Genomic DNA, 57671 nt, shown 5'->3' on the forward strand with positions numbered 1-57671 from the left:
CGCCACCGCCCTGATCGGCGTGGTGCAGACGTGGATGACCACCAAAATGGGCCAACGGATCATGCACACCCTGCGCACCAGGCTCTTCACGCACCAGGTTCCCGGGAAATCGTGCCAGCGATTTACTGGGCCGGCGAGTGGGGACTAGGCGAACCAGATGCCGATCTCACGCTCGGCGGACTCTACGGAGTCTGAGCCGTGGACCAGGTTTTGCTGCACCTTCAGGCCCCAGTCGCGACCGAAGTCGCCACGGATGGTGCCCGGAGCGGCGGTGGTGGGATCGGTGGTGCCAGCCAGTGCGCGGAAGCCTTCGATGACGCGGTGGCCCTCGAAGATCGCGGCAACAACCGGGCCGGAGAGCATGAACTCAACCAGAGGCTCGTAGAAGGGCTTGCCCACGTGCTCCTCGTAATGTGCCTGCAGCTGCTCGCGGGTGGGGGTGACCTTCTTCAGCTCAGCCAGGGTGTAGCCCTTGGCTTCGATGCGGGCCAACACGGCACCGGAGAGGTTGCGTGCCACGCCGTCGGGCTTCACAAGGACAAGAGTGCGCTCAATGCTCACAGATAACTCCAATAACTAGATAAAAAGGACGATCAATAACAGCTTACTTGGACGGCTCGTCCGGGGCAGGTTCTTCCGGTGCAGACTCTGCGGGATGGGCTGCATCCCACTCGGCCTGAGCCTTGGCCCGGACAGCGTTCTCACGATCAATCTTGGCACCGCCGAACAGGGCATACCACCAGGCGACCGCGAAGAGCACGCCCACTACGAACATGGAGGGCTCCCAGAAACCGCCGGCGATCAGCAGCAGTTGCAGGATCCAACCAAAGGCTACGCCCCAGGTCTTGCGGACCACACCGCAGGCGAGGATCAGCAGCACAGCCAATACGGCGGCAGCGATGAGATAAGCCGGGTTCTTGTCCTTGAGGCCGAACAGTGCCAGGCCCAAGAACAATGCCACGAAGGCCTCGAGCATCAGCACCACCGAGGCGAACATGGTCTTCGTGGAGCGCAACTTCTTGGGCGTATTAGGCCGCCATTCGCGCTGGGCCTTAGTCAGTTTTGCCATGTCAGGCGCCTTCCTTTTCGCCGGGGCGGCCCAAGAGGATCCGGGCCTCGCCCACCAGGGTGATGGAGCCGGTGATCAAGACGCCGCCGGCGAGGTCATTGTTGGCTTCGGCGCGTTCAACGGCCCACTCGATGGCGTCGTCGAGCTTCTCGGCAATGTGAACGTCTTCCTCATCCCAGCCTAGGTCGACGGCGAGTTCGGCCAGTTCCGCGGCCGGGATGGCACGCGGGGAGTTGGACTGGGTCAGGCACAATTCCTGCGCTTCATCCCCGTACGCTTCCTTGAGGGAGTTCAGGATTTCCTCGGCGTCCTTTTCGACTAGGACACCCAGAACCACCACGAGCTTGCTGAAGGCAAAGGACTCCTGCAGTGCGGCGGCGCTGGCGGCAATGCCTGCCGGGTTGTGCGCAGCATCGACCACGATGGTGGGCGAGGTGCGCATGACCTCAAGACGGCCGGGTGAGGTGGCGGCGGCGAAGCCTTCCTGGACCAGCTCGTGGTTGAGTTCCTTCTCTCCCCCGCCCAAGAATGCTTCCAATGCCGCAAGTGCGACGGCGGCATTCTGGGCTTGGTGTTCACCGTGCAGCGGGAGCAAGATCCCCGGGTAGCGGCCGGCCAGACCCTGCAGGTCCAGCTGTTGCCCACCCACGGCAACTGTGCGTGATTCCACACCGAACTCCACCCCTTCAAAGCGGAAGTCGGCATGCTTTTCGCGGGCTTTTTCGAGGATGACCTGGGCAGCATCCTGTGGCTGGGCGGCGCTGATGACGAACGCGCCTTCCTTGATGATGCCAGCTTTCTCCTCCGCGATGAGGCCGGTGGTGTCACCCAACAGCTCGGTGTGGTCGAGGGAGATGGGGGTGATGACAGCAACTTGGCCATCTCCCACATTGGTGGCATCGGTGATGCCGCCCAAGCCGACTTCCATGACGGCTACATCTACCGGCTGATCGGCAAAGATCGCGAAGGCGAGGATGGTCAGGCACTCGAAGTACGTCAGGCGGTTTTCGCCCGCTGCTTCGAGTTCGGCGTCGACAATCTCGAGGTAGGGGCGGATTTCGTCCCAGATCCGCACAAACGTCTCGTCGCTGACGGGAGCCCCGTCAACGCTAATGCGTTCGGTGACCTTCGTCAGGTGCGGGCTGGTGTAACGGCCCGTGCGCAGATCGTGAGCCAGCAGGCCACATTCGATCATGCGTGCCGTGGAGGTTTTTCCGTTGGTTCCGGTGATGTGGATGATGGGGAACGCCTTGTTGGGGTCACCCAAAATATCCATGGCACGGACCAAGGGAGCCAGACGCGGTTCCATCTTGTTCTCCGGGGCGCGGCCCAAGAGTTCGGCGTATACGCTCTCCACCGAGAATTCGTCGTGGTTAGCAGTCATCTAAGACACTGTCCGTTCAACTGTGATGGTGGTTTCAACGTCACCGGGGATGAGTTCAAGCTTCAGTGTCAGGGTTTCACTCTTGACCAATTCAGCGTTGGCATGCAGGGCGTCGATGATGTCCTGCGGGGCGCTGATGATGGTGCGAATCCGGTCGCTGACCTGCAGGCCGGTGTCTTTACGTGCCTGCTGGATGGCACGGACCATATCGCGAGCCGTACCCTCAGCCTCGAGCTCGGGGGTCAACTCGGTGTTGAGCACCACGAAGCCGCCACCGGGCAACATCGCAACGGCACTCTTGCCGCCGTCGGCCGCGTCGGCAACAACTGTCTCCAGCGTGTACTCGGACTCTTCCAAGGTCAGTCCGCCGGCCGTGACGACACCATCGGTGACGGACCAATCGCCGGACTTGGAGCCCTTGATGGCGAGCTGGACGTTCTTGCCCAGGCGGGGTCCAGCGGCACGGGCGTTGACCACGAGCTTCTGGGAGATGCCGAACTCTTCCGGGGAAGCGACAGTGGCATCAACGAAGCGAACATTGCGGATATTGAGTTCGTCCTTAACGATGTCAGCGGCAACACTCAGGTTGAAGTTGGATGTGACGACGGTCAATTCCTGCAGAGGCTGACGCACCCGCAGGTTGGCAGCCTTGCGCAAACTCGAACCGATGGAACAAATCTGGCGTACTCGGTCCATGCCTTCAGCCAAGTCCGCATTAGGCAGGAACAGGTCGGCGTTGGGCCAGTCGGTCAGGTGCACGGAGCGCCCACCGGTGAGACCGCGCCAGACTTCCTCGGTGACCAGCGGCAGCAGGGATGCGCCGACGCGGCACACTGTTTCCAGTGCCGTGTAGAGCGCGTCGAAGGCGTCCACGTTCTCGTCAAAGAAGCGGTTGCGGCTGCGGCGGACGTACCAGTTGGTGAGCATGTCGAAGTAGCTGCGCAGGGAGTCGCAGGCGGCGGAGACGTCATACTCGTTGAGCTTGGCTTCCACCTCGCGCACCAGGTCGCCGGTGTTGGCCATCAGGTACTGGTCCATGGGGTCGGAGTAGTCGTCGTAGCGCAGCTTGGCATCGTAGCCCTTGCCCTCGTTGGCGGTATTCGCGTAGAGGGTGAAGAAGCTGTAAACGTTCCACAGCGGCAGGATGACCTGGCGGACACCCTCGCGGATGCCCTGTTCGGTGACCACCAGGTTGCCACCGCGCAGGATGGGGCTGGCCATCAGGAACCAGCGCATGGCGTCGGCGCCGTCGCGGTCCAGCACCTCGGAAACATCCGGGTAGTTGCGCAGGGACTTGGACATCTTCTGCCCGTCGGAGCCCAGGACGATGCCGTGGCTGATGACGTTCTTGAACGCCGGGCGGTCAAAGAGTGCCGTGGAGAGCACATGCAGCATGTAGAACCAGCCGCGGGTCTGGCCGATGTACTCGACGATGAAGTCGGCCGGGTTATGGGTGTTGAACCAGTCCTCGTTCTCGAACGGGTAGTGGACCTGGCCGTACGGCATGGAGCCGGAATCGAACCAGACATCGAGCACATCTTCCACGCGGCGCATGGTGGACTTGCCGGTGGGGTCATCCGGGTTGGGGCGGGTCAGCTCGTCGATGAACGGGCGGTGCAGGTCCACTGCGCCTTCCTTGTTCAGGGGCAGGCGGCCAAAGTCGGCCTGCATCTCGGCCAGGGAACCGTAGACGTCGGTGCGCGGGTATTCGGGGTCGTCGGACTGCCACACCGGGATGGGGGAACCCCAGTAGCGGTTGCGGGAGATGGACCAGTCGCGGGCGTTGGCAATCCACTTGCCGAACTGGCCGTCCTTGACGTTGCCGGGGATCCAGTTGATGTCCTGGTTCAGCTCCACCATGCGGTCCTTGAACGCGGTGACTTCCACATACCAGGAGGAAACGGCACGGTAGATCAGGGGTGTGCGGCAGCGCCAGCAATGCGGGTAGCTGTGCACGTAGCTGGCCTGGCGGACCAGGCGGCCGGCGTCCTTCACGACGCGCGTGATGGTCTTGTTGGCGTCAAAGACCTGCACGCCAGCGATCTCACTCAACGGGCCGTTCGCAAACAGGGGCAGGAACTTGGCGCCCTCATCGATCGAGAGGACAACGGGGATGCCGTACGCCTCGCAGACCTTCTGGTCCTCTTCACCGTAGGCCGGAGCCTGGTGGACGATTCCGGTACCGTCGGTGGTGGTGACGTAATCGGCCAGCAGGAACTGCCAGGACTTAGCGGTGCCGTACTTCTCGTCGTCGGCAAAGTAGTCCCACAGGGGCTCATACTTGAGGCCTTCAAGCTGGGCACCCGTGTAGCTGGCGGTGACAGCGGCAGTCGCGGCAGCACCGTCGTCGTACCCCAAGTCCTTGGCGTGCGCGGCAACGAGGTCCGCGGCGAGCAGGAACTTCCCGGCCGTGGCGCCCAGAGTGACCCCATTGGGGCCAACAGGCACAACGGCGTAGCTCACCGCAGGTCCCACGGCAAGGGCCTGGTTGGTGGGCAGGGTCCAGGGCGTGGTGGTCCAGGCGATGGCAGCGACGCCGGCCAACTCCTGCGAGATGGCCGATTCGCCAGTCAGGATGGGGAAGGTGACGGTGACTGTCTGGTCCTGACGGTCCTTGTAGACGTCGTCATCCATGCGCAGCTCGTGGTTGGAAAGGGGCGTCTCATCCTTCCAGCAGTACGGCAGCACACGGTAGCCGTTGTACGTGAGCCCCTTGGAGTGGAGCTGCTTGAAGGCCCAGAGGACGGACTCCATGTACTCGACGTTGAGCGTCTTGTAGTCGTTGTCGAAGTCCACCCAGCGGGCCTGGCGGGTGACGTATTCCTGCCATTCGCCGGCGTACTTCATGACGGAGGAGCGGCAGGCGTCGTTGAACTTGTCGATGCCCATGGCCTCGATCTGGGCCTTGTCCGTCATGCCCAGCTGCTTCATGGCTTCCAGCTCAGCGGGCAGGCCGTGGGTGTCCCAGCCGAAGCGGCGCTCCACGCGGTGGCCGCGCTGGGTCTGGTAACGGGCTACCAGGTCCTTGACGTAGCCCGTGAGCAGGTGGCCGTAGTGCGGCAGGCCGTTGGCGAAGGGAGGGCCGTCGTAGAAGACGAACTCGTTTGACCCATCTTCACCGGCATCCCGGGCATCAATGCTGGCCTGGAAAGTGCCGTCTTCGTCCCAGTACTTCAGGACGAGTTCTTCCACCTTCGGGAAATTCACGGAGGAGGGAACGTGCTTGGATTCGGCGTGGAGGCCGGCGGCGGCAGAGGCCTTCGGGAAGTGGGTCATCACATCATCCTGGTTGTGGGTGTTCAGGTTCAGGATGCAAGGACGGCTTGCGCCGCGGTACCACCTCGCTTACCGTCCCTTCGCCTTTCGACTTGCGTCGAGGGCGCTGGTGCGGCCGCTCATTAGCTGCTGTGACGGGCTTACCCGTCCGGTTCTACTTGCTTTGCGGGGCGCGCGGCGTTCTTCCGGAAGCTCACCGGTGATAGCCGGGTCGAAGCTTTGTTCCTCATTCTACCGGATACTTGCGCGGGGCTAGGACTGGAGCGGCCTTCACCGCCCGCCCTTCACCGACCCGCCCTTCATCGACCCGGGGGAAAAGGCTGCTTTGAGCGTTCTAAGCGACCAAAGCTCACTGTCAATGCGGGGCAGAGTCGGCTAGCGGCGAATTACCTTGTGTGCTGCCGCCTGGGCCACCGGACGCATGACGATCTGGTCCAGGTTGATGTGATGGGGAAGCCCGACGGCGTATGCCACCACCTCTGCCACGTCCTCCGCAGTCAGTGGTTTCTCAACACCTTGGTAGACCTTCTCTGCGGCTTCTTGGTTGCCGCCGAGCCGGTTAACGGTGAACTCATTGGTGTGCACCATTCCGGGGGCCACCTCGATGACGCGGATGTTGTGCTCGGCTTCCTCCAAACGCAGGGCTCCGGTCAGTGCGTGCTGGCCGAACTTGGCCGCGTTGTAGCCGGCGCCGCCCTCATACGCTGTGTGCCCAGCGGTGGAGGTCAGGTTTAGCACCGTGCCGAAGCCGTGGTCGCGTAAGTCTGGAAGGAAGGCCTTGAGGACATTCAAGGTGCCGAGCACGTTGACTTGGAACATCCACTGCCAATCCTCCTCCTTGGCGTGGGCCACACTGTCCACACCGCGAGCGCCACCGGCAATGTTGATCACGGTGTCCACACCGCCTGCTGATTTGAATGTTTCGCTAGCGAAGGCATGCAGCCGCTCGATGTCCTCACTCACGGTGACGTCGGCGGTGAACGGTAGGGCGCCAGTTTCTTGGGCCAGCTGAACCAGACGGTCCTCGCGTCGGGCTACGGCAATCACGTTCCAGCCGTTGCTACGGAGTTGACGGACTGTGGCGGCACCGATTCCGGAGCTAGCGCCGGTGACAATTGCATTCTTGGAAGTGTTTTCAGCCATGGAACAAATGTAGCCGCTATGGGGCCGCATTCAGGAAGTCGAGCAGCACGGCGGCCTGGTTTTCATGGTGGTCCTTGGCCCCGTAGAGCAGCACCACTTTTTCGCGGTCTTTGATGACTTCCCGCAGCTCTGCGACGGCCGGATTGTGCTCCAGCTCCGCTGTGTAGTCGTGTTGAAAGGTCGTGAAGTGTTCCGGCACATGGCCGAAGGCGTTGCGTACCTCTGTGCTGGGAGCGACTTCTTTGAGCCAGAGGTCCACTTTGTCCTTCTTGACGCCCCGGGGCCAGAGCCTGTCGACGAGGACGCGGTACTCCCCCGGGTCCGGCTCCTCATAAACACGCAAAATCCTGATTGTGCCCATATTTGCATCATAGCCCCGGTGCGTGGGGGCGTCAGGGGCCCGGGCTGCCGGTTCCCTGAACACATACGCACCACTCAACGCCAGTGGTGCGTGTACGTGAAGTTCCCTGAACACATACGCACCACTCGTTGTTACTGGTGCGTATGAGCATCTAGACGCACCAGTAGCAACCAGTTCTGCGTATGTGTGAAGTCATTCAGGCGGGCACGCCCAATCAGGCCGCGTACAGCTCCAACACCCGGGCCGCGGGCGCATCCATCGGCAGAAAGTACTCGCACTGCCATTTCTGAGTCCGCTGAGCCTGCGCGCTGGTGGTCACTACCTCTGGCGGATAAACCCGCATGGCGCGTTTGCCTCCCTTGCCATCAATTGACACCACCCCGTGGCGAGCCAAAACGGCAAGGGGGAACACGAACTGGCCCAGCCCCGTGCCCAGGCCGGCGTGGATGATGAACAGTTCAACGCCGTCGTCCGTGTCAAAGGGGCGGATAGGCCCTTCCAAGGAACGCTGCCACAGCGTGACGAACTGGCCCAGCTTGGTGGGCGTGGTCTTGGCTTGGCGAAACACGGCGAGCCGACCGCCCAGAAGCAGGGTGTGCGCGGCGTACTCGGCGCTCTCTGGTTCAGGCTGAATCTGGGCATATTCCAGCGCGGCCGCCTGCCACAGGGTGCTTGCTTGAAGAGGAATCATCACCTGCCCATTAAGGGACGAATCTGGGTTCCATGGCAACTCATGAAAGAATTGCTCCATGGCTGAAAACATTCCGGGCACAGACACGCCCGCACCCACCACAAGCAACGTTCCCGACAAGCCCGTTTTGGAGGGACTGGAAGAGTCTCTGACCAAGCGCTGGCTGGCAGAGGGCACCTACAAGTTTGACCGTGAGACCACACGGGAGCAGGTGTACTCGATTGACACTCCCCCGCCGACGGCGTCGGGCTCCCTGCATGTGGGTCACATGTTCTCCTACACGCAGACCGATGTGCTGGCCCGCTTCCAGCGTATGAACGGCAAGAACGTCTTCTACCCCATGGGTTGGGATGACAACGGTCTGCCCACCGAGCGCCGTGTGCAGAACTTCTACGGTGTGCGTTGCGATCCGAAGTTCTCCTATGTTGAGGGCTACCGTCCCCCGGCCACGCCGGCTAAGAACCAGCGCGACTGGGATGTCATTTCCCGCAAGAACTTCATTGAACTGTGTGAAGAGCTGGCTGTTGAGGACGAGAAGGTTTTCGAGCACCTTTTCCAGACTTTGGGCCTCTCTGTTGACTGGGCGCTGACGTACCGCACCATCGATGATCATTCACGGGCAGTTTCGCAGCGCGGCTTCTTGGAGAACCTGAACGCCGGCGACGCCTACATGGCCGAGGCTCCCACCCTGTGGGATGTCACCTTCCGCACGGCTGTTGCGCAGGCAGAGCTGGAAGACCGCGAAATGCCGGGCGCGTACTACCGCTACCCGTTCTTCGCCGAAGACGGCACCAAGATTTACATTGAGACCACGCGTCCGGAACTGCTGGCAGCGTGCTCGGCGCTGGTGGCTAACCCGGATGATGAGCGCTACAAGCCGCTGTTCGGCAAGAAGGTCACCTCACCTTTGTTCGGTGTTGAGGTGGAGGTCCGTCCGCACGCCCTCGCCAAGGCTGACAAGGGCTCCGGCATTGCCATGGTCTGCACCTTCGGTGACTTGACAGACGTTATCTGGTGGCGTGAACTGCAGCTGCCCACCCGCGCCATTGTGGGCCGTGACGGTCGTATCCTGGGTGAAACTCCTGAGTGGATCACCACCGAGGAAGGCCGCGCCAACTACGCAGCCATCGCCGGCAAGACCGTTTTCAGCGCCAAGGAAAGCGTCATTGCGATGCTGGGCGAGGCCGAGCTGATGGATGGCGAAGCCAAGAAGATCATGCACCCCGTGAACTTCTTTGAAAAGGGTGACAAGCCCTTGGAGATTGTCTCCTCTCGCCAGTGGTACATCCGCAACGGTGGCCGCGACGAGGAACGCCGCGAACGCCTGATCAACCGCGGCAAGGAAATTGAATTTCACCCCGCGTTCATGCGTTCGCGCTTTGACAACTGGATCTCCGGCTTGAACGGTGACTGGCTGGTTTCACGCCAGCGCTTCTTCGGCGTGCCGGTTCCCGTCTGGTACCCGTTGGATGCCGACGCTAACCCGGATTATGATCACCCGATCCTGCCCAGCACCGAGATGCTGCCGGTTGACCCCGCAGCAGATGTTGCTCCGGGCTACACCGAGGATCAGCGCAATGTTGCCGGCGGTTTCGTGGGCGACGCCGATGTACTGGACACCTGGGCCACCTCCTCGCTGACGCCGCAGATTGTGGGCGGCTGGGGCGTTGATGAGGACCTGTTTTCCAAGGTCTACCCGTTCGATTTGCGTCCCCAGGGCCACGACATTATCCGCACCTGGCTGTTCTCCTCCGCAGTGCGCGCCGACGCTCTGCAGGGCAGCGCACCGTGGAAGCACGCAGCGATCTCCGGTTGGATCCTTGACCCGGACCGCAAGAAGATGTCCAAGTCCAAGGGCAACGTGGTGGTCCCCACCGATGTGCTCAACGACTTTGGCGCCGACGCCGTCCGCTACTGGGCCGCCTCCGCCAAGCTTGGTGCCGACACGGCGTACGAGATTGCGCAGATGAAGATTGGCCGTCGTCTGGCCATCAAGCTCCTGAACGCCTCCAAGTTCGTGCTGAACTTGGGCGCCACGGAAGCCAATGTGCTCGCAGCCGACACCGCTGTGCTCACCAATCCGCTGGACCGTGGCCTGCTGGCCCAGCTCTCCGAGGTTGTTGTTGCATCTACGGCTGCGTTTGAAAAGTACGATTACGCCCGTGCTTTGCAGATCACCGAGAGTTTCTTCTGGCACTTCACCGACGACTACGTTGAGCTGATCAAGGATCGCGCCTACGGTGCCTCCGGCGAAGAGGGCCAGGCTTCGGTGCTGGCCGCCCTGGCCACCACCCTTGATTCGCTGCTGCGCTTGTTCGCACCCTTCCTGCCCTTCGCAACGGAGGAAGTGTGGGGCTGGTGGCGTACGGGTTCGGTGCACCGCGCACCGTGGCCCGCCGCTGTTGGCGTGGACGACGGCGACACCTCCTTGCTCGCGACGGTCGGGGATGCTTTGAGCGGGATCCGTAAGGCCAAGTCCGAGGCCAAGGTCAAGCAGCGCACTCAGGTGCTCGCCGCGACTGTGACAGCTAGCGAAGTTGAGGCAGCTCAGTTGAGGGCCGGTTTGGGCGACCTCAGGGCCGCCGCCAATGCGCTGGAACTCACGGTTGCCGTGGGCGAGGGCGAACTGACCGTGTCCGACGTCGTACTGGCGCCCGCTGAGGAGCCCGTCCAGGCTTAAGCAATAGCGCCGGACCAGGCTCAGCCGGAATCAGGCTCAGCCGCGATCAGGAACGCTGCATCACTTTTTGGTGGTGCAGCGTTCCTTTTTGCATCAGTGGTTGACCTTCTGGGCCAACTTCTTGAGGCCTTTCTTGGGCGGGACGCGGACGGGCTGAGGCCACCGCGGCGCAAGCGAATCGCCCAAGGTGGTGCCCCGAATTTTTCGACCGATCAGGGGTACCACCCACTCTCTGACCCACAGATAATGCCCGTGACCGCGCTGTTTCCATGTGGGCGTGGGTGGGAGCTTTTTCTCCTTGAGCATGATCGAATGTGAGACTTCCAAGATCTCCAGCACATGGGCGGCCAGGTACTTGTGCCCACGTTTAGACATGTGGAGCCGGTCCGAGCACCACATGCGCGGGTTTGCGTAGGCGTCCAACGCGGCATAATCCACCACGGTGGCCCCATACTTTGCCGCGATCTCCTTGATGCCCGCGTTGTAGGCGTGGTTCTTTCGACGGAGCGGGGTCAGCAGCGGGGAGACTTCCACGTCGTAGCCGGTGAAGAGCAACAGGGTGGCCCCGGATCCGGCCAACTGTGACACCAAAAATTCGTAGTGCTCCAGGATCTGAGTGATCGAGGTGCCCACGTCCATGACGTCATTGCCACCGGCATACAGCGTAATCAGCGTCGGCTCCATGGCGATTGCTGCTTCGATCTGCTCGGCGACAATGTGGCGTAGCCGTTTGCTGCGGATAGCTAGGTTCGCGTACTCCCAGCCAGGCGTATCGTGGGCAAGCGCCTCTGCCACGCGATCTGCCCAACCCTTGACCCCATTGGGCAGGTGCCTATTGCTATCGCCGACCCCTTCCGTGAAGGAGTCCCCCAACGCGACATATCTGCCCGGGATGCTGTTCTCCACGGCTCCTAGAGCGCTGCCTGCGGCCGCGGCGTCCGGGCTGAAACGGCCCCGCTTGCCTCCGTGGCCCGGCCCACACCGTGGTAGTCCCATCCGGCGTCGCGCCACTGCGCACCATCCAAGGCATTGCGACCATCCAGCATGACGGGTCGCTGCACAAGGGCAGCCGTGTTGGCCGGGTCGAGGGCGAGGAACTCGGGCCAGGGAGTCAAGAGCAGAACCAATTCTGCGCCTGCCAAGGCCCTCTCAAGGTCGCTTTCAAACGTCAGCTGCGGGTATTGGAGCCACGCAGTTTCCACTGCCTGCGGATCAGTCACGGTTACCCTGGCCCCTTGGTTTGCCAGCTGGGAGGCCACATCCAGTGCAGGGGAATCCCGAATGTCATCGGTGTGCGGCTTGAAGGAGGCGCCCAGAACAGTGATGGCCCGTCCCTTGACCGAACCACCCAACAAACGCACACCGGTTTCGGCCACGCGATACCGCGCATCGGCATTCACGCCATCAACGAGAGAAAACATCTCATCGAGCGATTCCACACCGTGCGCTTGTGCCTGGGCGCGGAAGGAGCGCAAATCCTTGGGCAGACAGCCGCCACCAAAGCCCACACCGGCCTGAAAATATCTGCCACCTATGCGTTCATCATGCCCCAGAGCCTGCGCTAATTGCACGACGTCGGCCCCAGCCTCTTCGCAAAACTCACCCACTGCGTTGATGTAGGAAAGCTTCAAAGCCAAGAACGCGTTGGCGGATACTTTGATCAGTTCCGCTGTGGCGAAGTTGGTGATGATGCGCGGTGTACCGCGTGCCAGCAGCGGAGCGTAGACGGCGTCTAGGGCGGCAGCCCCTTGGGCCCCAGCGGTCCCATCTTGGGCGCCGTAGACAATCCGGTCCGGGATCAGGGAGTCTTGGACGGCGCTACCCTGACGCAGGAACTCGGGGTTCCATGCCAGCACTGCCTCCGTGCCAACGAGCATCTCTTGGATCCTGGCCGCGGTTCCAACGGGTACAGTCGATTTCCCCACGACCACTGCGTCGGGGCGCAGATACGGAATCAGTGATGACACTGCTGCCATCAGGAAGCTCAGATCACTTTCGTTTCCTGTCTTGGACTGGGGTGTGCCCACGCACAGGAAGTGCACATGAGCTTCAGCCACCTGTGCCGGGTCCGTGGTGAAGGTGAGGCGGCCGCCGTCGTGCCCTTCTTGCAGAAGCTTTTCCAGACCGGGTTCATGGAACGGGGTGATGCCCGCGGCCAGCTGGGCGATCCTGGCAGCGTCGGTGTCTAGCCCGATAACCTCGTGCCCCATGGCGGCCAATGTGGCGGCGTGAACGGTGCCCAGGTAGCCGGCACCAATGACTGAAACCTTCATTTTGTTCCTCTGAGTTCGGCGGGCACAGCAGCACCCGCGGCTATGGCGTGACGGTAATGTTCCATGAGTTGATCCACCACAACGGACCAGCTGCGACCCTGCACTTGAGCGAAGGCGGCTGCGCTAAATGCTGCGCGTTTGGCATCATCACCCATGAGGTCTAGGGCGTACTCGCGCAACTCGTTCAAGTTCCCCGGTGTGTAGAGCCAGCCCGTGTGGGACGAGTCGACCAAATCGACGGGCCCACCACGACCCGTTGCGACCACGGGGACCCCCGACGCCATGGCTTCCTGAATGGTCTGACAGAAGGTCTCCAACTCGCCCGGGTGGACAAAGAGATCGAAGGAGGCCATGGCGCTCGCGAGGTCCTCGCCGCCAAGAAAACCGGTGAAGTGAGCCCGCGGCAGGGCCGCTTCCAGCGCTGCCCGCTGCGGGCCTTCCCCGACGATGACAACGGTGGTATCGGGGATATCGGCCAGCACGGACAGGTCCTGCACCTGCTTCTCCAACGCGAGCCGGCCCACGTAACCAATAATCTTGGTGCTGTTGGGGGCGACCTTGTTTCGGAAGGCAATACTGCGCTTGTCGGGGTGGAAACGATCGGTGTCCACGCCTCGGCGCCACAGTTCCACGCGCGGAATCCCTTGGCCGCGCAGTTTGTGCACGGAATCCGTAGATGGTGCCAGTGTTGTGGTCGCCGTGGTGTGGATGCGTTCCACACGCTGCCACGCCCAGTTTTCTAGGTAGGGAAGACCGTATTTGCCGGCATATCCGGGCACATCGGTTTGGTAGATCGCGACGCTCGGGATCCCCAGGGCAGCAGCTGCTCGGACGGCCCTCCAGCCGAGCACAAAGGGAGAAGCTAGATGGACCACGTCCGGTTCGAACTCTGCCAGAAGGGTCTTGATTCGGCGCACCCCGCCGAGGGCTACCCGAATGTTTGGGTACCCGGCCAGCGGGACGGCGGGCAGTCGCCTGACCCTTGCGCCTTCAACCACCGCGGGTACTGCTTGCGTGCTCGATGGGGCGATGACCAGGACGTCGTCACCGCGCGCGTCCAAGTATTGGAGGATTTTCAGGAGTGAATGGGTGACCCCGTTCATTTCCGGCAAGAATGACTCAGCTATGATGGCAATCTTCACGTTTTAACCGTGACGGGTTGAGGTTGCCACCACGGGCCGTTGCAGGAACAGCACGGTGAAGACTAGGTGAACTGCTGCTTCTACCTTTGGGCAAAGGGGAAGCCCCATCGGCTTATTGCCGTCGGTGGGGCTTCGACTTTCATGCCGCGTGTGACGAACGCGGTCTGGTGGATGCTAACGATTTTCAGGACAGTCACCGCGTCACCGGTGCTAACGAACCTTTACGAGCGTCCCGCCGAAGCAGTGCTCAATGATCATAGGTTCAGTCACTGAATTTTTTTAGTTTCTACCAGCCCTTTCCTTGGCGGATTGGGTAAGAACAAGTATGCGCCTGTGGCCGGACACAGGCAAGGGCAGGTGGAGAAGTTTTTTGAGAAACTTTTCCACCTGCCCTCAGGCGTACAAGTTGCGAGCTAGCCAGGCAACGGACGGGACACAAATGCCATGTCCACTTGACAGGTGTTTAGCCGAACTGCGGGTCTTCGGTGCGGCTGCGCTTGATCTCGAAGAAGTACGGGAAGCTGGCCAGTGTCACTGTGGCGTCCCAGAGCTTACCGGCTTCCTCGCCGCGCGGGATTCGGGTGATGACAGGGCCAAAGAAGGCCGTGCCGTCGAAAGCTACGATCGGCGTACCGACATCCTGGCCAACCTTGGAGATGCCTTCGCTGTGGCTGGCCCGCAAGGCTACGTCATAGGCGTCGGTGTTTGCGGCAGCTGCCAGTTCTGCCGGCAGACCTGTTTCGGCCAAGGACTTGGCGATGACGTCGGCAATGTCCTTGTTTCCGTTGTTGTGGATCTGCGTGCCCATGGCGTCATACAAGGGTTTGATGACTTTTTCACCGTGTTCTTGGACGGCAGCAATGATGACGCGGACAGGACCCCAAGCCTTTGCCAGGCGCTCTCTGTAATCTGCCGGAATATCCGCGTTATTCTCATTGAGCACTGCCAGACTCATGACATGCCAGTTGACCGTGATGCTGCGGACCTGCTCCACTTCACCGATCCATCGCGAGGTAACCCAGGCAAAGGGGCAGGTGGGGTCAAACCAGAAATCGGCCGTTTCGGGTGCAGTCAAAGTGCTTTCAGACACGTAAAAATCTCCTTGGTAGAGCATGGATTCCAGCAACTGAGCGGGCCAAAGCCCTTCATTATTTCCAACGGAGCCAGCCTAAAAACTATTCCGGGCAGGACAGCTGGCAGCTGCAGTTACGCTGACTTGTTCCTGCGCTTGGCCACGACCTCGTGGGGGATCAAGGTGGGCTCGGCCTGCTTAGCCACTACCTCTGCCGTGATCACTACGGTGGCGATATCTTCACGGCTGGGCAGATCAAACATGACGGGCTGGAGCACTTCTTCCAAGATGGCGCGTAGGCCTCGGGCACCGGTCCCCCGGTCTAGGGCAAGCTCGGCAATTGCCGTCAGCGCCTCATCATCAAACTCAAGCTCAACGCCGTCGAGCGTGAACATCTTTTGGTACTGCTTCACCAGAGCGTTCTTCGGCTCGGTGAGGATCTGGATCAAGGCCGTCCGGTCCAGCTGGGTGACAGTGGTGATGACGGGCAGGCGGCCAATGAACTCGGGGATGAGCCCAAACTTCAGCAGGTCCTCCGGCATGACATCGGCGTAGCTAGCCTCGTTCTTCTTCAGGGCACTGAGCGGGGCCCCGAAGCCGATGCCCTTCTTGCCCGCGCGGGAGCCGATGATTTCTTCCAGGCCGGCAAACGCGCCAGCCACAATGAAGAGCACATTGGTGGTGTCAATCTGAATGAATTCCTGATGCGGATGCTTGCGCCCACCCTGCGGCGGCACCGATGCTACGGTTCCTTCCAGGATCTTCAGCAGCGCCTGCTGCACGCCCTCACCGGACACGTCACGGGTAATGGAGGGATTCTCAGACTTGCGCGAGATCTTATCAATCTCGTCAATGTAAATGATGCCCTGCTCGGCCTTTTTAATGTCAAAGTCTGCGGCCTGGATGAGCTTGAGCAGAATGTTTTCCACGTCCTCGCCCACATAGCCGGCCTCGGTTAAGGCGGTGGCGTCTGCCACGGCGAACGGGACATTTAGGCGACGGGCAAGCGTCTGCGCCAAGTAGGTCTTGCCACAACCGGTGGGGCCAACGAGCAAGATGTTGGACTTTGCGATTTCCACCTCGTCGTGGACGCCGCCGGAAATGGTGGTGCTCTTAACGGCATGCCCGGACTGGATGCGCTTGTAGTGGTTGTAGACGGCAACAGCCAATGAGCGCTTGGCGGGCTCCTGGCCAATGACGTATTCCTGCAGGAAGTCGAAGATTTCCCGCGGCTTGGGCAGTTCAAAAGCGTCTAGATCCGCGACCTCAGAGAGTTCCTCATCGATGATCTCGTTGCACAGTTCAATGCACTCATCACAGATGTAGACACCGGGTCCGGCAATGAGCTTGCGGACTTGTTTCTGACTCTTTCCACAGAAGGAACACTTCAGCAGATCGGTGCTTTCGCCCATCCTGGCCATTGGCGTGTCCTTCCACGAATAACCCGCTGGTAGCGGTGTTACCTCTACTACTTCTTCATTCCACAGCAGGTGCCGGAAACGTCCTTCGAATTACCATCCACTCTAAGCCAAGGTACTGACATTGGGTGGAAAGCAAACGCCGGAACAAGGGATTAATTCCCTTGTTCCGGCAGGTACTTCAGATTGCCTAGCGGGTGATCGCTACCGGCTTCATCTTGCGCGGTGCCAGCACTTCATCGATCAGACCGTATTCCTTGGCCTGAGCGGCGGTGAGGATGTTATCGCGCTCAATGTCATTGCTGACCTGCTCCGGTGTGCGGCCGGAAAGGTCGGCGAGGGTGTTCTCCAACCACTCACGCATACGCATGACCTCATTGGCCTGGATTTCCAGGTCAGAAGCCTGGCCACCCTGGCCGCCGGAGAGTGCCGGCTGGTGGATCAAAACGCGGGCGTTCGGCAGGGCCAGACGCTTGCCCGGAGCACCGGCTGCCAAGAGCACAGCTGCTGCGGAAGCAGCCTGGCCCAGGCAGACAGTCTGAATCTCGGGGCGAATGAACTGCATCGTGTCGTAAATAGCCGTCATGGCCGTGAACGATCCGCCGGGAGAGTTGATGTACAAGGTGATGTCGCGGTCGGTGTCGTCGGCTTCCAGCACAAGCAGCTGGGCCATGACGTCATCGGCCGAGGCGTCGTCAACCTGAACACCGAGGAAGATGATGCGGTCTTCGAAGAGCTTGGTGTACGGATCCTGGCGCTTGAAGCCGTACGGTGTGCGCTCCTCGAACTGAGGGAGTACGTAGCGGCTGGTGGGCAGGTTGCCGGCAGTTTTGCCAAACGCTGTGCTGCCAAAGTTATATGTCATGTCTTCTTGCTCCTGAAATCTATTCTTTGGCTTGCTTACTTGGCGTGGGTTCCGCCGCCACCGGCAACGGTTCCTGCGTGGCGGGAGATCTTGTCGAAGAAGCCGTATTCGAGGGCTTCCTCAGCCGTGAACCACTTGTCACGGTCGTTATCGACCAAGATCTTCTCGACAGTCTGACCGGTCTGCTCAGCCGTCAGTTCAGCCATGACCTTCTTCATGTGCAAGATCAGCTCGGCCTGGATCTTGATGTCCGACGCCGTTCCACCAATTCCGCCGGAAGGCTGGTGCATGAGGATGCGTGCGTTGGGTGTCGCGTAGCGCTTACCCTTGGTGCCCGAGGAGAGCAGGAACTGCCCCATCGAGGCGGCCAGCCCTGTGGCGACGGTGACGACGTCGTTCGGGATGAACTCCATGGTGTCATAGATGGCCATGCCGGCTGTGACCGATCCACCGGGTGAGTTGATGTAAAGGTAGATGTCCTTCTCAGGGTCCTCAGCCGAGAGCAGCAGCAGCTGCGAGCAGATCAAGTTCGCGTTGTCATCACGAACTTCCGAGCCCAGCCAAATGATGCGTTCCTTCAGCAGGCGGTTGTAGATGTACTGGTCCGATCCGGACGGGTCCGCGCTGGCCATCGTGGGGGTGGTGTGCTGTGCCATGGTGGTTTACCTCTCCTTCGTGTGGCCTGCCGGGCGTGCCCAGCGGGTCCATCACTAATGTTCACTACTTGGACAGTAGCCCTTTTCGCACCGGGTTTGTGGCCCATCTGGACGCTGTTCGCTGTCGGCGCACGATCACCGTTCGCCCTGCGCGTAGCGGAATAAATGCGCCCACCGGCAGCCTTGTTATGGGGCACAAAAAAGCCGTTGCCGGCTCCCAGAAGGAACCGGCAACGGCTTGTAGATCTTGAAACCCGTAGAACCGGGGCTGCAATTAGATGCGGACTTCGCCCGGATCAGTGACAGCTGTCGGCTCGATGACCTCGTCTTCGGAAGTAACTTCTTCTTCCTCGGATGCAACGGACACGAAGTCGGTCAGGTCCACTGCGGCACCTTCAGAGTCGGTCACGGTGGCCTTGCCCAGAACAGCGGCGAGTGCCTTGCGGCGACGAACTTCGCCAACGATCATGTTGACCTGGCCGGAGGAGTCCAGCATCTGAGCGAACTGGTTCGGTTCCATGCCGTACTGGCTGGCGGAGGAAACGATGTAGTCGATCAGTTCAGCCTGGCTGACGCTGATTTCTTCCTTCTCAGCGATGGCATCGAGGATGATCTCGTTGCGGAAGGCCTTCTCGGTGTTTTCCTTGACCTCAGCGCGGTGCTCTTCGGTGTCGTGGTCTTCACCGTGTGAGTTCTCAGGGCGGAAGTGCTGCTCGAGCTGCTCTTCAACCACGGAGTCCGGAACGGGAACCTCGACCAGGCCGATGAGTGCTTCAAGAACCTTGTCGCGGGCTTCAACACCCTGCTCAACGGTCTTGGACTCGGCAGCCTGCTTGGCCAGGTCTTCCTTGAGTTCGGCAATGGTGTCGAACTCCGAAGCCAGCTGAGCGAAGTCGTCGTTTGCCTCGGGCAGTTCGCGGACCTTCACGGAGGTGACCTTGAGGGTGACCTGCGCTTCTTCACCAGCGTGCTCGCCACCGGCCAGCTTGGTGGTGAAGATTGCTTCTTCGCCAGCGGAGAGTCCGGTTGCAGCCTCGTCCAGGCCGTCAAGCATGTTGCCTGCGCCGATCTGGTAGGAAAGGTCAGTTGCTGAATCAACCTCGACGTCGTCGATCTTGGCAGCGATGTTAATGGTGAGGAAATCGCCATCGGCGGCCGGGCGGTCCTCAGCCTTCAGCGTGCCAAAGCGGGCGCGCAGATCGTCGAGAGCCTTCTCGGTATCTTCCTCAGCAGCCTCAACAGCGGCTACCTCAACTTCGATGCCTTCGTAGTTCGGCAGTTCGATCTCGGGGCGGATGTCCAGTTCAACATGGAACTTGACAACACCATCGGTGCCTGTGGGATCCGGGACCTCGGTGATTTCAACCTCGGGGCGGCTCAACGGAACGAGCTTGTTCTCGATGACAGCTTCCTGGTACCAGCCGTTGAGGCCGGAGTTGATGGCCGTTTCCAAAACGTAGCCACGGCCAACGCGCTGGTCGATCAACGTGTTCGGGACTTTGCCCTTACGGAAACCAGGCACCTGGACCTGCGTACCAATCGTCTTGTAAGCCTCTTTGATGCTGGGCTTCAATTCCTCAAAGGAAACCTCAACATCGAGCTTTACACGAGTGGGTGTGAGGTTTTCGACAGCGCTCTTCACAGCGTGGTACTCCTGATGGTCTGTTGATGGATAATTAGGCCCAGCACATGGGCAGCCACTGACCAAACGTGAACCGGATAATGCTGAAGTCGGGGCGACAGGACTCGAACCTGCGGTCTCCTGCTCCCAAAGCAGGCGCGCTAGCCACTACGCTACGCCCCGTAGTGCCCGCAACAGTCTACGGGCAAAAGTTCCCAGATGCACAATCGGCGCAACTTGCCGTGGAATTCCGTGTATTTCCCGGCCTTCTATCCGCACGTCTGCACGCACGTTCACGCACCTTCACGCACGACGCCGAGCCTCCACCGATTCGAAACTGCAGCTGATGCGATGGATCGTGCCGATTTGTCGCATCAGCTGCAGTCTGGAATTTAGTGCGGCCGCCAAATCGCATGAGCTGCAGTCTGGATCTATTCCACCCCTCTAACCCCGAAGTGGCCTGCTAACCCCCGGAAGTGGCGCGGCAGTGGGGCGGAATGCAAAAATTCCCCGGCCACGTGACCAGGGAATCTTCGATATGGAGGGGGCGACGGGAATCGAACCCGCGTAATCAGTTTGGAAGACTGAGGCTTTACCATTAAGCTACGCCCCCATGTTCTGGGGCTGCTGTGGGCTTTCGCCGCAACAACTCCGTAACACTATCAACCACTTTGCCGGTCCTGCAAATCGGGCGGATCCGAGTCCAAAATTGCCGCCGCTCCCGCGTAATGTCGCCGATCGCCAGTTGACCCTGCGGCAATCTGCGGGAGCGGCGGCATTGTTCACCGGCTAACTCTTTTGACAGCTCGGACACCAATATAGTTTCCGGCCGCCGAGCTCCTTCAACGCGATGTCGGTGCCGCAGTGCCGGCAGGGCCGCCCTTCGCGTTTATACACATAGTGGGTGTCCTCCACCGGCACGTGTTTGTTGGCGCCAGCGCCGGCGCCCGCGTTGGCGCCCGCGCCGGTAGTTGCGGGCGCGCTGGATTCAAGCAGCCCGTGGCCCACTTCCAGACCCACGCCTGCGGGGCGGTCACTGAGTTCGGTGGTGATGATGCGCCCATCGCGGACACCATCCGCCATGATGCGGGCAATGTCCTCCCACAGCGCCTGGGCCTCATCGGCGCCCAGGCTCTTGCCTGGCAGCATCGGGTCAAGGCCTAACCGGAACAGCGCCTCGGCCCGGTAGACATTGCCCACCCCAGCCAGCACTTCCTGTTTCATCAGCTGTAAGGCAATGGCGGTGGAACTCTTACGGATCCGGAAGGCAAACTCTTGTGCGTCGCCGGGCAGATTGTTCAGCGGATCCGGTCCCAGCCGGCGTCGTACCACTTCCGATTCTTCGGGGGTGATGACCTCGCAAGCCGTGGGCCCGCGAAGATCAGCCCAGCCGTGATCGGACACGAGGCGCGCCCGTACAGCGCCTTTGGGTTCTGGCGGGCCCTGGTATTGCTCACGCCCGCCGCGAGCTTCCCCGCTGAGCATGCAGTCGTCTGTGCCGGAGCCATCGGTGCCGGAAATTTCCTGCTCGCCGATTCGCCGGGGTGCACCGATGCTGGACGCCCCCGTGAACGTGGAGTCGCCACCAAAGTCCCATGCCCCGTAGAGGCCAAGATGAACGCGCATCACCAGATCGTGAGAGAAGTACAGGAACATTTGCTTCCCGTGCGCTTCGGCCCGCTCCAGCACTTGGCCGTCTACCAATAGCGCGCCCGCAGCAAACTTTCCCTGCGGACTGGAAACAGCCAGTGCAGCACCACCAAACACGTCATTGAACTGCCGCGCCAAACGGTGGACGGAGTGGCCCTCAGGCATTGCGCCCACTGCCAGAGAACTGTCGACCACTAGCGGAAGCTGCCCCGGACACCGAGCGCGCCGGAGCCAGCACCGTGCATCTACTCACAACTGACGCCAATTATTTACTCGTTGCCGATTCACTCGACTCTTTACTTCTTTACTCGACGACGTCGCCGGTGGTCTCGTACGTGGCGATCTTGCCGATGCGGCGCACGTGGCGTTCGGCGTCACTGAAGGGCTCGGCCAGGAATGCTTCGATGATTTCCGTGGCCTCTTCAACGCTGTGCTGGCGGCCGCCGACGGCTACCACGTTGGCGTCGTTGTGCTCACGAGCCAGCTGTGCGGTGGACAGGTTCCACGCCAATGCTGCACGCACACCCTTGACCTTGTTGGCTGCGATCTGCTCACCGTTGCCGGATCCGCCCAGCACGATGCCCAGCGCATCAACGCCTGCTTTCTGGTCCGCCACAACGGCAAGGGCCGCGTTGATGCAGAAAGAGGGGTAATCGTCTTCTGCGTCGTAGGCCTTGGGTCCGTGGTCCACCATCTCGTAGCCCTTGGCGGCCAAGGCGGTGATGAGGTGGGCGCTGAGCTCCATGCCGGCGTGGTCGGTTGCGATGTGAACGCGCATGAGAATTCCTTAGGTTCGAGGTGATTGTGCTCCGTCAAGCCTACCCACCGCCGCGCCGTTTTCCTGCCGTCGTCCCTGCCGAGCCAGTGACCTCAGCGTTGCTGCGGCGTTTTCCCGGCCCGGCGGTTGAGGATCTCCGAGAGCTCATCAGCCGCATCGAGGTTGGGGGCACCCACCACAACCTTCCCGCCGTCGTTCATTCGAAGCACGACGGCGGCACCTGAGCGGGCGAGGAAGGTTGCAGACCCGCTGTGCTTGCGCAGGCCAACCCCGCCATAGTCACCGGCCACAATGTCCAAGGACACGGCCGCGTCCACGCCTTCGCAGGGTGCCACCAGGATAGGAACAAGTCCCAGGATCTTCACGACCAGCGCCCGGCGGTCCACCTGAACCGTGGCGCAGAGCATGGCGATGACCAGCAGTGCCGCCACACCCAGGCCCAGCAGGATCCACGGGGACAGCAACGTCAACAGGGTTCCGGGGAGGATCGCCGCCAGCAGGATCATCATGATGACCGAGCCGCGGGGATGGATGAAGTACGCCATTTGGTCGTTCACAGCCGTGGGGTCCATCTCGGCATCGAGCAGGGCGGCGAGGGCCTGATCATCCGCTGAGGTCCATTGCTCGTCCGGTTTGAAGGTCAAGGCCAACACCACACCCATCGCGGCCGCCAGACCACAACCCATGAGCAGCACGTAACCGTCAACGCGAACGGAAGGTAGTGAACCTTCGCCAGCTTGGCCCAACAGTGCCGCGGCAAACAACGTGCAGGCGGCCAATTGCAAGGCCATCGCCACGCCCAGCAAGATGCGGCGCAGGGTGCGAGGCAGCTTAGTGCGTGCCCCAAAACTGCCAAGACCGGCCCCGACAAGCAGAATTACGGCGGTACCCACGGCAAGGAATACGGGCATGGATACTGGGTCCCCGCCCCACGGCAGCACAGCGCCACCGTGAAGCTTGGCAGTCATCATGAGCCCGCCGGCAATGAGTCCTATAGCCAGCAGTAACGGGAAGACCAGGGCAAAGCGCATCGCACGGGCATCGACATGCCGTTCGTTCCTAAGCTCATTCCTACCATCGGAGGTCATGGTCTTAGCTTTTCACTTTCCCGCTGTGAACATAAGCGTTGACCAAGGCCGCAGCCTCGCCCGCCGTTGCCACATCCGGCATGGACACCACGAACTTCTGGTGGAATCCCGCCTCCATGATGAGGGCCGGGCCGCTGCCCATGATGAAACCAATGCTCCCGCCGTTCATCCGGTAGCCCCACCCGCCGTAATCCATAGCCGTGATGTCTTCCACTGAGGCGCCCCGGACTTCCTTCCACTCCAGCGGCATGACCTTCCAGAATCCGCCTGCCAGCACCTTATGCCCCTCCGGGCCGATGACCATGGTGCCACTGCAGAACACCCACGTGATCGCAGCAACCACCAGCCCAAGCAGTCCAAGGACCGGGAAGATGAAGTAGGTGCTGACGGCGACGATCCCACCAAGGCCCAAGCTCAACAGCCAGGCCAACTTGCCCATGGAAACCTTGATCCGCATAGTTTCATTGCGTGCGGCCCGCGACACGCCGGCCTGCACCACCGGGCTCCTGTCCGAGGCGGCGGCCTCGTTGGTGGCAATGACCTCCGAACTCTGGGTCCGGTCCACTTCGTCCGGTTTATATAAAAACATTCCCACCAGGCCCACCACGAACGCCAGCCCCACGCCCGCAGCCATGACGGGGCCGGAAAGATCCGCTTGGGACGTGTCTACAAGATCAATCTGACCGGCAACCATCGCCACGGAAAGGGCCACCATGCCCACCCCAAACGCCAACCCAAAGCCCACACCAATCCGGGCAAACAGCAAGGACTGTGCCCGGAACAGGATGCCCATTGGCGCAATGAGGGCGCCCAATGCACCCATGGCCACGGCCATCCAGGCGGCCCCGGCCACGGACATCCAGCCGTCCACCTCGTTCCTGCCGTTCCAGTGGGACGCCAACTCTGCCGGCAATCTGTCGGCCACCGTCAGTATCCAGGCCGCGGCCAACACCCCCAGCAGCAGCGGGCCCACAATTAGGGCGATAAGCCACCGCTTGTTGTAGATCCGTTCCGCATCGGCACTGCGTGCTTGCTCCCCCACCAAAAACTCTTTTCTTTCGCACCGCACAACAATTCTCTGCTCCAACCCTGTCCCATCCGCACCGGCCGGACAAATTCAGTTCCCGCCCGGTGCGGAGTACCGTGGAACAATCACTGCACACCGCTGTCGGAACACTGCCGTTCCGTCCGGTTGCAGCCACAGAAGCCATCCTGATCACCCTTCAGGCCGGCCACCCACCTGACACAACGGAAGGCACTACCTTGCCTGGCATGAATCTCACCCGCGCAGAAGCCATTGAGCGCTCATCTTCCCTGACCGTTAACAGCTATGACGTCACCCTTGACCTGACCACCTCCGAATCCACCTTCGCCTCCACCACCACGGTGAGGTTCAGCGCGAAGGAGGGCTCGTCGTCGTTCATTGATGCAGTGACCCACGCCGTGCACCAGGTGACCCTGAACGGGGTTGAACTGGATCCAGCAGAGGTGTCCGACGGCGTACGCATCCAGCTGCCCAAGCTCGCCGCCGAGAATGAACTGACCGTCAAAACCGACGCGCTGTTCATGAACACTGGCGAAGGCCTGCACCGTTTTGTGGATCCCGTGGACGGCGAGGTGTACCTGTACAGCCAATTTGAGGTACCGGATTCCCGCCGCATGTTCGCCGTGTTCGAGCAGCCCGATCAGAAGGCCGAGTTCACCTTCCACATCACTGCCCCGTCGCATTGGGACGTCATTTCCAACTCCCCCACCCCTACCCCGGAAGCTGCCGGTGAGGGCACGTCCGTCTGGCATTTCGAGCCGACGCTGAAAATGTCCAGTTACATCACCGCGCTGATTGCCGGCCCTTACGAGTGCGTGCGCGGCGAGCTGACCAGCTCGAATGGGCGGATCGTGCCGCTGGGCGTGTTCGCCCGCAAGTCGCTCATGGAATTCATGGACGCCGAGAACGTCTTTGAGCTAACCCGCCAGGGCTTTGAGTTCTTTGAGAAGCAGTTCGGCGTGCCGTACCCGTTCCCTAAGTACGATCAGCTGTTCGTCCCCGAATTCAACGCCGGGGCCATGGAAAACGCTGGTGCCGTGACGTTCCTGGAGAGCTACGTGTTCCGCTCCAAGGTCACCGACGCCATGGTGGAACGCCGCGCCATCACCATCTTGCACGAGCTCGCGCACATGTGGTTCGGCGACCTCGTCACCATGCGCTGGTGGAATGACCTGTGGCTCAACGAGTCCTTCGCCGAGTTCATGTCCACTCTGGCCGCCGCGGAAAACACCCAGTATGTGGACGCCTGGACCACGTTCTCCTCGCTGGAAAAGAGCTGGGCGTACCGTCAGGACCAGCTCTCCTCCACGCACCCCATCAAGGCTGAGATCAACGATCTTGAGGATGTGTTGGTCAACTTTGACGGCATCACCTACGCCAAGGGCGCCTCCGTGCTGCGCCAGCTGGTGGCCTGGGTGGGCCAGGAAGAGTTCATGGCCGGCGTCCGCGCCTACTTCGCCAAGCACGCCTGGGGAAACACCGAGCTGCCCGATCTCATGGTGGAGCTGGAAGCTGCCAGCGGTCGCGACCTCTCCGTGTGGACAGAGAAATGGCTCGAAACTGCCGGTGTGAACACGTTCAAGCCCGTCATCGAGGTGAGCGACGACGGCGTGATCACCTCATTCTCGATCGCCCAGACTGCTGTGGCCGAGCACCCGACGCTGCGCCCCCACCGTGCCGCCGTGGGCTTCTACGACCTGGCTACTGCCGGGGAGGATGCCGGCAAGCTGGTCCGCACGCACCGTGTGGAACTCGACGTTGACGGCGCTGCCACGGTCGTGCCGGAGCTGGTGGGCATGAAGCGTCCCGCACTGATCCTGCTCAATGACGATGATCTCGCGTACGCGAAGATCCGCCTCGATCCGCAGTCACTGGCCACAGCCAAAGCCCATGTGCAGGACTTTAACGAATCGCTGCCGCGCACGTTGGTGTCGGCGTCGGTGTGGGACGCGGCGCGTGATGGTGAAACCCCTGCCCGCGACTATGTGGACTTTGTGCTGGCCACGATTTCTTCCGAGACTGATTCGACAGTCATCATGGTGCTGCTGCGCCAGCTGGCCACGGCGTTGAGCTTCTACGTTGCCCCCGAGCACCAGAAGGCCACAGCCATTGCTGCCGCCGATTCCCTGTGGGAACTGGCACAGAGCTCCGAGGCTGGTTCGGATGCGCAGTTGCAGTTTGTGAAGGCCTTCGCTGGCCACGCGCAGTCACCGGCTCAACTAGATGTGGTGCAGGCGCTGCTGGACGGTGAAGTGCAGCTGGATGAGTTGGCGCTGGACACCGACATGCGCTGGGAGTTCCTCATCTCCTTGGCCGCCGGTGGCCGTGCCGATGCATCCATCATTGAGGCCGCCCTGGCGCTGGACAATACCCAGAACGGTCAACTCGCGGCAGCGACCGCCCACGCAGCCATCCCCACAGCCGAGGGGAAGGCTGGGACGTGGGAGTCCGTCGTCGTCCGTGGCGAGCGTGCCAACGCCGTGCAACGCGCGGCGATCGATGGGTTCACGAAGGTGTGGGACACGTCCCTGCTTGAGCCTTATGTGGCTAAGTACTTCGCGGCTATCCAGGATCTGTGGGAATCCAAGTCATACGAGACGGCATCGTCGATGATCACCGGACTGTACCCGTCGCAGCTGGTATCGCAAGCAACGCTGGACGCCACGGATGCTTTCCTTGACGCGTTGAGCCCGGATGTTCCGGCACTGCGCCGCTTGCTGACGGAAAGCCGGGATACCGTGGTGCGCGCGCTGCGGGCTCAGGCCGCCGACGCCTAAGTAGGCAGGCGCCTAAGCAGGCCGGCGCCTAAGCAGGCAGGCGTCTAAGGGCTTTTCGGGTGCGCCTCAGTTGCAAAAAGCTGCGGGCGCACCCGTTTTTGCATGTCGTTATTCGAGTCGGCACGCAGGCGCCGGCCACAAAAAAGCACGTGCCAGCAAGTCTATCCCTGCACGGTTCAGCGGCGTATCTTCAGGGCATGGGAATACATAAGATTAAGGGATTTGCTGCCCGGGCAGGCGCTGTTGCGCTCCTGTCCATCGGGATGATTGCAGGCATCGCCGGAGCACCGGCCATGGCCCAAACACGCACCGCTCCGGTCACCATCAGTTACACCGTGATGGGCGATTCCTACTCGGCCGGATCAGGCGGAGGCGGCGAGGGGTACTGCGGTCAAAGCGCCAACGGTTACGGCACCTGGGTTGCCGCAGCCATGGGCACCCAAGTCACCAATATTGCCTGTGCCGGGTTCAGCACGGAGCAGGTCCGGACCTTGGAGGTCCCCCAGCTCTCACCCAGCACCACACTGATCACGCTGACGGCAGGTGGCAACGACATCGGGTGGACAACCGCCATCGGAGCTTGCCTGGCACCCACCTCAACCGTGGCACTCTGCAAAGCAGCAGTAGCCAATTCGATCTACCTCATGAGAAATCTGCCGAAGTCGGTGGCCTCCATGCTCAAGGCAATCAAGGCCAAGGCCCCAGGGGCAAAGGTCCTGTATGTGGGTTATCCGCGGCTCTTTGAACCGCAGAACATGGCCGCTTTGGGCTTCACTCCCACTCAAATCAGCGGAACAAAAGTACTCAACGCAGCCGCTGACCTACTCAACGGCATATTAGCCGTCAGCGCCCTCTCAAACCGGACAGCTTTTGTTCCAGTGGCTTATCTGTTCAACGGCCATGGAGTTCCTTCCGCTTCGCCGTGGCTGAACAACATAGGAGACAGCGTCTACCCGTTCCACCCCAACCTCGCCGGATACCAGAATGGTTATGCTGCGGCGCTGAGCCCGTTCCTGCGGACATTCCGCTAAGGAGTTCCGTTTACCAGTTCCAAGAATGTAGAGGCAACTGAAGCTCGTTTTGGGGAAGGCCCCTAGCGCTAGCGCTACGCTTAGCCTCATGGCACTGAATCAGCATCACTACGAGATCAACGTCAATTGGACCGGTAACCGGGGATCCGGGACATCCGCTTACAAGGCTTACGGCCGCGACCACAGTGTCACGGCCGTTGGCATGCCCGTGCTGCTTGGCTCGGCAGATAAGACCTTTCACGGAGACCGGGACCGGTGGAATCCAGAGTTGTTGCTGCTGACAGCTCTGGCGCAGTGCCACATGCTCTCTTATCTGCACGTGGCCGTGAAACATGGCGTGGTGGTCACCAAGTATGAAGACACCGCCACCGGCACCTTGATCCTGAACCCCGATGGCAGCGGACAATTTGAATCAGCCACGCTGCACCCCAAAATCTATGTAGCCGATCCCGCCACCGAAGAGCTCGCCCTCTCCCTACATGCCGAAGCTGCCTCCCAGTGCTTCATCGCCCGCAGCCTGAACTTTCCTGTGCATCACGAACCTGGGTTGCTAACACCCACCTTCGACTAAACCACCCAGGACTAAAATCATGCCGTGTCCGCGTTAGGGTTGATAACAGGCCCCACTTCCAACCCTGAACGGACACAAGGTAGATCACGAGTGCAAGCAACAAACTTCTTGGGTGAACCCAATAGCACCTTCCTCGACCACCTCGTGTTGGCCGGCATCACCATCGCCATTGGCCTGGTGGTGTGGCTGGTGTTGCACTATTTGATCCGGATAGTAGTCAAACGCGCCAGGATGGACCGCGCCCCGTTGGAACACCGAACCTTGCGCTGGGCGGCTCCCATGCTGCGCAATATAGACCCCGTAGTGCGCGCATTGGAAAATGAGCGACGCGTGCAGCGGGCGCGCACCATCGGCACCCTCTTGAACTCGGTCCTGACCATTGTGGTTGCCGTGGTGACCAGCTTCTACGTGCTGATCGCCTTCGAGATCGACATTGCGCCCCTGCTAGCCAGCGTGGGTGTGGTGGGTATTGCGATTGGTTTCGGCTGCCAGCAGCTCATCCGCGACTTCCTCGCCGGGATCTTCATCGCCATTGAAGACCAATACGGTATCGGGGACGTCATCCAGACCAGTGAGGTCATCGGCACGGTCGAGTACGTGAGTTTGCGCATCACCAGGGTCCTGGGCGAAGATGGCACGCTCTGGTACCTGCGCAACGGCGAGATCTTGCGCCTTGGCAACCGTTCCAAAGGTAACTACATCTCCCCCACACCTGACATCGACACTGACACTCCCGACGGCGCGTCCCCGACCACCGCGGCAGGTGCGCCATCCGCGCAAGGGACGTCTCCGGCGTCGACCGCTAATAACCCCAGCGGCCCCAGCAACGCCCCCGCCGCAAGTACTGCCAACGAGTCCACCGAATGAGCACCCCAGAAAGAACTGAAGCGACCATGACTTCCGAGTACAACCCCACCTCGCCCTTCGCCAACGGACCGGCCGCCAACGACGCTGCCGAAAAGAGCGCCCCGGAGGGCACGCCCATCCCGTCGCGCTTTGGTGAGCCGCTGGCCACCCTGCTGCCCATTCCCACCACCGTGGGGCGCCCGCTGCCGTCCACCTCAGGCCCCGCAGCGGATGAGCCGGCTGATGAGCCGGTGGACTATTCGGACACGTTTTACGGGCAGGTGGGCGGGCACGAGACGTTCAAGAAGATCATTCACGTCTTCTACCAGGGCATCGCCGCCGATCCGTTGCTGCGCGCCATGTACCACGAGGAAGATCTGGGCCCGGCCGAGCACCGCATGCTGATGTTCATCGAGCAGTACTGGGGCGGACCGCGCACGTATTTGGAGGAACGCGGCCACCCGCGCCTGCGCATGCGCCACGTGCCGTTCGCCGTCACCCCTGAGGCACGCGACCGCTGGCTCGCCGCCATGCGCAAGGGAGTCGACGCCGGTGAACTGTCCCCCATGCATGAGGCCACCTTGTGGGATTACATGGAACGCGCGGCGCATTCGCTGGTCAACGCACCCTCAGATCCGTCGCAGGCGCTGTAGCTACTAGCCTGTCAAGAACAGCCGCTGTCGCCAGCAGGGGTACCTACAGCAGCGACGCTGGCTTGACCAAGATGTGGCCGCGGTTGGTGCTGATCCGCAGCCACCGGTGCGAGCTGTAGATGGTGCCGGTTTCGCCCGGGGCTACGAAACCCAGTGCGTAAGCTGCGAAGGCCGCACCGCCGGGAATCTCGCCAGCAACGCCATCCATGGGACGTCCCCAGACGGAGGACCGGACGTTGTTCACCAGCAGGGCTCCGGGATTGACGGGGATAATCTGCCCAATTTCCTGAACACCAGACTTCGCCACGGCGATGAGTTCGTCGGCAGAAATGGTGCCGATCTCCTCCCACGCGCTGCGCGGAGCGCTGATGCCAGTCCAGGATTCCTGCACCGTCATGGGCGGAACGGGAAGTTTCGCGTCTCCTTCATCCATGCGTGCCAACCGGTCAGCCACCGAGGACAGTGACACTGTCACATCAATGTCCGACGGCGTTCCCAGAGCCATGGTGCGCAGCCCCAGTATGGTGGGGGTCCCCTCCCCCAAAAGCTTCCCGCGCATGACGCAGACATACGCCGCGAGAACATGACCGGCCCCCTGAAGGCGGATGGCGCCGTCGTCCGCGTTGCGGGCACGCGTCACAAAGGTGCGCAGATCCGCGACCGTCCCGGCGTCGGCAAGATCAAATTCTTCAGTGTGCGTGGTGGTGGACATCAGCGGTTTCCTTCTACGGTTTTTGTCACGGGGCGGGCGGGGCTGCGCTTGAACGGCACGGGATCCCCGCGCCATGCTTCCAAGGAGCTGCGCTGTTGATCCGTGAGCCGGATGGGGCGGCCAGTGTCGCGCGAGACCAACACCATTGATGTTGCTGCTTGGGCGTAGACGATGGAGGTGTCGGCCTCGGAGACGGTGTAACCGAAATCGAAGCTGGAGCCGCCGACGTTGGTGACCCAGATGTTCACGTAAACGGGCTCGGTGCGGAAGCTGATGGGGGCAAGGTATTCGATCTCGTTGCGGCCCACGAGGATGAACAGCTCGGTGCCGATCAGGTCCTGAAAGGTGCCGCCACCGGGCAGTTCGGCATACGTCAAGTGGACTCGGGCGTCCTCGAGATATTGCAAATACACCACATTATTGACGTGGTTGTAGGAATCAATGTCGCCGAAGCGGATTTGCTGTGAGAGCTGGAGACCGGGTGCCATGCCTTCATCATGTCAAAGCCGCCGGGGCGCCACCAATTGATGTACCTCACCTCACAGCAAAGCCAGGCCCAGTTGACGGGTTTTATGCAGGATTGTCCATTTGTCGCAGCATCCCCCTGACACATAGAGTCACGTTTATGAATGTGACACCATCAGCAACAGAGAACATGGAAACACTCCTACGCATGTTGGATCTTTCCGACGCCAGCGGGGCTCAGACCGATGAGGACGTTTTCGTAGGACTCGGCGATGCCACTGCACCCCGACCCAGACTTTTCGGTGGCCAGGTCTTGGCGCAATCCATCGTGGCAGCGGCTCGCACCGTGAATGAGGACCAACTAGTCCACTCGATGCACGGCTACTTCCTGCGCCCAGGTGATGCCGCATCAGCGCTGACGTTCGGTGTGCAGCGCCTGCGCGACGGTCGCTCTTTCGCGGCCCGCCGCACGCATGCTTACCAGAGCGGTGTGCCGATCTTGTCCATGATCGCCTCCTTCCAGCACCCCGATCATGGAATTGAGCATCAAGAAACGATGCCAGAGGGTATTCCAGCACCCGAGACTCTTCCCACCTCGGCCCAACTGTTGGGCGGAATCAACCACCCGGTGGCTCACGCTTGGGCCTATGAGCGCCCGTTTGACATCCGCCACGTTGGCCACAACATCTACTTCGACGTCAAGGGCGAACACACTGCCCACACAGCCGTGTGGCTAAAAACGCTTGGACCCATGCCCGAGGACCAGAACCTGCACCGCGCCGCCTTGGCCTATGCCAGTGACTACACGTTGCTGGAACCGTCGCTGCGCCGCCATGGGATCAACTGGGCCACGCCGGGCATCAGCGTTGCCAGCCTGGACCACGCCATGTGGTGGCACCGCCCGGTGCAGGTGGACGAATGGCTGCTGTATGTGGCCGAATCCCCCAGTGCTTCGGAGGCTCGCGGGCTGAATATGGGCCGTTTTTACACGCGCGACGGCGTGCTGGTCGCCTCGGTTGCTCAAGAAGGCATGATCCGTATTCCTGAGGGCACTCCTCACGACTAATAGTTTTTGGGCATAGAAATGGCCGGTCTCCTTGTGGGGACCGACCATTTCTTTATGGGCCCTGCGTATTAGTCGCGGGTTAGGCGGCGGTGGGTGACGCGGTGCGGACGTGCCGCATCGGCGCCCAAGCGCTCAACCTTGTTCTCCTCGTAGGAGTCGAAGTTACCCTCGAACCAGTGCCAGTTGGCCGGGTTCTCGTTGGTGCCTTCGTAAGCGAGGATGTGGGTAGCAATTCGGTCCAGGAACCAGCGATCGTGCGATACCACGACGGCGCAGCCGGGGAATTCCAGCAGCGCGTTTTCCAGGCTGCTGAGGGTTTCCACGTCAAGGTCGTTAGTGGGCTCATCCAACAGCAACAGATTTCCACCCTGTTTGAGGGTCAACGCAAGGTTCAAGCGGTTGCGCTCACCACCGGAGAGCACACCCGCCTTCTTCTGCTGATCCGGACCCTTGAAGCCGAAAGCGGCAACATAGGCGCGGGACGGCATTTCTACCTGTCCAACCTGGATGAAGTCCAAGCCGTCGGAAACAACTTCCCACAGGGTCTTGTCGGGGTCGATTCCGCCACGGCTCTGGTCCGCGTAGGAGATCTTGACTGAGTCGCCAACCTTGAGGTTGCCGCCGTCGAGCTCTTCCAGACCAACAATGGTCTTGAACAGCGTGGACTTACCAACACCGTTCGGGCCGATGACACCAACAATGCCGTTGCGGGGCAGGGTGAAGCTCAGTCCGTCGATCAGGACGCGGTCACCGTAGCCCTTCTTGAGGTTTTCGGCCTCAAGAACGATGCCACCAAGGCGCGGGCCCGGCGGAATCTGGATCTCTTCGAAGTCCAGCTTGCGAGTGCGGTCAGCTTCCGCAGCCATTTCCTCGTAGCGAGCCAAACGAGCCTTGGACTTGGTCTGGCGGCCCTTGGCGTTGGAGCGGACCCACTCGAGTTCTTCGGTGAGACGCTTGGCCTGCTTGGCGTCCTTCTTGCCCTGGACTTCAAGGCGGGCGCGCTTCTTCTCCAGGTAAGTGGAGTAGTTGCCTTCGTAGGGGTACAGGTGACCGCGGTCAACTTCTGCAATCCATTCGGCCACGTGATCCAGGAAGTACCTATCGTGGGTCACGGCAAGAACGGCGCCGGCGTAGCTCTTGAGGTGCTGTTCCAACCAGTTCACGGACTCGGCGTCCAAGTGGTTAGTGGGCTCATCGAGGAGCAGCAGGTCCGGCTTCTGCAGCAGGAGCTTGCACAAAGCTACGCGACGGCGCTCACCACCGGAGAGCAGCGTGACATCGGCGTCTCCCGGCGGGCACTGGAGTGCATCCATGGCCTGCTCGAGCTGGGAGTCAATGTCCCATGCGTCGGCAGCGTCAATGGCTTCCTGCAGTTTGCCCATCTCTTCAAGGAGGGTGTCAAAGTCAGCATCGGGGCTGGCCATTTCCTCAGAGATCTCGTTGTAGCGCTGAATCTTGGAGTAGATCTCACCAACGCCTTCTTGCACGTTGCCCAGAACGGTTTTTTCCTCGTTCAGCGGCGGCTCCTGGAGCAAAATGCCCACAGTGTAGCCCGGGCTCAGACGAGCCTCACCGTTGGAAGGAGTGTCCAAGCCAGCCATAATTTTCAGAATGGTTGATTTACCGGCACCGTTGGGACCCACAACACCAATTTTGGCGCCGGGGTAGAAAGACATACTTACGTTGTCAAGAATGAGTTTTTCGCCAACAGCCTTGCGGGCATTGGACATCGTATAAATAAATTCCGCCATACCCACAAGGTTAGTGGGTGCAGGCTCATAACTCACATTCGCTACGGCCTAAGTGAGCAACACGGCAGAATGTGGCTGCTTCGAAGGAGACGAAGTTAGTGCGTGTCTCCCACAAAGCAGCGCCCTGAACCTAGGACGGGCAGGATGGTGACGGCAACATTTCCGTCCCGAACCTGCCCAATGACGCACTCTGCTCCCACGAGGGTGGCCGATTCGATGGCATCAACGGCCAGACCAGTGGGCGTGATGTCAATGGACAACTCGACGCTTTCCTTGACGGCGCCCGCTTCAAGCATCGCGGCCATCATTTGCTCGCGATTGGGTGCCTTGGTAGTGGACGCTAAAGCGCTAAGCGACGCCTTCAGTTTGCCCGACATCTCTTCTGCCGCAGACACGGTTTCCGGCTTCTCACTGGGAGTCGGGGCATCGCCCTTGACCGGGGCCGTGCTGACTGGTGGGGCCGCTTCCGGGGTGGGCGTTCCACCAGGCAAGAGTGAACAACCGCCCAGAGCCGCGGTGGCAGCCAGCAGAACCGTTAAACCTACAGCCCGGACGCCCTTGCTGCGTTGTGCGGGCTGGTGGCAATATGTCATCTTTTCCAAAGTCACCCCGCCATTGTGCCATGTGCACCTGATACTTTGGCCCCCCGCACTAGAAGGGCGCTGAGCTCACGAGAATCTCGCCAGTTTGCTCATCAGCGTGCTCGCCGGACTGGAGACCTTCCGCGGCTTTCAGATCGTCATCATCAGAATCTCCTTGGCCGGCATCCTCGTCGTCACCGTCAACGTGGTTGACAGTATCGGCTGGCTCGTCAGGCGGGAATTCGCCCTCCTCGAAATTCGGTTGCAGAGATCCACCCGCGGGGTTGCCGCTTGTTGCGTCGTAGCTTTGGTTGGCAGAACGCATGCGGTGATAGGTGACGGTTCCAAAATTGAGGTCGAGGCCAATACTGTCAGCTTCGATTTCAACGCCGTTGCCTGGTGTGCCGTCCTTACGCAGGTAGGAAGTCACGTTGAGCTTGCCCATGACCACGATCCGGTTCCCCTTGTGAATGCTGATCATGGCGTTGGTAGCCAAGGTCCTGAAAGCTGTGACCTGAAACCAGTTGGTCTTACCGTCAACCCACTGGTTTGTGACAGGATCCCGCTGGCGCGTGTTGGAACCCATGCGGAATTTCCCGATCACCAGACCGGTCTCCGTAGTACTCATTGTGATGTCCGAGCTGACAAATCCCCGAAGGCTGATGTAGTTGGCCATGTCACTACCTTTCGATAAGCCGCGGCTGCGGCAATGGTTGCTTGGGATCCAGCCAACGCCGTTCATAGCCTGCCCACCAGTGAAAAAACCCCAAATGTGGGCCTAAACAGTGGCTGCCCTGCCTGTGGGGGAAGAGATTGGTGAATTAACCTGATAATTTAGATGCGGCCCTTGGTTGGGCCAACGCCTCGGTAGCTCAGCGGATAGAGCAGGAGCCTTCTAATCTCTTGGTCGTGGGTTCAATTCCCGCCCGGGGCACCAAAATGTGGCTCTGACCTGCGGTTTAATTCCGCAGGTCAGAGATGTATAAGGCCAAAACGGCCCAACTCCCCCTTTACTCCCCCAATTCAGCAAAATTTTCTTCAGAAATCGCTCCCCCTTTTGGGCAAGGTCAACTTCCCCTTTTCACTCCAGGCAGGGACTCCATGGCAGGCTGAGGGTCACCGCTAACGGCACGGTCAACAACACCCGAACCAACGAAGTGCCGTGTCAGTCCCAAAGGTAGCGAGGTCAGACTGCCCTCAAATAAGACCAAAGCCATTCCGCATTAGCGTTCCAGCGCCGCTGCGCGCCGTGGAGGTCGAAAGTTGGTGCAGGGTCACCTGTGCTCTGGCGCCGGGCACGCTGCGGCGGGACAATTATGTGGTCTGCCGTGTTCGACGCCGATTCGTTCTTGGTGCTGTTGGTTGGCCCGTGCGTTAGCGTGGTGCGGAGGGTTCCACGGGAACCGTGGATTGTTGCTGTGAGCACGTGTACTAGAATCCTGATTTAATTCCACCCTCCACACGGCAGGCGCCATCACCCATAGTGAACGAGCAACTGTAGGAGGTGTCCCGTGGACCTGGTTCATGAACGAGCTGCGGGCATTGATATTTCCAGGGGCGACGCGAAGGTCGCCATCCGGGTTCCTGGCAAGCGCGCCGGAACGTTCAGCACCACGGTAAAGACCTGGGGCTCGACCACCAACCAGATCCTGGCCCTGCGGGACATGCTGGTCGAGGCAGGGGTCACCACGGTGATCATGGAATCAACCAGCGACTACTGGAAGCCGTTCTACTACCTGTTTGAGGACGTGCTTCCGGTAGTGCTCGTCAATGCGAAGGCGGCCCGGAACATTCCAGGCCGCAAAACAGACGTTTCCGATGCCGCCTGGCTCGCCCAGCTCGGAGCCCACGGGCTGCTGCGAGCATCGTTTGTACCGCCCGAGCCGATCCGCAAGCTGCGCGATTTGACCCGGGCCCGCACCATCGCCGTGCAGGACCGAACCCGGGAAGGCCAGCGACTGGAAAAGTTCCTGGAATCCACCGGGATCAAGCTCTCGGACAGTGTCTCGGACCTCATGGGCGCCTCCTCCCGGGACATGCTCGCAGCGCTCATCAACGGTGAGCGGGACCCGCAGAAACTGGCCGATTTGGCCAGGGGCGTCATGCGCAAGCGGATCCCGGAGCTGGTTGAGGCCCTGACCGGACGGTTCGGCGAACATCACGGGTTCATTTGTGCCATGCATCTGGACCGCATCGACTCCCTCACCGGCTGGGTTGACAGACTCACCGCACGCATCGACGAGGCGATGGAACCCTTTCGCACTGCCCGGGAATTCCTGGCCACCATCCCCGGCGTCTCCACCGTCGTCGCCGATGTCATCATCGCCGAAACCGGCGCGGACATGAGCCACTTTGAAACCCCAGGGCGTCTGGCCTCCTGGGCCGGGGTCAGCCCCGGCTCCAACGAATCCGCCGGACGTATCAAGTCCACCAAGACCCGCCCCGGCAACCGCTACCTCAAGGGGGCGCTGGGCACGGCCGCACTCTCCATCGCCCGCCACCCCAAGGACAGCTACCTCGGGGCACGCTACAAACGCATCATCGTCCGCCGCGGAAAGGTCAAGGCCATCGTTGCCAACGAACACGCCATCCTCACCGCCGTCTGGCACATGCTCGCCGAAGGCGAGTGTTACCACGACCCCGGCGGCGACTTCTTTACCAAGAAGGACCCAACCCGCACCAAAAACAACGCCATCCGCCGGCTCCAAGCACTGGGCTACAACGTCACCCTGACCACACGGGAGGCAGCCTGACCCACCTTACTTTCGTACTAGGATGCCTGACTGCCCAAGTGCCATCCAACGATGTCCATCGCCCGCAGCGGAGTAATGCTGGGTTCTGTCGCCATGTCCGCAATGGCCTGCCACTGCTCAATCTGGTCCGTTAGGTCGTGCTTCATTGCTGCAACCAGGAGTTGAGAGTAGTCGTGCCAACTTCTACTGCGGTCCTGAGGTATCAGCCCGCCCTCGGCGTAGCATCGCCAGATGTTCTTGTCGTAGAGCGGCAACAGTTCGGGACGCTTCCGATGGAGCACTTTCGACAGCTTGGTGAGGCTCACGTGTTTGGGCCGTTGCTCATCCAGGATCCCGAACAGCCGTGCGATGGCATCAACGGTTCCCTGGTCCGCGTCGGCCAGGGTTCCAGAAAGAGCCGGATCGGCCAACCTTTCATTGATCAGTGGCAGCAGGGATTCAAGCCCGTAGTAGCTTTCGACCGGCCGTTGATGGGCATTCAATAGGGCGACGGCGAGCAAGTCCGGCCGCCCAACTTCCGACCCAGCATGTCCCGGGTAGGCGTCGTAGGCCGGGTAGGCCCAGTTACCTTCGCCGGAAAGGTATTGCCGAGCAAACTTCACTGCCTCGGCAAGGACGATCTTCTTGCCGCCAACACTCAGGAACGTAGTCATGCCGCGATCATATGCTGCACACCACTGCCAGAAATCACACTTGGACGCGAGTCTCTGCCTTAGTTCCTACTGTCTGATCCTCCGCATATGATGCAAAGGATAGTTTCGAAGATTTAGCCCCATGAACACGGGCGGGAATGGGGAGTAGTGGCAGGCAACAACAACGCCAACTTGGTATGGAGCATCGCGAATATTCTGCGGGGCACCTACAAACCGGCACAATACGGTTCAATCATCCTGCCATTCACCATCCTGCGCCGGTTGGACTGCGTCCTCGGAGACACCAAACGGCTCGTACTGGATGAGCAGGCCAAGAAGCAGCATCTGGGCATCCCGCTAGACACATTCTTGGAGAAGGCGTCGGGCCACAACTTCTTCAACACCTCCAAGTTCAGCTTTGAGAAGCTACTAGATGACCCCGCGAACATCAAGAGCAACGTGCTCAGCTACGTCCAGGCGTTCTCTGAAAACACCAGGGACATCTTCGAACGATTCGAGTTCGAGAAGACCCTGGAGAAGCTGGACCACGCGGATCTGCTCTATCACGTGGTCAAGGACTTCGCCGGGATCGATCTTCACCCGGACACCATCACCAATATTGAGATGGGCCTCATGTTTGAGGAACTCATTCGCCGCTTCGCCGAGTCATCCAACGAAACGGCTGGCGAACACTTCACCCCGCGTGAAGTTATCCAGCTTATGGTCCGCCTTCTCATCGATACCGAAGACGACGTGCTGACCAAGGACGGCATCGTCCGCAGCATCTACGACCCCACCGCCGGCACCGGCGGCATGCTCACCGTCGCCCAGGAACACCTCCGCGAATACAACCCCAGCGCCACGCTCGTTGCCTACGGCCAGGAAATCAACGACGAGTCCTACGCCATCTGTAAATCAGACCTGCTCATCAAGGGCCAGGACATCTCGAACATCTATGTCGGGGACACTCTTGCCAACGACCAGGCCGCCGGCAAGCAGTTCGACTTCATGCTCTCCAACCCGCCCTTCGGCGTGGAGTGGAAGAAAATCCAGCCACAGATCCTCAAGGAACATGAGCTCCATGGATTCGATGGACGCTTTGGCCCGGGCCTCCCTCGGGTCAGCGACGGCTCACTGCTCTTCCTGCTTCACCTGGTTAAGAAGATGCGCCCGGCCCACGACGGCGGCTCACGAATAGGCATCGTCTTGAACGGCTCGCCCCTGTTTACCGGTGGTGCCGGCTCCGGCGAGTCGGAAATCCGCAAGTATCTGCTGGAGAACGACTTTGTCGAGGCCATCATCGCCCTGCCCACGGACATGTTCTACAACACCGGCATCGCCACCTACATCTGGGTCCTGTCCAACAACAAGCGGCAGAAGCAGCCCGACCGTGTCGGCAAGGTCCAGCTCATCAGCGGCGTGGACTTCTTCCAAAAAATGCGCAAGAGCCTCGGCTCCAAACGCAAGGAACTGGGTCCCGACGACATTGCCACCATAGTCAGCCTCTATGGAAACTTCACCGGCGACGACGACACATCCAAGATCTTCAACACAACCGACTTCGGCTACCGCACCATCACCGTCGAACGCCCACTCAGGCTCAACTTCGCGTTCACCACCCAGCGCGTTGAAGCAGCACTTGCTGGCAAAGCGTTGGGAAAGCTGGATCCCGAAACCCGGGCCCGGCTTGAAGCTTGCCTCCGCGCCGCAACAGTGGGCGAGAAGAAGGATGTGGTCTACAAGAACCGCGACCAGTTCACCAAAATCCTCAAGGCTGCGCTCGTCGCTGAGAAGATCATACTGGCGACACCCATTCTCAAAGCGGTGCTGGCTGGCTTGTCGGAGCGGGACGATAGCGCCGACGTCTGTCTGAAGGGAAAGTCCCCTGAGGCGGATACGGACTTGCGCGATACCGAAAACGTGCCACACAACGAAGACATTCAGGAGTACTTTGCCCGCGAGGTGCTCCCCCACGTCCCCGACGCCTGGATCGATACAACCAAGACCAAAATCGGATATGAAATTCCGTTCACACGTCACTTCTACAAATACGTCGCTCCACGGCCACTCGATGAGATCGACGCCGAACTCAACACACTCATCGCCGAAATCACCATGCTCCTAGCCGAGGTCGAGAAATGACCGTCGTTAGCCAATGGAAAACTGACTTTCCCGTAGTTCGACTCAAGAATCTACTGGCGACACCCATCACCGATGGACCACACACAACACCGGAGTTTCTACCTAGCGGCGTACCGTTCCTATCCGTTGATGCTATCCAAAATGGCGAGCTAACATTCAATAAATGTCGATTCATATCCGCAAGTGATCATGCTGAGTTCACGCGCAAAGCGAGACCGCAAATTGATGATATTCTCATGGGGAAAGCCGCATCGACAGGAAAAATTGCACGCGTTAAGGAACCTCAAGAGTTCAGCATATGGTCTCCTTTGGCTATTATCAGAGTAAATCAGAAAATTGCTGAACCCCGATTTACTGAATATGTGCTCAAATCACCGGAAGTACAGTTTGAAATTGATGGATATTGCACCGAGAATACGCAGAAAAATATCAGCATGCGGGACATCCCTCGCATAACAGTGCCTTCACCTGCCTATTCCAGACAAATTCAGGTCGCTAACTTCCTCGACCGTGAAACCGCCCAGATCGATGACTTGATCGGCAAGCAGGAACGCCTTATCGCTCTCCTGGCCGAAAAGCGCCAGGCCGTCATCACCCAAACCGTCGCCAAAGGCCTCGACCCCGAGTCACCAACCAAACCGTCAGGAATCCCCTGGATTGGCGAGGTGAATGTCGAATGGGCAATTCGACCGCTGAAGACAGCCGGAGAAATCAACCTCGGAAAAATGATTCAACCTATGCCGAAGGCAAACAGTGATGTTCAAGCACCGTATTTACGCGCAGCCAACGTCCAGCCTGATGGCATCCTGACAGTCAAAGACGTCAAGGAAATGTGGTTCAACAAACGAGAGCTTGCCTCATTAGACGTACTAGCGGGCGATGTCGTCGTCGTAGAAGGTGGTATCGGCGGCTTCGGCAGGGCTGCTTTCGTAGACAAAGACTTGGGAGGGTTTGGGTACCAGAATTCAATCAACCGCATCCGCCCAAACGAAGGGGTGGACGGTCGACTCCTCACTTACTTGTTGCTCACCGCTCGTCAGTCGGGCTTCATCCATGCATATTGCACGGGTGTCTCGATGCCTCATCTGACTGCCGAAAAACTGGCCGTCATCCAGGTGCCATTGCCGGATCATGCCACACAGACTGCGATTTGCGATTTCCTCGACCAGCGTTTGAAATCATTCGCGCAGCTGTCATCCAAGGCCAGCAACGTGATCAGTATTCTTCAGGAGCGCCGATCAGCCCTCATTTCGGCTGCTGTCACCGGAAAATTCAACGTCTTATCCAAGGAGTTGTAGCATGAGCACGGTTTTCAAACCCGTCGGTTGGAAGGTCCAGGGACTCGTTGACTCTGTCGAGTCTGGTGTTGTCCAGCTGCCCGATCTACAGCGGCCCTTTGTATGGCCGAAGTCAAAGATCCGTGATCTGCTCGACTCAATGTATAGGGGTTATCCTGTTGGTGAGCTGATGTTCTGGAACGTGTCTCAGGAGGACTCATCCCGCACCATCTCCGGGGCCACTGGTCGAATCGGGTCACATCAGATCATTGATGGACAGCAGCGACTGACAAGCCTTTATGCCGTGTTTAAAGGTGCTTCGGTCAGGGATGCTGACTACAACAACAAGACTATGTCTGTAGCCTTCAATCCACTCACCGAAAAGTTTGAAGTAACTAACACGGCAATCGAAAAGTCGGCAGACTGGATCGGCAATGTGTCCGACTTCTTCGCAAACCCTTTCAAGGTGAGGAAATCCTACAAGAAGCGTTATGAGGAGGCTCGCGGTGAGCTTGGTGAGGACGAAGAAGAGTTGATTGAAGAACGCCTCGGGCGTCTGGAGGGCCTTCGCAACTATGAGTTTACGGTCGTCGAAATCCAGCCCGAGGCGGATAAGAAGATCGTTGCCGACATTTTCGTTCGAATCAATTCGGAAGGCGTGAGCCTGAAGGCATCCGACTTCATCCTGACGTGGCTCAGCGTCTTTTGGCCAGAGGGGCGTGAACAGTTGGAGGACTTCGCCAGAGACTCACGCCTCACACCCGAACGAGCGAGCGAGATCGCCGGTTATAGCGTCAAGTGGACGCCGATCAACAATTTCCTCGCGGTAGACCCCGGCCAGCTCGTCCGTGTTCTGGTAGCTGTTGGACAGAATCGAGCAAAACTGGGCGACGCCTACAATGCGCTTCAAGCCAAAGATCGCAGTACAGGTTTTGTTATCGCCGAACGCCAGGATTCCGAGCTCGCGAAGCTGCGGGCCGCACTCCCTGTGGTATTGAAAGAGCTACATTGGACAGAATTCATTCGATGCCTGGCCGTTGCGGGCTTCAAATCTAGAAAAATGGTCACCTCGGACATGAACATTCTGTCCAGTTACGCACTGTGGATTATGGGGCGCACTCGTTTCGGTGTTGACCTCACTGTCCTGCGAAACCTCATGGCCCGTTGGATATTCATGTCTCAACTGTCCGGACGCTACACCGGTAGCGCAGAAACGCAGCTTCAGAAGGATCTAGATCGTTTGACTGCCATCGATGGAAACTTGGCTGCAGACTTCGTTTCAACACTGGAAACTGTCATTGCCTCGGAGCTGTCGGACGATTTCTGGTCACTTCGTATGCCAGACTCTCTGATCTCGTCGTCGGCGGCACTTTCACCTGCCTACCAAACTTACCTCGCAGCACTCAATATCCTCGACGCAGACATGTTTATGCTGGACAACAAGATTCAGCAGTGGATGGACCCGTCGTTCCCAGCCCTGAAGGGGACCGAAGGGCATCACCTCAACCCGCGCAAGTACCTAGAAAACGTGTTGGGAGTCAGGGACCTCAAGAAAATCAACCAAGTTGCCAACTTCGCTCCAACAGACTGGAGCACGAACATCTGGATATCCGATCGTCAGCCCGCCGAGTACTGGCCAGCGCTGGTTGCTGTACGCGGATTCGATGGCGATAGGCTTCGCCAACAGATGTTCTGGCATGCCCTGCCCGATGACTGGCAATCGATGGGATATGACGAGTTCCTGCAGGAGCGGCGCATTTTGATGGCCCAGGTAACCCGTGCCGGCTATGAGCGGCTCAGAGCTGGACAATCCGTAGCTTCTCCCATCACTATAAGCGTGCATGCGGCCACACGCCCGGAAACTAATGTAGGTGACCTGATCGAAGCAGGTGTCTTGTCTGCGGGTGAATTTCTGTGCCCCGGAGACGACTCCATTCGGATGCGAGCCGAGGTGACTGACGACGGAGTAGTCGTCATCGACGGCCACGAGTTTTCGACTCTTGACGCCGCAGCGCATCATGCTGGGGCGGACAATGTTGCCGGGGTCGATTTCTGGCAGTTGGACAGCGAAGACGGTAACCAGCTGTCCGTTCAGGATCTGATGAAGAGGTCGTCACGATGAACACGGAACTTGCTCGCCATGGGACCACGTACTACTTCCGTCACCGGAGCTGCGAACTAGAGGGCCGCTTAGTCAGTGAGGGGATGCTCGTCATTGCCGGTTCGTCGGCGCGCAAGGACCCGAGACTGGGAGCGCCCGAAACCATCATTCATCGCCGAAGCCGCCTCCTTTCGGAGGGCGCTGCGAAGGTCGAGTTCGATCGATTCGTCCTCGCGCACGACCATGTTTTTGCTACTCCGTCCCTGGCGGTGGATTTGATGAACGGGGGTCATGTGCGCGAACCATTAAAGTTGTGGCGGGATGCCCACGGGGGAACGCTGCAGGAAATTCTTGGAACCGAGTAGGGGAACTCACCATGGCACAGCACAACGAATCAGCGTTTGAGACCGAGATCTGCCAGGCACTGCAAGACGATGGATGGCTGTATTCGCCGACCGACGACGGCTATGACCGGGAGCGGGCGCTGTTCCCTGCGGATGTGTTTGGCTGGATAGAGGACACCCAGCCGGAGCAGCTGGCCAAGGCGGTCAGGCCTTCGGACTCCCCTGCCGAGCAGGAGGCCGCGAAACTGCTGCTGATGACTCGCCTGTGCAAGGTGCTGGACAAGCCCGCCACGAAGGAAGCTGGCATGCTCTCTGTACTGCGCACGGGGTTCAAAGACGTTTCGGCGAAGTTTGATATGTGCCAGTTCAAGCCAGCCATGGGGCTAAACCCGGACACTCTTCTACGCTATGGCAAGGTTCGACTGAGGGTGATGCGCCAGGTGCACTACTCGACATCGAATCAGAACAGCATCGACCTGGTCTTGTTCGTCAACGGCCTGCCGGTGGCAACCATTGAGCTGAAGACGGACTTCACACAGAACATCACCGACGCCGTCGAGCAATACAAGCACAACCGGCTGCCCCGGGACGCCAAGACCAACAAGGAAGAGCCCCTGCTGGCCTTCGGCCGGCGGGCGCTGGTGCACTTTGCCGTCAGCAATGACGAAATCCAGATGACTACCCATCTAAAGGGCAAGGACACATTCTTCCTTCCTTTCAACCTGGGCGACGACGGGCACAAGGGCAACCCCGTCAATCCTCAAGGATCGCGCACCAGCTACCTCTGGGAACAGGTCCTCCAACGCGACACTTGGCTGGGCATCCTGGGCAAATTCCTGCACCTTCAGGTCAGCGACACCACTAACCCTGTTACGGGCGAGCGTGACGTCCGCAAGTCACTGCTATTCCCGCGGTACCACCAGCTGGACGTCGTCACCAAGCTCGTGGACACGGCCCGCCTTGAAGGTCCTGGACACAAATACCTGGTCCAGCACTCCGCCGGCTCCGGCAAAACGAACTCGATCGCCTGGACAGCACACTAACTCAGCACACTTCACAACACCAAAGACGCGAAGGTCTTCGACTCGGTCATTGTCGTCACAGACCGCACGGTCTTGGACACCCAGCTGCAGGATGCGATATATCAGATCGAGCACAAGTCCGGAGTCGTGGTGCCCGTCTGCGGCAACGCCGGCTCCAAGTCCGCAGAGCTGACCACCGCATTGGTGGCCAGGACTCCAATCATTATCGTCACCATCCAAACCTTTCCGTTTGCACTGAAGGCCATCGCTGAGTCGAAGGCGTTGGGCGGGAGGAACTTCGCCATCATCGCCGACGAGGCGCACTCCTCCCAGGCAGGTGCGACGGCGAACAAGCTCAAGCAGGTGCTCTCAGCCGAAGAACTGGCGGATGTATACGACGGCGGCGAGATCGACGTCGAGACGCTCCTGCTTGCAGAGATGGCCGATCGTGCCGATGCGAAGAACATCAGCTACTTCGCGTTCACAGCCACCCCCAAAGAAAAGACACTGGAACTCTTCGGGCGCAAGGGACCAGACGGGCTGCCGCAACCTTTCCACCTGTACTCGATGCAACAAGCGATTGAGGAACGCTTCATCCTAGACGTGCTGCAGAACTACACTTCCTACAAGGTGGCATACAAGTTGGCGCACCAGGGCCGCGAATACGACTCCGAAGATTCTAAAGTGGAGAAATCCGAGGCGCTCAAGACACTCATGAAGTGGGTGAAACTCCACGAGCACAACATCGCCCAGAAAGTTGCTCTGATCGTTGAGCACTTCAGCGACAATGTCGCCTGGCGCCTGGATGGCAAAGCGAAGGCCATGGTGGTTACCGGCTCCCGCATGGAGGCAGTGCGGTACAAGTTGGCCATCGACAAGTACATTGCCGAAGCCGGCTACGTCGGTCTGGGGACCCTGGTCGCGTTCTCCGGCGAGGTAGTCGACACCGACTCAGGCCCCGAGCCATTCACCGAGCACAACATGAACGATGGGTTGAAGGGCCGCACCCTGCCGGAAGCATTCGCTTCCACGGATTACCGCATCATGCTGGTGGCCAACAAGTTTCAGACCGGGTTCGACCAGCCTCTGCTCGTGGCCATGTATGTGGACAAGAAGCTCTCCGGTGTTTCCGCCGTCCAGACCCTGTCCCGCCTTAACCGGACTGCCATCGGCAAGGACCAAACCTTTGTGCTGGACTTTGTCAACGACCCAGCCGACATCCTGGCTTCATTTGAACCATATTTCCGGCAAGCAACCATCGAGTCGATATCGGACCCGAACGTCGTCCATGACCTGCAGGCAAAACTCGACGCCGCGCAAATCTACACAGATTCCGAAGTGGAAGGACTGGTCAAGGCGTACCTCACTGAGTCCGGAAACAACGCCCTCTCAGGTTGGGTGGCCCCGGCCAAGTCTCGGTTCAATACCCAATACAACGCTGCGGTCGCAAACGGCGACACCACCAGTCGGGACAGTTTGGACCAATTCCGCAAAGATCTGGGCTCGTTCATCCGCGCGTACGACTTCCTCTCCCAGCTCTACGACTACGCTGAGACGGATCTGGAAAAGCGCTCCATCTATTTCAAGCACCTCCTTCCCGTCTTCCGCGTAAACGATGCCAGGGTACAGCTGGACCTCTCCGAGGTCGTACTGGCGAAGTACGCACTCAAAGACAAGGGCACCACTACCCTTGAGCTCTCCGGCGACGGAGAACCACTCAAGCCCCTGACGGATGTGGGGACAGGTACGGCCAAGGATCCGGTAATGGCCACCTGGGCGGACATCATCCAACAAGCCAACCTTCCCTTCGAAGGTGAGAAGCTTGATGCCGTTGCCCACTTTGTCGACGGCGTGAAGCGCGAGCTCGTCAAAAACACCACCCTGCAAACTCAGGCACGCAACAACTCACACCAGCACTTCCGCAGCAGCCCCGACTTGGCCCACGCCGTCACTTCGGCTGTGTCGGATGCACTCGACAGCCATACCAGCCTCAGTCTGCAGGCCCTCGGCAGCAAGGACAAGATGAAGGCGCTCCTGGAGATGCTGAGCTCACTGGTCTATGAAGAACTGCAAAGTTAGGAATGAAGCCATACCATCACGCTTCAAACGGGTGTATCCAGTACTCTGGGCGAAACTAATTCTCAACCCAAGAGTATGTCGTCATGGAAATGTCGCCCACATTTCCTTCACAATATTCTTGACGCTCATCATGAAAGCGGCAGCAATCGTCGGCCCGGACGATGCGGTTTACCGCAACAGAGGACCCCTTAAGGAATCTTCATGGAAGTGCGTGAAGTACGGTGCTAAATGCGCCTTATTCGGACCGAGCGCGTGAGAAGTATTTGGCGAGGACCCTACTGCTTCGCCTCAGCATATAACGCGGGGCATGGCCACTGCTTCGCCAACAACCCACAACTACAGGCGATGTAGTTCCTCTAGGCGGGAATATGATCCCACGTTGCGCCATATGCATCCGGTGACTTCTGTACGTCTTGGTAGAAGTCCCAACCCTGATCTCTACTGGTAAAGACCTTCTCATAGGTCTTCCCGCTCTCCTCCACGGACCTCCACGTGACTCGATACTTCAGGCTCGAGTCTTCATAGCCACTGGTCGGTTCGTGTCTCATGTTTCATGCTCCCTTTTGCGTGTGGTGCGACCTTAGCATGTTCATTCTTAGCCGTCGAACGGAAAGGCGAAGCGGAAAGCGCGACATGATCCCGCAGTGGAGGGCGCATAGCCTGTTCCAAATTTCTTCGTGAATGAATTCACGCTACACGGAGGTTGTGCGATCATGACGCCGCCAGTGAGAGATTCAAGTCTCTCGGCTGAGGTGTGCCAAGCCTTGAAGCCCTGGCCTAAAGGCTTGGCTAAAATAGCTGCACAACCACATCACGCTAGGTCTGCGCGTACAGCAGTACTGATATTTACTATCAGATGGAAAATATGGCTTCAACATCACCCACCATTCAGGCCGGCCGCACCACGTCACTACCACGATCATCTTGAGGCTCTTCCGGGTGAGCAGAATCGGGGCGCTCGGAAAATTCGTGAACCTCAGCCAATGGAGGTTCCAAAGGTAAATCCATCTCGAGCTGAGCAATAGCTAAGAGCGCCTGCACCTGTGTTCGAGCCATATCGTACATCGTCGCGAGGGCATACGATTCCCTGATGACCTGAGCAAGTTTCTTGCGTGTCTTCGGCTCTGCAGCACCGCCGCCCCAAAATAGACTCCCAGCGATGGTGACCGTCGCTGAGGCATCATCTTCTGCGGCATGTAGCGTTGCAACAACAACACGTGATCCGTCTTCTTCTCCTGCCTCATCGAACGACGCAAACCAGGTGAGATGACGATCTAGATTGCCCGTCCCAGCAAATGCTTCCAACGCCAGGAAGCGAGGGCCCGACAAGCTGAAGCGCGCACGAGCGTCTGTTTTCGGCACGTATGTTTCCTATCTCTTGCCAGTGAGGAACTTTTTTGCGGTGTCGTGGTAGAGACGGTCTTGCACGGGGGAATCCGTATCGACAGCTACCTTAACGTCCATGAACCCAACCCTACCGACCATCAAGTGCCAACTTCCCTGCTTTTTACCAGTGCAATTTGCCAGGTCTGCGTGCCATTGATCCAAAGCTCGTTCTTCGAACGACTCCCGCCCCTGGGCTTCGGCCGTGACTGTGTGCGCAACAAACGCGCGAATGGCCAAGGCGTAGCGTCGCACCGTGGACAACTTGGGGTCGGCGTCGTAGCGTTCAAAGGCGGCCACAGCCGGACGGCTGATGCCCAGTCGAGTGGCCACATCTTGCTGCGTCATTGTTCTACGACGAAGTTCGACAAGCTCTGAAAGTAACTGGTCATCCTCCTGCACGAGATCGTTCGCCAGGCGCTGGACGGGGTCGGAATTATCGATTCCGAGGAATTCATCGAGATCCATTTTCGAATCCTCTCGCTAAGACATCTCTGATGTCAGCTATACCTTACCTTCTATCGAGCTTACCGAAGTCCCCAGCGATGAGAAAGACCTGTGATGTAACGATCACTAGCACAGTCAATATGTTCGTCCTGGAGGTTCAGGCCTGCCTCATTTGCTGGTACCCGTCCGAACTTTAGACCCAGCAAGAGCCTCTGGTCTTGAGGAGGTTCAGCAAAATAAAGTCGATACTTGTAACCAGCTGGTTCCGTGACGCCGTCCTCAAACTCCTCAAAACTCCGATAGGTCAGACGAAGTTCACAAAGGTCAGGCTCCCGCCAGATTCCGCTCACGTCGTCCTTCTCACCGAACCGAAGCTTCCCGTTCATGGCGGCCTGAAGCATCTGCCTTATCTCGGCTTTCACCAAAAGGCCCCCTTCAGAGCCAGTGCCATCGGTCAGAGCATGAATTTCTGCCCGAACCAGAGCCAACCCGCGCGGGTCATGGTAGAAGTGCCAGTACCCGCCGTCCTCGGTTGCCCGCCGACCTCGGGGGTCATCACCGACAGTCATTCATACTCCATTCGTTGATTATTGCCTGCCAATGTGGGGATAGCAAAAGCAACGTATGCCTCACGGACTTTCTCCGGTTCGTCCTAAATGTAACGAACACGGGGCCAGCAATGCTCGGTCCTTACGAAAGAAACGGTGTCCGGGTGCAAGACCCGCCCTCCCTGCCATGCTCCCGACTGACCCAGCAGTCATCGTACGAACGGTCATGTCGTTCGGCACCTCCGGCACCATGAACAAGCATGAAGGCGGAAACTGAAGCCGCCGACGTAAATCGTCTGAACACATGAGGGTCAGCACATGTCAGCATCTTGGTGGATGGACCTGTATGGACACATGCCGAACCACGTTGTGCCTTCTGGTACTCCATCATCGCTGGGCGGGCCCTCCACGCAACCAGGGCGCTGCGCGCCGGTCCCTCCTCCAAAAATTCTTCCTCGGCGCTCCTGCGTCGCTTATTTCCTCGAAACAATTTTTGACCCGTGCCCGGTACCCCAAGTTGCCCTCCGGCCCCTAAACCCAGCGGTGATTCCTCTTACCAGAAGGCACCAACAGAGCAGGCGGCCGCGAACACCCAGCCACCGATCACCGAAGAGGAGCAGGACAATGGAACCGATCAGAATCAGCAGCCCGGCCGACGCCATCAGCTACATGGGCCACAGCCTCGGCTACTGGCCGAAGGAAAGCCTCGTCTGCGTCGCCCTCGACGGCAAGACACTAGGCCCAACCCTCCGCGTAAACCTCCCCAACACCACAGACCACGGTCAGAGCTACGCCGAACGCGTCGCCCACGCCGTCGGCATCGACCACGACGCCACCGCCGTCCTCATCGCCCTGTTCACCCACCAACCATGGGGCAAAGGACACCCAAAGCCCTTCGCCACAATGGTTCAAGGACTCAAGCGTCGGCTCTTAGCTGCCGGGCTACGCGTCCATGACGTGTGGATCGTCGGCCCCGAATCCTTCGCCACCTATGACGGCGCCAACCCCTCCTCCTGTGGCAACGAGACCCCGCTGACTGCCATTGAATCCTGCCTCCTGAACACCGAGCTGGTCTACCAGGGCAGCAGCGTCGCACAGAGCGACACACCTGCCATCCCCGAGTTGTTCACCGCCGTCGACCACGACGCCATCGAAGCAGCCCTTCAGAACATGTCCACCAACCCCAGCAAGAGCCTTGACGCGGCCTACCGCCTGTGGATGAAGCTCATCGACCACGGTGGCGAACCCACCCATGACCAGTTGGCCGAGATCCTGGCCGGGCTGCAGCACGTCGGACTCCGCGACCAGATCCTGGCCGACATGCCCGGCATCAACGAACCCATGGCCGCCACCCTCTTCGGCGCCACGGACGAAGCCCCGCAATGGGACCGGATCGACAACTCGGAAAAGCTGCTGCGACAGCTGCTCACCATCGCCGCCCCAGCTCACGCGGCAGCCCCGTTGACGATGCTCGGACACATCTGCTGGTGGAAGGGCAGGGGAACGGCAGCCGCGAACTACATGCACGTCGCCCTCACCTTCGACCCCGACTACCACCTGGCCAGACTCCTGGATCAACTGCTTGGCGCCGGCGTCGTCTCCGGCTGGGCGCAACACCAGAACACCGCATACCGGAACCACAACCAGTGAGCCCCAAGATCCAACACCAGACGCAGAGAGTGAGGTGAGGACAATGAACGTCACGGTCTACAGCAAGCCAGGCTGCCAACAATGCAAGTTCACCTGCCTGTCCCTGGACCATGCCGGGATCCCCTACGACGTTGTCGACCTGACCACCAACGCCGCCGCCCTCGAATACGTCCAGGACCTCGGCTACTCCCAAGCCCCGATCGTCGTGGTCAGCGACCACCACCATTGGTCAGGATTCAACCCCACCGAAATCGAACGGCTCAAGCACGCGATCCAATAATCACCCCCTAAGCAGGAGATCCCGTGCCGCATGAAAACCTCATGCGGCACTTCCCTGCGCCACCACCAACCCGCCAATTCCCGTCCATATCACCGCCACCCAGATCCCTTCGCCAAGTCAATTTCCTGAGCAAATTCACCCCGAGTTACCGTGCTGCTGGCGCTACAAAAAATCCCTTCACACTTCTGGCACCGAAGCGGGTTGCCGTCACGGCCAGCGTGACGGCAAGTCATGGAGTCACCGGGTCGGATCGCTATGAAGAGGTATGACCAAGCAAACCGGCCCCGACTGCAACACCAGGTTCACTCCCGCCAGCAACCTGCAGCTCTTCCGCGTGCCGCGCCACCATATGTGGTGAGGTGAACGCCGTCGTTCTTCTGACATGGCAACGGCAGTCATGTAGTTTCAGTGCTTTTCCCCATGGACAGTTGTAGGTCCACGTTGAACAGGAGAAGCCGATGAGCGACCAAACTAGCCACGTCCCGTCCACCGCAGCAATCTCGGAGGAATGGCTGACCCCACGGGATATCTGCCGGGAACTGCAAATCCCCGAGCAGACCTTCTACCAGTGGCGCGTCAAGCACCTCGGGCCACGAGCACACCGGATTGGCCGGCATCTGCGCATCAGCCGGAGCGATCTGAATGAGTGGCTCGCAACAACAGAAGATCACTTTGCCTAGAGCACGCTTGCCGTTGGGAACTTGGGGGCAGATCACCCGCAAGCAACTCAAGCCAAAGACTTGGCGGGCCCGCGCCAAGTTTCGCTCCTTCGACGGTGCAGTCCGCCGATACGAAGCCTGGGGGCCGTCTGGCCCAAAGGCAGAGGCGGCACTGATTCACAAACTCACGCTTTTAGTCCCGGTGAATGAGGATGAGATCGGACCGGAGATGCAGCTGCGCGAGCTCTCGCGGATTTGGTGGGCGGAGTTTGAAGACCTCGGCAGGGCCGCCAATACGAGCAAACGATACCGAGAGCTCCTGGACACGCATATCTTGCCGGGCACCGGCGAGTTGACGATCAGGGAAGCCAACGTCAATTCCCTCGACCGGTTCCTCAAGACGATTCGCACCAATAGTGGCGCCACGACAGCGAAGATGTGCAAGACCATCCTGTCTGGGATGCTCAGCCTCGCGACGAGGCACGGCGCGATCAGCGCAAACCCTCTACGGGAAGTGGCCAAGATCCCCATCGTGGTGAAGGAAGTCCGAGCCCTCACCCTGGAGGAGGTCATCGCCCTCCGTAAGGGCGTGTACGAGTGGCAGCAGCCGACCGGGCGCCCCAACGGGCTGCATGAAAAGGACATACTGGACGTCGTCGACATTATGCTGGCCACCGGCGCCCGCATCGGCGAAGCCCTAGCCATTCACTGGGCCGATGTAGATCTCGAGACCGAAAAGCCGACGTTGACTATTAATGGGACCGTCATCAAGGTCAAGGGGACCAGTGGTTTGCAAATTCAAGACCATCCGAAGAGTTCCAACTCGCGGCAGCGCTACTTCCTGCCGTCGTTTGCCGTAGAAATGCTGCGCAAACGTCAAGCCGATACGGCCCGTAGCAACGACCTTGGCCTAGTTTTCGCCTCCAGCGTGGGAACGATCCGGGATCCGAATGGATTCCGGAAGCAATGGCGCGAGGTTCGAGAAGCCCTCGGATACGACTGGGTTACGCCGCACACGTTCCGGAAGTCGGTGGGTACGATCCTCGCCAACACCCAGGGTATTGCCGCCGCCACTGCCCAGCTCGGCCACTCAGATGAAAAGATCACCAGCAAACACTACGTTCAGAAGACACATGAGGCTCCGGACCATACAGAGGTGTTGCAGGCGTTCGGTGACGGGTGAAGTCAAAAACTGCTGATGGAACCACCGCAGATTCTTGCTTCAACCCGCTTACGGCTTCGAGGGCAGATGCCACCGTCACATGCTGAAGTAGATTGAAGAATTTCGAGGATTCCCCGAGTCGAGGGTCGGACTGCGCCAGAATCTATTGTTCTCGCACAGGCAAGGAAAGCATCTTGGTGGTTCAACTTAGACGTGTCACCACAGAGCACCCTCAAATCGACTCAGCTAGTGTAGTGCCTCAGGTTTGCTTGACGGATTGGAGGGCCACGCGGCCGCAGGAGACTTTCGCGAGGATGGATTCCGCGGTCGCGGTCCAGATCAGTCGCGTCGGGTTCTCGTTGCTGATGCAGAGTGGAGGACTCAGCGGCGCAGGGCCTTCTACGTCAGGTCCCGGAACGAGCGTTCAACCAGGTCGACGAAGTTGGAGTAAAGAGTAAGTTGAACCGGCGGGCAGGCAGACGCATCTCCTCCTGGCTGGTTCGGGCCCGCCGGGCTCGGATATAGTCAGTGAAGCGCAAATGAAGATCACTTAAGGAGAGTTGTGGGGACGAACACCGGGAATGGCCACCGCAAAGGTCAGCAGAAGGATCGCTACCAGCAGGAGAACCTCCTGACGAAGTTGTTTGATCTCTTCGATGGCAATGGCAACTACCTCCGTAGCAAGAAGTCCGAGGGCAAGTTCAAGGGCGTGGAAACACGCAAGACAAAGAAGCCGCCGCGCGGCTGATCAGGAGCGAACGGTGGGTAACTGTGAGAACTGCAACCGGCCGCTCTACGACGCCGATCTCACCCTGCCCTGAGAGGACGTCGACAACAAGTATGCTTACGCGACCTGCAAGTGCGACAACGACACTGACGCGTACGGATGCGGAGAGGACCAACAAGGATGTTCGGACTGTTCGGCCGTAAGGCCAAGACGGCTAGGAAATGGAAGAAGCCGTGGAAGATGCGGATGTACGATCTCCGTCACCCCGTTAGGAGCCGGCGGGCGAAGGCCTTCGTCAGGGACGCCAGGCGCAAAGGGTGGATCTAGTAGTCAATTTGTGGTGCGTCGCCCGCAGGCGAGGTGGGCGATTCTGATGAGTGACCCTTCTATTCACGTATTGTGTCCGGCCGGACGGCTTCTCAGATCAGGCTTCGCTATTCAATGGTGGCGACGCGAGCCTTCAACAACTCACGGTAAGCGCAGCGCAGTCATCGTTTGCAGATCGCAATTGGCGAGGTACACCATTGATGCGCCATTAAGTCCTCTGGACGATCCTTCCGAAGCGTTTTGAATATCAGGGCCAACAGCAATAGGTCATGTGGCTTCCGCCTTGCTGGAACCGAACCAGTAATCTGAGATTTAGAAACCACACAACTAGGGGGACCCTCATGACATCAACACCTACCTGCAAGCCGTGGTGCGATGATCATCAGCACGATGAAATCAGCGAGTGCTATACACGCTTCTGCGTTTTCCAAGATGGTGCAGAAGACGATGAGGAATCTAAGTACGGGCCAGGCCCTCTTGGTGCGGTCTTCCAGCAGCCCAAAGAAATTGGCCGAATATTTCTAACTGTCATGGAAGATGAAGAAGATGAAAGGCCTAGGGTGGAAATCGAGTTTTTTGAAACTGGAAACTTCACTGATGCCACTGGATGGCTGCATCTGGATTCAAGGGGGCTGAGGGACATCCACGCGCAACTGGGTGCCGTATTGAAAAATTTCGGCTAGTTGTGTGTGGTGCGTGCTGCCAGACATTGACTACCAAGGCGGCACGACCTGCGACGGTGCTCGACTATCTTTCCTCTGACAAATGAAATTGGGAACCATGACCCTTGAGCGTGAACTGACACGTTTCGCGTCAGCAGAATTGCTGCGATCGGCTCATCCCAAGGTGGCAAAGAAGGTCGTAAAAGTTCTGATCGCTAGAAGTTCTGAGCCCATACTTCTCCTGCGGTACTCAGATTTTGTTGGATGGATCAGGATTACCGGCTCTGAGGCCGTATTACGTTACGGCAACATGCTCACAGGCACGGTTTCAAAGCGGCTTCGCATGAACACCCTGAACCAGAAAGGTGGGCGCAAGATGGTCAAAGCAATTAGTGCGGCGATCCACGAAGTCCAGGCGGACGGATCAACTCCAGCGCCTCCCATCCGTGAGGCACTGCAATTCATTCGTACCAACGACTCGAAGTTGAAGCCGAAACTCCCCATTGAAGCGTCCAGAACTCCCCCACTGACACCCAACCGTCAAATGACAAAATCAGATCCACCGCACGTCGTCAACCGGCCGGTACATGGTCTCGAACGCCACCCCGCGGCGTCTGGTTTCACAGAAAACGACCTCAACGGTGTTCGGCTCGCGACCGTCTACCCGGCAGCCGTACCGGCCGTGGTCGGAGCCTTCTTCATGTTCCTGGCTGTCGTCGGCGGACCTTACGAGATGTTCGTTGTGGTCCGCTGCGTAGTCACTGCGATGGCCATCTGGACGGCAGTGGTGGCTGGAGGACTGCAAAGAACTGCCTGGACCATTATTTTTGTTCTCACCGCGATCCTCTTCAATCCGCTAATACCCGTACACGCCACACGTGAATTCTGGGCACCCATCGACCTTGCAGGTGTGGTTCTCTTCATCGTCGCCGGCGTGAAACTTCTTGCGTCCAAACCAGCCGTCGGGATGAAGTCGACCTAGACGCCTACCTCGGCGACTTCGTACTCACCGATGGTTAAATTCGCAAAGCTATCAACCTTGGACCTTCTTTACCGCGGCGACATTGAGTCAACCCTGAGTCGTCACGTCCATGGTGGCGCCATCCTATTTGTGGCCACGATCGACTTGTTGGATTTGTCGCCACTGTGTGTGCAGATGCGAACAGCTGTATTCAAATACCTGACGGGAACCCTCTGTGTGTTCCTCCAGGTACTCCTAGTACTACAGTCGCGTTTATTTTTGGTCACGTCGGCGGTCTAAACGGACTTCGGCCCGGAATCCTGTTAATCATGTTGGGTGAGCGATGATATTTGGGTGGCAGAGATACAAGAATGGGTTCAGGGCCTTGAGGAAATCCGGTGATTGATCGGGGGCGAGTTCGCCCGTACCGAGCCGAGGAACAACGCGGTCAGCTACATCCGTGGGTTGATCTCGGATGAGGAACGGAAGAACTCTTGGACCTTGTCGGAGCGGGCCGGGCAGGGCACTCCGGATGGGATGCAGCGGTTGCTTTCGACTACGGACTGGGACCCGGATAAGGTCCGGGATGCCATGTTTGGTTACGTGAAAAAGTACCTTGGCGATGTGAAGGGGATCCTGGCGATTGATGAGACCGGGTTCCTGAAAAAAGGAACCGCCTCGGCCGGGGTCGCCCGCCAGTACTCGGGCACTGCCGGGAGGGTGGAGAACTGCCAGATCGGGGTGTTTCTGAGTTACGCAACTCCGGCGGGGCGGACGTTCCTGGACCGGGAACTGTACCTGCCCACGGCCTGGATGGATGACCCTGCGCGGTGCAAGAGCGCGGGCATCCCGGAAGAACGGGTCATGGCCACCAAACCCGTGCTGGCCGGGGACATGATTGAGCGAGCCCTAGATGCCGGTATTGAGGCTGAATGGACCACCGGGGATGCTGTTTACGGCCAACATTCCGGGTTACGCCGCCACCTGGAAGCCCGCGGTATGCACTACGTTATGGCTGTGCCGATGAACCAGCGCGCCATCACCCCAGCACAGGGCTCCTTGGGTGTTGAGGGGCGGACTGATGAGCTCTTCGCCGCCCTGGACGGACGTGCCTGGCGCACCCGCACCGCTGGCACTGGAACCAAGGGCGAGAGATTGTATTCATGGGCAAGGATCCGCATTACCGGCCCCGCCGAGACCGGCGAGCACTGGCTGCTGGCCCGCCGCTCGATGAAGGACCCCAAAGACTTGACCTACTTCATCTGCCACACCCCGGAAAACGTCACCGTGATCGAGCTGGCCCGAGTTGCCGGGGCCCGCTGGTCCATTGAGGAAACGTTCCAAACCTCCAAAGGCGAAACAGGGCTCGACCACTACCAAGTACGCCAGTACACCGGCTGGTACCGGCACATCACCCTGTCCATGTTCGCCCACGCCTTCCTCAGCGTCATCCGCTCAAAAAGGGGGGCCCAGACCCAGGCGCCGAGCAGCTGGTAAGGCTTTCACTGCCCGAAATCAGACACCTCATCACCCGCATTGCCTGGCGCCAGCAATCAGGCCCCAACCACATCATCCATTGCTCGCTCTGGCGCCGACGACACCAATACCGCGCCCAGCAATGCCACTATAAAGCCCGCGGACAAACCCCACAAACGAGACTGTAGTACTAATAGGTCGAGTCAGACCTTTGCTCGTCGAGTAATCCCGGGTCGTCTTTTATATCGTGTCTGCTATGGCTGCTGATCCGCTCGATTACTAACCATAGTGCCATCGCTCTTCACCTTCGTGTTGGCGGATCTTGGCAAAGGACTGTGGTCTGGTCAATCCGTCTCTGGGCCCCGGGACGTAAT

General features: G+C 59.6%; 50 protein-coding genes, 3 tRNA genes and 2 pseudogenes. 23 read left to right on the forward strand and 32 right to left on the reverse strand.

The window, feature by feature from the left end:
* Positions 1-144 precede the first annotated feature (144 nt).
* The 7 genes from ndk to AB0O97_RS16270 all read right to left on the reverse strand — a co-directional run bounded on the left by ndk (position 145) and on the right by AB0O97_RS16270 (position 7924).
* A complete protein-coding gene (gene ndk / locus AB0O97_RS16240; protein ID WP_363840058.1) occupies positions 145-561 on the reverse strand; it encodes a nucleoside-diphosphate kinase in 417 nt (138 codons plus the stop codon).
* A gap of 43 nt (positions 562-604) precedes the next feature.
* Entirely contained in the window at positions 605-1069 is a 465-nt protein-coding gene (locus tag AB0O97_RS16245) for a DUF4233 domain-containing protein (RefSeq protein WP_363840061.1), read from the reverse strand.
* Between the two features lies 1 nt (position 1070).
* Positions 1071-2453 (reverse strand): Mur ligase family protein, encoded by a 1383-nt coding sequence (locus AB0O97_RS16250; RefSeq protein WP_363884033.1) that lies wholly within the window; start codon positions 2451-2453, stop codon positions 1071-1073.
* Positions 2454-5729 carry an isoleucine--tRNA ligase gene (ileS, locus tag AB0O97_RS16255; RefSeq protein ID WP_363884035.1) on the reverse strand — a complete coding sequence of 1092 codons (3276 nt, stop codon included), beginning with the start codon at positions 5727-5729 and terminating at the stop codon, positions 2454-2456.
* A gap of 375 nt (positions 5730-6104) precedes the next feature.
* Positions 6105-6872 carry an SDR family oxidoreductase gene (locus AB0O97_RS16260; protein ID WP_363884037.1) on the reverse strand — a complete coding sequence of 256 codons (768 nt, stop codon included), beginning with the start codon at positions 6870-6872 and terminating at the stop codon, positions 6105-6107.
* Between the two features lie 16 nt (positions 6873-6888).
* The gene (locus AB0O97_RS16265) at positions 6889-7233 is read right to left on the reverse strand and encodes a DUF488 family protein (RefSeq protein ID WP_363840073.1); all 345 of its coding nucleotides are present in this window, start codon (positions 7231-7233) and stop codon (positions 6889-6891) included.
* Between the two features lie 214 nt (positions 7234-7447).
* Positions 7448-7924 (reverse strand): MepB family protein, encoded by a 477-nt coding sequence (locus AB0O97_RS16270; RefSeq protein WP_363884096.1) that lies wholly within the window; start codon positions 7922-7924, stop codon positions 7448-7450.
* Between the two features lie 58 nt (positions 7925-7982).
* On the opposite strand from AB0O97_RS16270, the gene valS reads away from it, so the two are divergent.
* Complete coding sequence (gene valS / locus AB0O97_RS16275; RefSeq protein ID WP_363884039.1) at positions 7983-10604, forward strand: valine--tRNA ligase; 2622 nt, start codon at positions 7983-7985, stop codon at positions 10602-10604.
* A gap of 93 nt (positions 10605-10697) precedes the next feature.
* Here the strand turns inward: valS and AB0O97_RS16280 are convergent, their stop codons facing one another.
* From AB0O97_RS16280 to AB0O97_RS16345, 14 genes are all read right to left on the reverse strand, one after another.
* Positions 10698-11510 carry an SGNH/GDSL hydrolase family protein gene (locus AB0O97_RS16280; RefSeq protein WP_363840082.1) on the reverse strand — a complete coding sequence of 271 codons (813 nt, stop codon included), beginning with the start codon at positions 11508-11510 and terminating at the stop codon, positions 10698-10700.
* 5 nt (positions 11511-11515) lie between these two features.
* Entirely contained in the window at positions 11516-12877 is a 1362-nt protein-coding gene (locus tag AB0O97_RS16285; protein WP_363840085.1) for a UDP-glucose/GDP-mannose dehydrogenase family protein, read from the reverse strand.
* A complete protein-coding gene (locus AB0O97_RS16290) occupies positions 12874-14019 on the reverse strand; it encodes a glycosyltransferase family 1 protein (protein ID WP_363884041.1) in 1146 nt (381 codons plus the stop codon). The genes AB0O97_RS16285 and AB0O97_RS16290 overlap by 4 nt, the downstream gene beginning before the upstream one ends.
* Before the next feature lie 463 nt (positions 14020-14482).
* Entirely contained in the window at positions 14483-15109 is a 627-nt protein-coding gene (locus tag AB0O97_RS16295) for a DsbA family protein (RefSeq protein WP_363884043.1), read from the reverse strand.
* A 116-nt stretch (positions 15110-15225) separates the two neighbouring features.
* Positions 15226-16512, reverse strand: coding sequence for an ATP-dependent Clp protease ATP-binding subunit ClpX (gene clpX / locus AB0O97_RS16300; RefSeq protein WP_363884045.1), 1287 nt, complete (start codon positions 16510-16512; stop codon positions 15226-15228).
* 187 nt (positions 16513-16699) lie between these two features.
* Positions 16700-17374, reverse strand: coding sequence for an ATP-dependent Clp protease proteolytic subunit (locus AB0O97_RS16305; protein WP_363840095.1), 675 nt, complete (start codon positions 17372-17374; stop codon positions 16700-16702).
* 35 nt (positions 17375-17409) lie between these two features.
* Positions 17410-18030 carry an ATP-dependent Clp protease proteolytic subunit gene (locus AB0O97_RS16310; protein ID WP_363840098.1) on the reverse strand — a complete coding sequence of 207 codons (621 nt, stop codon included), beginning with the start codon at positions 18028-18030 and terminating at the stop codon, positions 17410-17412.
* Positions 18031-18304: 274 nt separating this feature from the next.
* Positions 18305-19672 (reverse strand): trigger factor, encoded by a 1368-nt coding sequence (gene tig / locus AB0O97_RS16315; RefSeq protein WP_363884047.1) that lies wholly within the window; start codon positions 19670-19672, stop codon positions 18305-18307.
* An 89-nt stretch (positions 19673-19761) separates the two neighbouring features.
* Positions 19762-19834 (reverse strand) — tRNA-Pro (locus AB0O97_RS16320).
* Positions 19835-20190: 356 nt separating this feature from the next.
* A tRNA-Gly gene (locus tag AB0O97_RS16325) sits at positions 20191-20264 on the reverse strand.
* 176 nt (positions 20265-20440) lie between these two features.
* Positions 20441-21466, reverse strand: a complete 1026-nt coding sequence (locus tag AB0O97_RS16330; RefSeq protein WP_363884098.1) for a DNA-formamidopyrimidine glycosylase family protein — start codon at positions 21464-21466, stop codon at positions 20441-20443.
* A 139-nt stretch (positions 21467-21605) separates the two neighbouring features.
* Positions 21606-22079, reverse strand: a complete 474-nt coding sequence (locus tag AB0O97_RS16335; protein WP_363884048.1) for a ribose-5-phosphate isomerase — start codon at positions 22077-22079, stop codon at positions 21606-21608.
* Positions 22080-22171: 92 nt separating this feature from the next.
* A complete protein-coding gene (locus AB0O97_RS16340) occupies positions 22172-23167 on the reverse strand; it encodes a hypothetical protein (protein WP_363884050.1) in 996 nt (331 codons plus the stop codon).
* Positions 23168-23171: 4 nt separating this feature from the next.
* The gene (locus tag AB0O97_RS16345; RefSeq protein WP_363884051.1) at positions 23172-24209 is read right to left on the reverse strand and encodes a DUF1648 domain-containing protein; all 1038 of its coding nucleotides are present in this window, start codon (positions 24207-24209) and stop codon (positions 23172-23174) included.
* 230 nt (positions 24210-24439) lie between these two features.
* Here AB0O97_RS16345 and pepN point away from each other — a divergent pair, with 230 nt between their 5' ends.
* From pepN to AB0O97_RS16370, 5 genes are all read left to right on the forward strand, one after another.
* Positions 24440-26989, forward strand: coding sequence for an aminopeptidase N (gene pepN / locus AB0O97_RS16350; protein ID WP_363884100.1), 2550 nt, complete (start codon positions 24440-24442; stop codon positions 26987-26989).
* A 197-nt stretch (positions 26990-27186) separates the two neighbouring features.
* Positions 27187-28020 carry an SGNH/GDSL hydrolase family protein gene (locus tag AB0O97_RS16355; RefSeq protein ID WP_363884053.1) on the forward strand — a complete coding sequence of 278 codons (834 nt, stop codon included), beginning with the start codon at positions 27187-27189 and terminating at the stop codon, positions 28018-28020.
* Positions 28021-28108: 88 nt separating this feature from the next.
* Positions 28109-28591, forward strand: a complete 483-nt coding sequence (locus tag AB0O97_RS16360; protein ID WP_363884054.1) for an OsmC family protein — start codon at positions 28109-28111, stop codon at positions 28589-28591.
* 108 nt (positions 28592-28699) lie between these two features.
* Positions 28700-29458 (forward strand): mechanosensitive ion channel domain-containing protein, encoded by a 759-nt coding sequence (locus AB0O97_RS16365; RefSeq protein WP_363884102.1) that lies wholly within the window; start codon positions 28700-28702, stop codon positions 29456-29458.
* Between the two features lie 182 nt (positions 29459-29640).
* Positions 29641-30090 carry a globin gene (locus AB0O97_RS16370; RefSeq protein WP_363884104.1) on the forward strand — a complete coding sequence of 150 codons (450 nt, stop codon included), beginning with the start codon at positions 29641-29643 and terminating at the stop codon, positions 30088-30090.
* Positions 30091-30133: 43 nt separating this feature from the next.
* Here AB0O97_RS16370 and AB0O97_RS16375 read toward each other — a convergent pair whose 3' ends face one another.
* Both AB0O97_RS16375 and AB0O97_RS16380 read right to left on the reverse strand, forming a co-directional pair.
* The gene (locus AB0O97_RS16375) at positions 30134-30802 is read right to left on the reverse strand and encodes a hypothetical protein (RefSeq protein WP_363884055.1); all 669 of its coding nucleotides are present in this window, start codon (positions 30800-30802) and stop codon (positions 30134-30136) included.
* The gene (locus AB0O97_RS16380) at positions 30802-31290 is read right to left on the reverse strand and encodes a thioesterase family protein (protein ID WP_363840122.1); all 489 of its coding nucleotides are present in this window, start codon (positions 31288-31290) and stop codon (positions 30802-30804) included. Before AB0O97_RS16380 ends, AB0O97_RS16375 begins: the two co-directional genes overlap by 1 nt.
* A 137-nt stretch (positions 31291-31427) precedes the next feature.
* On the opposite strand from AB0O97_RS16380, the gene AB0O97_RS16385 reads away from it, so the two are divergent.
* On the forward strand, positions 31428-32333 hold the full coding sequence (locus AB0O97_RS16385) for an acyl-CoA thioesterase II (RefSeq protein WP_363884056.1): 906 nt from the start codon (positions 31428-31430) through the stop codon (positions 32331-32333).
* A 68-nt stretch (positions 32334-32401) separates the two neighbouring features.
* Here the strand turns inward: AB0O97_RS16385 and ettA are convergent, their stop codons facing one another.
* The 3 genes from ettA to AB0O97_RS16400 form a co-directional block, all read right to left on the reverse strand.
* Positions 32402-34084 carry an energy-dependent translational throttle protein EttA gene (ettA, locus tag AB0O97_RS16390; protein ID WP_363884057.1) on the reverse strand — a complete coding sequence of 561 codons (1683 nt, stop codon included), beginning with the start codon at positions 34082-34084 and terminating at the stop codon, positions 32402-32404.
* Between the two features lie 95 nt (positions 34085-34179).
* Entirely contained in the window at positions 34180-34692 is a 513-nt protein-coding gene (locus AB0O97_RS16395) for a hypothetical protein (protein ID WP_363884059.1), read from the reverse strand.
* A gap of 43 nt (positions 34693-34735) precedes the next feature.
* A complete protein-coding gene (locus AB0O97_RS16400; protein ID WP_363884061.1) occupies positions 34736-35341 on the reverse strand; it encodes a single-stranded DNA-binding protein in 606 nt (201 codons plus the stop codon).
* A gap of 185 nt (positions 35342-35526) precedes the next feature.
* On the opposite strand from AB0O97_RS16400, the gene AB0O97_RS16405 reads away from it, so the two are divergent.
* Positions 35527-35602: transfer RNA gene (locus AB0O97_RS16405), tRNA-Arg, on the forward strand.
* Positions 35603-36176: 574 nt separating this feature from the next.
* A complete protein-coding gene (locus AB0O97_RS16410) occupies positions 36177-37418 on the forward strand; it encodes an IS110 family transposase (protein ID WP_363884063.1) in 1242 nt (413 codons plus the stop codon).
* Between the two features lie 17 nt (positions 37419-37435).
* On the opposite strand, the gene AB0O97_RS16415 is transcribed toward AB0O97_RS16410, so the two are convergent.
* Entirely contained in the window at positions 37436-38071 is a 636-nt protein-coding gene (locus AB0O97_RS16415) for a DUF6308 family protein (RefSeq protein ID WP_363884065.1), read from the reverse strand.
* A 147-nt stretch (positions 38072-38218) separates the two neighbouring features.
* Between AB0O97_RS16415 and AB0O97_RS16420 the strand changes: the two genes are divergently transcribed.
* From AB0O97_RS16420 to AB0O97_RS16445, 6 genes and pseudogenes are all read left to right on the forward strand, one after another.
* The gene (locus AB0O97_RS16420) at positions 38219-40192 is read left to right on the forward strand and encodes a class I SAM-dependent DNA methyltransferase (RefSeq protein WP_363884067.1); all 1974 of its coding nucleotides are present in this window, start codon (positions 38219-38221) and stop codon (positions 40190-40192) included.
* On the forward strand, positions 40189-41490 hold the full coding sequence (locus AB0O97_RS16425; RefSeq protein ID WP_363884069.1) for a restriction endonuclease subunit S: 1302 nt from the start codon (positions 40189-40191) through the stop codon (positions 41488-41490). The genes AB0O97_RS16420 and AB0O97_RS16425 overlap by 4 nt, the downstream gene beginning before the upstream one ends.
* Position 41491: 1 nt before the next feature.
* Positions 41492-43591 carry a DUF262 domain-containing protein gene (locus AB0O97_RS16430; RefSeq protein ID WP_363884071.1) on the forward strand — a complete coding sequence of 700 codons (2100 nt, stop codon included), beginning with the start codon at positions 41492-41494 and terminating at the stop codon, positions 43589-43591.
* Positions 43588-43935, forward strand: coding sequence for a hypothetical protein (locus AB0O97_RS16435; RefSeq protein WP_363884072.1), 348 nt, complete (start codon positions 43588-43590; stop codon positions 43933-43935). Before AB0O97_RS16430 ends, AB0O97_RS16435 begins: the two co-directional genes overlap by 4 nt.
* 11 nt (positions 43936-43946) lie before the next feature.
* Complete coding sequence (locus AB0O97_RS16440; RefSeq protein WP_363884074.1) at positions 43947-44957, forward strand: type I restriction endonuclease; 1011 nt, start codon at positions 43947-43949, stop codon at positions 44955-44957.
* A 39-nt stretch (positions 44958-44996) separates the two neighbouring features.
* Positions 44997-47015, forward strand: a pseudogene (locus AB0O97_RS16445) (DEAD/DEAH box helicase family protein); the annotation flags it as partial.
* A gap of 356 nt (positions 47016-47371) precedes the next feature.
* Here AB0O97_RS16445 and AB0O97_RS16450 read toward each other — a convergent pair.
* The 4 genes from AB0O97_RS16450 to AB0O97_RS16465 form a co-directional block, all read right to left on the reverse strand.
* On the reverse strand, positions 47372-47563 hold the full coding sequence (locus AB0O97_RS16450) for a hypothetical protein (protein WP_363884075.1): 192 nt from the start codon (positions 47561-47563) through the stop codon (positions 47372-47374).
* A gap of 340 nt (positions 47564-47903) precedes the next feature.
* Positions 47904-48377, reverse strand: coding sequence for a hypothetical protein (locus tag AB0O97_RS16455; protein ID WP_363884077.1), 474 nt, complete (start codon positions 48375-48377; stop codon positions 47904-47906).
* A gap of 9 nt (positions 48378-48386) precedes the next feature.
* Positions 48387-48866 (reverse strand): helix-turn-helix transcriptional regulator, encoded by a 480-nt coding sequence (locus tag AB0O97_RS16460; protein ID WP_363884079.1) that lies wholly within the window; start codon positions 48864-48866, stop codon positions 48387-48389.
* 59 nt (positions 48867-48925) lie between these two features.
* Positions 48926-49414, reverse strand: coding sequence for a hypothetical protein (locus AB0O97_RS16465; protein WP_363884081.1), 489 nt, complete (start codon positions 49412-49414; stop codon positions 48926-48928).
* A gap of 603 nt (positions 49415-50017) precedes the next feature.
* On the opposite strand from AB0O97_RS16465, the gene AB0O97_RS16470 reads away from it, so the two are divergent.
* The 4 genes from AB0O97_RS16470 to AB0O97_RS16485 all read left to right on the forward strand — a co-directional run bounded on the left by AB0O97_RS16470 (position 50018) and on the right by AB0O97_RS16485 (position 53165).
* Entirely contained in the window at positions 50018-51043 is a 1026-nt protein-coding gene (locus tag AB0O97_RS16470) for a DUF4192 domain-containing protein (protein WP_363884083.1), read from the forward strand.
* Positions 51044-51086: 43 nt separating this feature from the next.
* Entirely contained in the window at positions 51087-51323 is a 237-nt protein-coding gene (locus tag AB0O97_RS16475) for a glutaredoxin domain-containing protein (RefSeq protein ID WP_363884085.1), read from the forward strand.
* A gap of 458 nt (positions 51324-51781) precedes the next feature.
* The gene (locus AB0O97_RS16480) at positions 51782-52003 is read left to right on the forward strand and encodes a helix-turn-helix domain-containing protein (RefSeq protein WP_363884086.1); all 222 of its coding nucleotides are present in this window, start codon (positions 51782-51784) and stop codon (positions 52001-52003) included.
* A gap of 181 nt (positions 52004-52184) precedes the next feature.
* Positions 52185-53165, forward strand: coding sequence for a site-specific integrase (locus tag AB0O97_RS16485; protein ID WP_363884087.1), 981 nt, complete (start codon positions 52185-52187; stop codon positions 53163-53165).
* Between the two features lie 238 nt (positions 53166-53403).
* On the opposite strand, the pseudogene AB0O97_RS16490 reads toward AB0O97_RS16485, so the two are convergent.
* Positions 53404-53611 (reverse strand): annotated as a pseudogene (locus AB0O97_RS16490) (IS630 family transposase); the annotation flags it as partial.
* A 95-nt stretch (positions 53612-53706) separates the two neighbouring features.
* Here AB0O97_RS16490 and AB0O97_RS16495 point away from each other — a divergent pair.
* From AB0O97_RS16495 to AB0O97_RS16510, 4 genes are all read left to right on the forward strand, one after another.
* On the forward strand, positions 53707-53892 hold the full coding sequence (locus tag AB0O97_RS16495; protein WP_363884089.1) for a hypothetical protein: 186 nt from the start codon (positions 53707-53709) through the stop codon (positions 53890-53892).
* Between the two features lie 647 nt (positions 53893-54539).
* Positions 54540-54881: a hypothetical protein gene (locus tag AB0O97_RS16500; protein ID WP_363884091.1), complete on the forward strand. Its 342-nt coding sequence runs from the start codon at positions 54540-54542 to the stop codon at positions 54879-54881.
* 82 nt (positions 54882-54963) lie between these two features.
* Positions 54964-55842 (forward strand): DUF6804 family protein, encoded by an 879-nt coding sequence (locus AB0O97_RS16505; RefSeq protein WP_363884092.1) that lies wholly within the window; start codon positions 54964-54966, stop codon positions 55840-55842.
* Positions 55843-56223: 381 nt separating this feature from the next.
* Positions 56224-57318 carry an IS701 family transposase gene (locus AB0O97_RS16510; protein ID WP_363884094.1) on the forward strand — a complete coding sequence of 365 codons (1095 nt, stop codon included), beginning with the start codon at positions 56224-56226 and terminating at the stop codon, positions 57316-57318.
* The last annotated feature ends 353 nt before the right edge of the window (positions 57319-57671 follow it).

This window comes from Specibacter sp. NPDC078692 (assembly GCF_040686835.1).
Taxonomy (GTDB): Bacteria; Actinomycetota; Actinomycetes; order Actinomycetales; family Micrococcaceae; genus Specibacter.

What these genes read in the sequence shown, in the direction of transcription:
- AB0O97_RS16245 (WP_363840061.1), bottom strand. Translation starts at nt 1,069, where the DNA reads ATGGCAAAACTGACTAAGGCCCAGCGCGAATGGCGGCCTAATACGCCC.
- AB0O97_RS16250 (WP_363884033.1), bottom strand. Translation starts at nt 2,453, where the DNA reads ATGACTGCTAACCACGACGAATTCTCGGTGGAGAGCGTATACGCCGAA.
- ileS (WP_363884035.1), bottom strand. Translation starts at nt 5,729, where the DNA reads ATGACCCACTTCCCGAAGGCCTCTGCCGCCGCCGGCCTCCACGCCGAA.
- AB0O97_RS16260 (WP_363884037.1), bottom strand. Translation starts at nt 6,872, where the DNA reads ATGGCTGAAAACACTTCCAAGAATGCAATTGTCACCGGCGCTAGCTCC.
- AB0O97_RS16265 (WP_363840073.1), bottom strand. Translation starts at nt 7,233, where the DNA reads ATGGGCACAATCAGGATTTTGCGTGTTTATGAGGAGCCGGACCCGGGG.
- AB0O97_RS16270 (WP_363884096.1), bottom strand. Translation starts at nt 7,924, where the DNA reads ATGATTCCTCTTCAAGCAAGCACCCTGTGGCAGGCGGCCGCGCTGGAA.
- valS (WP_363884039.1), top strand. Translation starts at nt 7,983, where the DNA reads ATGGCTGAAAACATTCCGGGCACAGACACGCCCGCACCCACCACAAGC.
- AB0O97_RS16285 (WP_363840085.1), bottom strand. Translation starts at nt 12,877, where the DNA reads ATGAAGGTTTCAGTCATTGGTGCCGGCTACCTGGGCACCGTTCACGCC.
- clpX (WP_363884045.1), bottom strand. Translation starts at nt 16,512, where the DNA reads ATGGCCAGGATGGGCGAAAGCACCGATCTGCTGAAGTGTTCCTTCTGT.
- AB0O97_RS16305 (WP_363840095.1), bottom strand. Translation starts at nt 17,374, where the DNA reads ATGACATATAACTTTGGCAGCACAGCGTTTGGCAAAACTGCCGGCAAC.
- AB0O97_RS16310 (WP_363840098.1), bottom strand. Translation starts at nt 18,030, where the DNA reads ATGGCACAGCACACCACCCCCACGATGGCCAGCGCGGACCCGTCCGGA.
- AB0O97_RS16330 (WP_363884098.1), bottom strand. Translation starts at nt 21,466, where the DNA reads ATGCCTGAGGGCCACTCCGTCCACCGTTTGGCGCGGCAGTTCAATGAC.
- AB0O97_RS16335 (WP_363884048.1), bottom strand. Translation starts at nt 22,079, where the DNA reads ATGCGCGTTCACATCGCAACCGACCACGCCGGCATGGAGCTCAGCGCC.
- AB0O97_RS16340 (WP_363884050.1), bottom strand. Translation starts at nt 23,167, where the DNA reads ATGACCTCCGATGGTAGGAATGAGCTTAGGAACGAACGGCATGTCGAT.
- pepN (WP_363884100.1), top strand. Translation starts at nt 24,440, where the DNA reads ATGAATCTCACCCGCGCAGAAGCCATTGAGCGCTCATCTTCCCTGACC.
- AB0O97_RS16355 (WP_363884053.1), top strand. Translation starts at nt 27,187, where the DNA reads ATGGGAATACATAAGATTAAGGGATTTGCTGCCCGGGCAGGCGCTGTT.
- AB0O97_RS16360 (WP_363884054.1), top strand. Translation starts at nt 28,109, where the DNA reads ATGGCACTGAATCAGCATCACTACGAGATCAACGTCAATTGGACCGGT.
- AB0O97_RS16375 (WP_363884055.1), bottom strand. Translation starts at nt 30,802, where the DNA reads ATGTCCACCACCACGCACACTGAAGAATTTGATCTTGCCGACGCCGGG.
- AB0O97_RS16380 (WP_363840122.1), bottom strand. Translation starts at nt 31,290, where the DNA reads ATGGCACCCGGTCTCCAGCTCTCACAGCAAATCCGCTTCGGCGACATT.
- AB0O97_RS16385 (WP_363884056.1), top strand. Translation starts at nt 31,428, where the DNA reads ATGAATGTGACACCATCAGCAACAGAGAACATGGAAACACTCCTACGC.
- ettA (WP_363884057.1), bottom strand. Translation starts at nt 34,084, where the DNA reads ATGGCGGAATTTATTTATACGATGTCCAATGCCCGCAAGGCTGTTGGC.
- AB0O97_RS16400 (WP_363884061.1), bottom strand. Translation starts at nt 35,341, where the DNA reads ATGGCCAACTACATCAGCCTTCGGGGATTTGTCAGCTCGGACATCACA.
- AB0O97_RS16415 (WP_363884065.1), bottom strand. Translation starts at nt 38,071, where the DNA reads ATGACTACGTTCCTGAGTGTTGGCGGCAAGAAGATCGTCCTTGCCGAG.
- AB0O97_RS16425 (WP_363884069.1), top strand. Translation starts at nt 40,189, where the DNA reads ATGACCGTCGTTAGCCAATGGAAAACTGACTTTCCCGTAGTTCGACTC.
- AB0O97_RS16430 (WP_363884071.1), top strand. Translation starts at nt 41,492, where the DNA reads ATGAGCACGGTTTTCAAACCCGTCGGTTGGAAGGTCCAGGGACTCGTT.
- AB0O97_RS16435 (WP_363884072.1), top strand. Translation starts at nt 43,588, where the DNA reads ATGAACACGGAACTTGCTCGCCATGGGACCACGTACTACTTCCGTCAC.
- AB0O97_RS16440 (WP_363884074.1), top strand. Translation starts at nt 43,947, where the DNA reads ATGGCACAGCACAACGAATCAGCGTTTGAGACCGAGATCTGCCAGGCA.
- AB0O97_RS16450 (WP_363884075.1), bottom strand. Translation starts at nt 47,563, where the DNA reads ATGAGACACGAACCGACCAGTGGCTATGAAGACTCGAGCCTGAAGTAT.
- AB0O97_RS16460 (WP_363884079.1), bottom strand. Translation starts at nt 48,866, where the DNA reads ATGGATCTCGATGAATTCCTCGGAATCGATAATTCCGACCCCGTCCAG.
- AB0O97_RS16465 (WP_363884081.1), bottom strand. Translation starts at nt 49,414, where the DNA reads ATGACTGTCGGTGATGACCCCCGAGGTCGGCGGGCAACCGAGGACGGC.
- AB0O97_RS16470 (WP_363884083.1), top strand. Translation starts at nt 50,018, where the DNA reads ATGGAACCGATCAGAATCAGCAGCCCGGCCGACGCCATCAGCTACATG.
- AB0O97_RS16475 (WP_363884085.1), top strand. Translation starts at nt 51,087, where the DNA reads ATGAACGTCACGGTCTACAGCAAGCCAGGCTGCCAACAATGCAAGTTC.
- AB0O97_RS16480 (WP_363884086.1), top strand. Translation starts at nt 51,782, where the DNA reads ATGAGCGACCAAACTAGCCACGTCCCGTCCACCGCAGCAATCTCGGAG.
- AB0O97_RS16500 (WP_363884091.1), top strand. Translation starts at nt 54,540, where the DNA reads ATGACATCAACACCTACCTGCAAGCCGTGGTGCGATGATCATCAGCAC.
- AB0O97_RS16505 (WP_363884092.1), top strand. Translation starts at nt 54,964, where the DNA reads ATGAAATTGGGAACCATGACCCTTGAGCGTGAACTGACACGTTTCGCG.